Source organism: Cupriavidus necator A5-1, assembly GCF_000744095.1.
Lineage (GTDB): Bacteria > Pseudomonadota > Gammaproteobacteria > Burkholderiales > Burkholderiaceae > Cupriavidus > Cupriavidus necator_A.
Genome location: NZ_JQLI01000008.1, coordinates 1,137,813 through 1,195,483, shown reverse-complemented (window position 1 = coordinate 1,195,483; position 57,671 = coordinate 1,137,813). Strand labels below are relative to the sequence as shown.

Below are 57,671 nucleotides of genomic sequence, written 5' to 3'. Positions count from 1 at the left end.
AAACACCAGACGCGTGTCCGGCGCGATCGCCGCGGCCATCGCGTCCAGGTCATGACCATAGTCGCGCGCCGGCACTTCGATGGCGCGCGCGCCGATTTCCTGCGTGGCCAGCGCGTAGACCGCGAACGAATATTCGGCGTAGACGATCGACTGGCCCGGCTCGACCAGCGCATGCGCGGCCAGCTCCAGGATGTCGTTGCTGCCGTTGCCGAGCGTCAGCCATTCCTCCGGCACGCCGAAGCGCGCGGACAGCGCGGCCTTCAGCGCGAAGCCGTTGGAATCGGGGTAGCGGCCGAGCTCGGCCACGGCGTCCGCCACCGCGCGCTGCGCGGATGCCGGCATGCCCAGCGGATTCTCGTTGGAAGCGAGCTTGACGATGCCGGCCTCGTCCAGGCCGAACTCGCGCGCGACTTCGGAAATCGGCTTGCCAGCCACGTACGGCGAGATCGCACGCACATAGTCGGGTCCGAACACCACGCGGCCTTGCTTACCCTGCTCTGCCATCTCGTCTCCTTGTTCTTGCTTTCCTGTGCCAAAGCGTGCCTTGGCGGACTTACTTGCTCGACGGATACGAGCCCAGTACCTTCAGGTAGGCCGCGTTGCGGCGCAGCTCCTCGATCGCGCGCGCGACTGCCGGCTCATGCTGGTGCCCTTCCACGTCGACGTAGAAGTAGTACTCCCACGCGCCGCTGCGCGCCGGGCGCGACTCAAAGCGGCACATCGACACGCCGTTCTCCGCCAGCGGCGCGAGCAGCTGGTACACCGCGCCCGCCTTGTTGGGCACGGACAGGATCATCGAGGTCTGGTCGCTGCCAGACGGCTCGGTCTCGTAGCGGCCGATCACGGCAAAGCGCGTGCGGTTGTGCGGATCATCCTGGATATGGGTGCGCACCATATGGAGGTGATAGCGGTTGGCGGCGGACTCGCCGGCAATCGCGGCCACGGTCGGGTCTTCGCTGGCCATGCGCGCGGCCTCGGCATTGCTCGATACCGCCTGGCGCTCCAGGTGCGGGTAGTTGGCCGTCAGCCAGTGCTGGCACTGCGCCAGCGCCTGCGCATGCGCGCGCACCACGGTCACGCCCTGCATGTCGGGCGTGGACGCCATCAGGTTGTGATGCACCTTCAGCGCGATCTCGCCGCTGATCTTCAGCGAGGTCTGGAGGAACAGGTCGAGCGTGCGCGACACCGCGCCTTCGGTCGAATTCTCCACGGGCACCACGCCGTATTCGACCGTTCCCGCCTCCACCGCGCGAAACACCTCATCGATGCTCGGGCAAGCCACCCCCGACACCTCGTGGCCGAAATGCGCGTACAGCGCCTGCTCGGAGAATGTGCCGGCCGGGCCCAGGAACGCGACTTCCAGCGGTTTTTCCAGCCCGCGGCAGGCGGACATCACCTCGCGCCAGATCGCTGCCACGCTTTCGCCAAGCAGCGGGCCCGGGTTGGCACCCTGCACCTTGCGGATCACCTGCAGCTCGCGCTCCGGGCGGAACACCGGCGCGCCGTACTTCTTCTTGACCTCGCCGACCTCGAGCGCCAGCTTGGCCCGGTGGTTCAGCATGGCCAGCAGTTCGCGGTCCACCGTGTCGATCTGCACCCGCAGCGGCGCCAGCTCGACCGACAGCTTGCGCTCGGCCTCGCTCAGGTGGTTGTCGTTGGGCTGCTCGTTTGGCTGCGTCTCCTCGCGCGCAGGGGTGCTGTCTTGGCTTGTCATTGTATGAATCCGGTGGGCCGCCGGGGCGCGGCGGCCGGAGAAAAACTGTCCGCGCCCACCGGCGCGGCGTCGCGCGCGGCAGGCCGCGGGGTGCCCGTCAGGCGGACGTGCGTTCGAACTCGCGCATGAAATCGACCAGCGCCATCACGCCTTCCAGCGGCATCGCGTTGTAGATGCTGGCACGCATGCCGCCCACGGTCTTGTGGCCCTTGAGCTGCACCAGGCCGCTGGCGCGCGCCTGCGCGAGGAACGCTTCGTTGCGCGATTCGTCGCCCAGGAAGAACGGCACGTTCATGCGCGAACGGCAGCTCGGATGAATCTCGTTGCGGTAGAAATCGCTCTGGTCCAGGAAGTCGTACAGCGCCGCCGCCTTGGCGATATTACGCTGCTCGATCCCCTGCACGCCGCCCTGGCGCTTGAGCCATTTGAAGACCAGCCCGGCGATATAGATCGCGTAGGTCGGCGGCGTGTTGTACATCGAGTTGTGCTCGGCCACCATGCGCCAGTTGAACGCCGACGGGCACAGCGGATGCGCATGCCCGATCAGGTCTTCGCGCACGATCACGATGGTGACGCCGGCCGGCCCGATGTTCTTCTGCGCGCCGCCGTAGACCACCTGCGCGCGCGACCAGTCGATCGGGCGCGACAGGATATGGCTGGAGGCATCGGCCACCACGACGCGATTGCCCTTGACCTGGCCGATGTCCGGGATCTCCTGGAACTCTACGCCGACGATGGTCTCGTTGGTGCAAAGGTGCACGTAAGCGGCATCAGCGGACAGCTTCCAGTCGGCAACCGCGGGGATGCGGTGGAATTTCTCTGCCTCGTTGGACGCCGCGATATTGACCGTGCCGTAGCGACGCGCTTCCTGCTCGGTCTTGATCGACCAGGTGCCGGTCACGACGAAATCGGCTTTGGGCTGCTCGGCGCTGCGCAGCCGCATCAGGTTCAGCGGCACGATGGCGTTTTCGCCGATGGCGCCGCCTTGCAGGAACAGCACCTTGAAATTGGCGGGGATGTGCAGCAGCTCGCGGAGGTCGGCGATCGCTTCGTTATGGATGCTTTCGAATTCGCGGCTGCGGTGGCTCATCTCCATCACCGACACCCCGGTCCCGTGCCATGACAGCATCTCCTCGGCGGCCTGTTGCAGCACTTCGGCGGGCAGCGCCGCCGGGCCTGGGGAGAAGTTGTAGACGCGTTCGGCCAATGCACGCTGCATCATGCCGGCAAGAGCGGGATTCTGGGGATCGTTCATGAGACGGGGGAATGGAAAAATGGCTGCCGGTGTTACCCAAGCAGCCATTATCCCTCAAACCCGCGCCCCGTTGGGCACCCGGGGCCGTGCCCCGATGCCGCACCGGCCCGCAAGGCTGCGGGCGGGCGGCGGTTTGCTCACGCGCTTACTTCGAAGCGGCGGTGATTTCCTTCTCCGCGGCGTCGCGCATCGACTTGCCGACCTGCGGGCCGTACTTCTGCATCATCGAACCCCAGATCTCCTGGGTGGCCTTGCCCTGGTTGGCCATGAACTTCTGGCCGGTGGGCGACTTCAGGAACGTGGTCAGGTCCTTCAGTTCCTGCGTCGTGTAGTACTTGCCGAAGGCATCATAGTGCGCCTGGATCGCATCCTTGCGGAAGCCATCGGTGTTGAACGCCGTGCCGGCGCCGTCGACCATGCGCTGTACCGCGCCGTTCTTCTTCAGCTTTTCAACCGCGGCCTGCTTCTGCTTGTCGTTCATGGTCTTGTTCTCGACCAGCACTTGCTCCAGCACCAGTGGGGCTTCCTGCTTGGCGCCTTGCTGCCAGTTCTCGGCCTGGCCCTTGACGGCCTGGTCGGCCTGCATGACGGAAAGCAGTTCCTTGATAGCTGAGGTCTTTTCCGCATCCCCCTGGGCGTGTGCATGCTGCGCCACCATGAAGGTCGGAACGAAAGCAGTCAGAACAGCGATACGTCGAAAGGTTTTGAGCATTGTGACTCCCTGGTAAATACGTCCGTTTTAGTCCGGACAGCCGCGAAACGAGTTCCGGCCGGCGTCCTAATGTTGCAACAATTTACGATTGGCTACAGATTGGGCACGGAATGGCTACGGATTGGCGTCGGCGCCGGCAGCACCGTCCGCCTCTTCCGCCTCTTCGGAGCCACCGTTGTCGGCATCACTTTCCACGATGCGCTGCAACCCGGACAGTTTGGTGCCCTCGTCCACGTTGATCAGCGTCACGCCCTGGGTGGCGCGGCCCATTTCGCGGATTTCGCCCACGCGGGTACGGATCAGCACGCCACCGGTGGTGATCAGCATGATTTCGTCTTCAGGCGAAACCAGTGCTGCCGCCACCACGCGCCCGTTGCGCTCGCTCGTTTGGATCGCAATCATGCCCTTGGTGCCGCGGCCATGTCGAGTGTACTCGGCGATCGGGGTGCGCTTGCCGTAGCCATTCTCGGTCGCGGTCAGCACGCTGCCGCGGGTGCCGGCTTCGGCCTCCTCGGCGGTCTCGGCCGGCGCCACCAGCATGGCGATCACGGTCTGCCCGTCTTCCAGGTTCATGCCGCGCACGCCACGCGCCTGGCGGCCCATCGGGCGCACGTCGTTCTCGTCGAAGCGCACCGCCTTGCCGGCGTCGGAGAACAGCATCACGTCGTGCTGGCCGTCGGTGACCGCGGCGCCGATCAGGTAATCGCCCTCGTCCAGGTCGACCGCGATGATGCCGGCCTTGCGCGGGTTGGAGAACTCGGTCAGCGCCGTCTTCTTGACCGTGCCGCGGGCGGTGGCCATGAAGATGAAGTGTTCGGCGTCGAACTGGCGCACCGGCAAGATCACATTGATCTTCTCGCCTTCGGACAACGGGAACATATTGACGATCGGGCGCCCGCGCGAGTTGCGCGAGCCCTGCGGCACCTCATACACCTTCAGCCAGTAGAGCCGGCCGCGGTTGGAGAAGCACAGGATGTAGTCGTGGGTGTTGGCCACGAACAGCGTGTCGATCCAGTCGTCTTCCTTGGTCGCCGCCGCCTGCTTGCCGCGTCCGCCACGCTTTTGTGCGCGGTACTCGGAAATCGGCTGGCTCTTCATATAGCCGCTGTGCGACAGCGTGACCACCATGTCCTGCGGGGTGATCAGGTCTTCCGTATCCAGTTCGGTCGCGTTGAGCTCGATCTGCGAGCGGCGCTCGTCGCCGAATTCAGCGCGGATGGCGGTGAGTTCGTCGGAGATGATGGTGGTAATGCGTTCCGGGCGCGCCAGGATATCGAGCAGGTCGGCGATTTCCGCCATGATGTCGCGATATTCCTGGACGATCTTGTCCTGTTCGAGGCCAGTGAGGCGTTGCAGGCGCATTTGCAGGATTTCCTGCGCCTGGCCGTCGGACAGCTTGTACAGGCCGTCCGGCTGCATGCCGAACACGGCCGGGAGGCCGTCCGGGCGATACGAAGCGCGCCCGCCCGGAGTGTCGCTTTCGGCACGTGCCAGCATGTCGCGCACCAGGCCAGAATCCCAGGCCTTGACCATCAGTTCCTGCTTGGCGATCGGCGGGGTCGGCGCAGCCTTGATGATCGCGATGAACTCGTCGATATTGGCCAGCGCCACGGCCAGGCCTTCCAGCACATGGCCGCGTTCGCGCGCCTTGCGCAGTTCGAACACCGTGCGGCGGGTGACGACCTCGCGGCGGTGCGCGAGGAAGTACTCCAGCATCTGGCGCAGGTTCAGCAGGCGCGGCTGGCGGTCGACCAGCGCCACCATGTTCATGCCGAAGGTATCCTGCAGCTGGGTGTTCTTATATAGGTTGTTGAGGACGACCTCGGGCACCTCGTTGCGCTTGAGCTCGATCACCACGCGCATGCCGGACTTGTCCGACTCGTCGCGGATGTCGGAAATGCCCTCGACCTTCTTCTCGGTGACCAGCTCGGCGATGCGCTCGAGCAGGGTGCGCTTGTTAACCTGGTAGGGCAGCTCGTCGACGATGATCGCCTGGCGCTGGCCGCGGTCGATGTCCTCGAAGTGCGTCTTGGCCCGCATCACCACACGGCCGCGACCGGTGCGGTAGCCTTCGCGCACGCCCTGGATGCCATAGATAATCCCGGCGGTCGGAAAATCCGGAGCCGGAATCAATTCAATCAGTTCGTCCACAGTCGCCTGCGGGTTGCGCAGCAGGTGCAGGCAGCCGTCAACGATTTCATTCAGGTTATGCGGCGGGATATTGGTGGCCATGCCGACCGCAATACCGGATGAACCGTTGATTAGCAGATTCGGAATACGGGCCGGCAGAATCGTGGGCTCTTTTTCAGAGCCGTCGTAGTTGCTGTCGAAATCGACGGTTTCCTTGTCGATGTCGTGCAGCATCTCGTGGGCGATTTTCGCCAGGCGGATTTCGGTATATCGCATGGCCGCGGCGTTATCGCCGTCGACCGAGCCGAAATTGCCCTGGCCGTCGACCAGCATGTAGCGCAGCGAGAAATTCTGCGCCATGCGCACGATGGTGTCGTATACAGCAGTGTCCCCGTGCGGGTGATATTTACCGATCACATCCCCGACGATACGGGCCGACTTCTTGTACGGACGATTCCAGTCGTTGTTGAGCTCGTGCATCGCAAACAGCACGCGCCGGTGTACCGGTTTCAGGCCGTCCCGCACATCGGGAAGCGCGCGACCGACGATTACGCTCATGGCGTAATCGAGATAGGAACGGCGCATTTCCTCTTCTAGGGAGACCGGAAGGGTTTCTTTTGCGAATGGATCCATTGCGGCGTGGTTTATGCGGCAGGTTTAAGCGAATGTCAGGCCCTTTTGCGGGTGGCGCCGGGCGGCGCCTGACAGCGGGGCAACACGCCATTCTAACATGCCGACACCCCCGGCTCGCCCCCTCCGGACAGCTCCCCGGAAGGCGCCGGCGAGCCCCTGCGAAAACCCTGAAACCCTGATGCCACAAGGCTTTGCGGGCGACACAAGACCTATGTTGCACAAACACCACAGGCCCAAAACCCATGGGGCGAATCGAATATATTTACTTCTTAGGAAACGACCCTTGTGGCACAATTCCCCAGCGAAGAGCCAGACATTGTTCGAAGTGGAGCATCCACCACATCGAGAATGTTATACTCCGAAGAATGTATGACTTGTTTTCGTCCATTTGCTCGCAGTAACCCTGCGGTGATCTCATCCTGAGAGGAGAAATATGAAAAAATTTGCCAAGCTCGCGCTCGTTGCAGCTACCGCAGTAATGGCTGCATCCGCTCAAGCCCAGTCCGTCCCCTATGAAAAGAAGGCAGTGAACGACAACTGGGGCAACGGTACGAGCGAGTACGTGTGGAAGAATGGCACGAACGAGCTCTGCTGGCGCGACAGCTCCTGGACTCCGGCCACCGCCAACGCCCTGTGCGACGGCGCCCTGGCCCCCGCAGCCCCGGCCGCACCGGCACCGGCTCCGGTGGCACCGCCGGTTGTGTCGAGCGAGAAGGTCACTTTCGCTGCTGACACCCTGTTCGACTTTGACAAGGCCGTGCTGAAGCCCGAAGGCAAGGCCAAGCTGGACGACCTGGTCTCGAAGCTGCAAGGCATCACCCTGGAAGTCATCATCGCCGTTGGTCACACCGACTCGTTCGGTTCGGACAAGTACAACGATCGCCTGTCGATCCGTCGTGCTGAATCGGTCAAGGCTTACCTGGTGAGCAAGGGCGTTGAAGCCAACCGTGTCTACACCGAAGGCAAGGGCAAGCGCCAGCTGAAGGTCGATCCGAAGTCGTGCAAGGGCAACCGCAAGGCCCAGATCGCCTGCCAGCAGCCGAACCGCCGCGTGGAAGTCGAAGTGGTCGGCACCCGCAGCGCACGTTAATCGGATCCCTTCCGATGAAGAAAAGCCCAGCGCAAGCTGGGCTTTTTTTTTGGTACCGTTTTTTTGGTACAGTTGCCTCGACCTCCCCCTTCACATTCGCCGGCGCAGGTAGCCAGCCGCCGCCCCCCCCTACGATGACGTTGCAATCGCAAACCCTGTCCGCCGCCACGCAGGATCCGCTGCGCCGGAATGCCGACCCCAAGGAAATCGACAAGTTCAGCGAACTGGCCCACCGCTGGTGGGACCCGGAGAGCGAATTCAAGCCGCTGCATGAGCTGAACCCCCTGCGCCTGGAGTGGATCGACGGCATCGCCGGGCTTGCCGGCAAGCGCGTGGTTGACGTCGGCTGCGGCGGCGGCATCCTGTCCGAGAGCATGGCGCGCCTGGGCGCTACTGTGCGCGGCATCGATCTCTCGACCAAGGCACTCAAGGTGGCAGACCTGCACAGCCTCGAGTCCGGCGTTGTGGTCAACTACGAGGAGATCGCCGCTGAAGCGCTGGCCGCCCGTGAGCCGGCCAGCGTGGATGTCGTGACCTGCATGGAGATGCTGGAACACGTGCCCGATCCCGCGTCGATCGTCCGGGCCTGCGCGACGCTGGTGAAGCCCGGCGGCTACGTGTTTTTCTCGACCATCAATCGCAACCTCAAGGCCTACCTGCTGGCCATCGTCGGCGCCGAGTACGTGCTCAATATGCTGCCGCGCGGCACGCACGACTACGACAAGTTCATCACCCCGTCCGAGCTGGCGCGTTTCGCCCGCCAGGCCGGCCTGGACCTGATCGAGATGCGCGGCATGACCTACAACCCGTTGTCGCAGGTCTATTCGCTGAACCGCGACACCGATGTGAACTACATGATGGCGTTCCGCCGGGTGGCGGCATGAGGGCAGGCATCGCAGGCGTCTTTTTCGACCTGGACGGCACGCTCGCGGACACGGCCCCGGATCTCGCGGCAGCGGCCAACCGGCTGGTGGTCGAGCGCGGCAACCCGCCAGTGGCCTATGAGAAGCTGCGCCCGGTCGCCTCGCACGGCGCGCGCGGCCTGCTCGGCGCGGCTTTCGGGCTGCGCCCGGAGGACGCGGATTTCCCCGCGCTGCGCGACATCTTCCTGGACTACTACGAGGCCGACATCGCAGTGCACACGCGCCTGTTCGACGGCATGCCGCAGGTGCTGTCGGCGCTGGAGGCGGCGGGCATCCCGTGGGGCATCGTCACCAACAAAATCGCCCGCTTCACGGTGCCGCTGGTGGCCGCCATCGGCCTGGCACCGCGCGCCAGCGCCGTGGTCAGCGGCGACACCACGCCGCATGCCAAGCCCCACCCCGCCCCGCTGCTGCACGCCGCCGCCAGCGCCGGCGTCGATCCGCGCCGCTGCGTCTACGTCGGCGACGACCTGCGCGACATCCAGGCCGGCAAGGCCGCGGGGATGATCACGGTCACCGCCGCTTATGGCTATTGCGGCGACGGCGAACCGCCGGAGACGTGGGGTGCCGACCACCTGGTGCGCCACCCCGCCGAGCTGATCCCCTTGCTCGTCCCCGCCGCGGTCGCCTGAGTGCCGTGCACGGGGCACCCCAGCCCCGGCTGGAACTCCCCGAGACAGCTTGCGTCCAACCGGGTACAATCCAGCTTCCTCACTGGGGCCGACCTGGTTTCGACGTGGGTTACAAAGCAGTGGAGGGCATACCGAGGACCCGTCACCTCGTTAATCAATGGGAATGCAATAACTGCTAACGACGAACGTTACGCACTGGCCGCTTAATTGCGGCCGTCCTCGCACTGGCTCGCTGACGGGCTAGGGTCGCAAGACCAAGCGAGGTCATTTACGTCAGATAAGCTCCGGAAGTGTCACGGGTCCGGGGACGAAAATCTAGTGACTCGCCGTCGTAGAGCGTGTTCGTCCGCGATGCGCCGGTTAAATCAAATGACAGAACTAAGTATGTAGAACTCTCTGTGGAGGGCTTGCGGACGCGGGTTCGATTCCCGCCGGCTCCACCAGTACACGCTCCCCGGCATCGTCGGCCAGGGCGATCGAAGCAACGGGCCTCCTGGCCCGTTTTTTCGTTTACCGGCTAGGCATCGCCAACGCGGGGTCGGGCGGCGTGGCCAGCGGCGCGGGCGTGCAGATCTTATCTGTAACGGGCCCACCGGTCTGGCACTGCGCCGGGACCGCGAGCGACTACAATAGCCGGTTGCCGTCCTCCACGCCCTTCGCCATGTCAGACCATCCCCGCTTCACCATCAACCGTTCCATGGTTGCCCTGGTCCCGGAACAACCGTTCCTGGATTGGATCCAGGCGGTCGATCCGCAGCCGGTCGCCGGCCTCACACTCGAACACGTGCGCGAAGACCAGAGCGTGTTCCTGGTGCCCGAAGAGCTGGCCGACACGCATGAGAACGCGGTGCGCTGGGTCGAGAAGCGCTGGCAGGCGTTCTTCGAATTCATGCTCGGCGAGTGGTTCGACGACTCGATGTGGCCCGAGACGCTGACGCTGGAGATGTTCCGTGCGTGGTTCAGCGTGCGCTATCACTCGATGGTGTTCGACATGGTGCCCGACGTGCCGGTCATGCACGAGGACTGGGAAGAGGACGACGACTCGCCGGACCTGCTTCACTAATCCCCCACACACCATCGCGCATCCCGGCGCAAATCGCAGTGACTGGGAGGTAGCAAGCACTTGCCTGCACGACTCCCCCAAGCTTGCCCACCGCATTAGGAATATTCCGAGCACAGGCGTAGCGCTGTACGCCCAGAGTTGTTTCGTCCTCAACAGGCTCGGTGGACCTGTTCATCGGGGGCGCGTCCGGCGCCCTTGCCGGGCAAGATCCGGCATGCCGCAACTCTACGACCTATGATCCGAATCCGCTTCCCTCGCGCGCTCAGGCGCTGGCTCCTGGTGTTTGCATTCCTGGCTGCACCTGGGCGGCATGCCGACGCCAGAAACGGTATCGAGTTCGATGGTGTTCACGCTGGACTACCAGTAGCGCTGCCAGCCTGCCGGTAGCAGCGCCTTGCGGCCGCGCCGCTTCAGAGGAAGCGGTCCAGGATCTTGCGGCTGTGCTTGTCCAGCGCCATCAGGTCGCGGATCAGGTAGTGGATGCCATGGCTGTCCGACACCAGCAGCGTGCTGCCAGTCAGGCGCCGGATAGCCTCTTCCCCCCGCAGCACCAGCGAGGTCTGGCCGCGGTCGGTCTGCACCGTCCACACGCTGGGCGTGGCGTAGGTCGACACGCTGACGATGTGGCGGATCTCGGGCATGAACTCGCGCGACGCGAGCTCTTCTTCGATCAGGCTGCGCTCGGCCTGCGGCAGGTCTTCCAGGCGCGGAATCCACACCACTTCGTGCCCGTCGGTGCTCATCAGGCCGATGCCGCCTTGCGGCGCGGAAATCGGGAAGGCGCGCACCGGCACCACGCCTTCGTGGATGTTGCCGTCGGCGTCGGTCAGCACCAGGCGGCCGAAAGCATTGCGGTCAAGTGTGAACATGGCTGTCTGCGTGGCCGCTTGGATGTGATCAGGCATTGGCGGCCTCCGGCGTTTCCATCAGGGCTTTGTCTTCTTCGATGTTGTCTTCAGTATCGACATTGCGGGCTTGCGCCTGATACAGCTTGTAGTAGGCGCCTTCTCGCAGCAGCAGCTCGTCGTGGCTGCCGACCTCTACGATCTGGCCGCGGTCCATCACCACCAGGCGATCGGCCTTGCGCAGCGTCGACAGCCGGTGCGCGATGGCGATGGTGGTGCGGCCCTGCACCAGGTTGTCGAGCGCCTTCTGGATTTCCTTCTCCGTAGCGGTGTCGACCGACGAGGTGGCCTCGTCCATGATCAGGATGCGCGGGTTGATCAGCAGCGCGCGCGCGATCGAGATGCGCTGGCGCTCGCCGCCCGACAGCGCCTGGCCGCGCTCACCGACCAGCGAGTCGTAGCCATGCGGCAGCCGCAGGACGAATTCATGCGCATGCGCGGCGCGCGCGGCGGCGATGATCTCCTCGCGCGTGGCATCGGGCTTGCCGTAGGCAATGTTGTCGGCGATGGTGCCGAAGAACAGGAACGGCTCCTGCAACACCAGCCCGATATGGCGGCGGTACTCGGACACCGGCAGCGAACGGATATCGACACCGTCGACGCGGATCGCGCCCTCTGACACGTCATAGAAGCGGCAGATCAGGTTGACCAGCGTGCTCTTGCCCGAGCCGCTGTGGCCCACCAGGCCGATCATCTCGCCCGGCGCGATCGACAGGTCCAGCCCGCGGATCACCGCGCGGTTGCCATAGCGGAAGCCCAGGTCGCGCATGTCGATGGCGCCCTCGACCTTGTCGAGCTTCGCGGGCCGCACCGGCTCCGGCACGCTCGACACATGGTCGAGGATGTCGAAGATACGCTTGGCGCCGGCCGCGGCCTTCTGCGTCACCGAGACGATGCGGCTCATCGAATCCAGCCGCGTGTAGAAGCGGCTGATATAGGTCAGGAACGCCACCAGCACGCCCACCGTGATGGCGCTGTGCGACACCTGCCAGATACCGAACACCCACACGATCAGCAGGCCAATCTCAGTCAGCAACGTCACCGTCGGCGTGAACAGCGACCACACCGCATTGACGCGGTCGTTGATCGCCAGGTTGTGCTTGTTGGCCTCGCGGAAGCGCGCCACTTCACGCTTCTCCTGCGCAAACGCCTTGACCACGCGGATACCGGGAATGGTATCGGCCAGCACGTTGGTGATTTCCGACCAGATCCGGTCGATCTTCTCGAAGCCGTGGCGCAGGCGGTCGCGCACCAGGTGGATCATCCACGCGATAAACGGCAGCGGCACCAGCGTCACCAGCGCCAGCCACGGGTTGATCGACACCAGGATCACCGCGGTCATCACGATCATCAGCACGTCGGTGGCGAAATCCAGCAGGTGCAGCGACAGGAACACACAGATGCGATCGCTTTCCGAGCCGATGCGCGCCATCAGGTCGCCGGTGCGCTTTCCGCCGAAGTATTCCAGTGAAAGCTTTAACAGGTGTTCGTAGGTAGTTGTACGCAGGTCGGCGCCGATGCGCTCCGATACGCGCGCCAGCAGGTAGGTGCGTGCCCAACCCAGGCTCCACGCCACCATTGCCGCGCCGAAGAGGCCCGCCAAGTACAGCCGCACCAGGTCGTAGTCGATCGGCACGCCGTTCTGGAACGGGATCAGCACCTTGTCCATCAGCGGCATGGTCAAGTACGGCGGCACCAGCGTGGCGGCAGTGGACAGCACGGTGAGCAGGAAACCGGCCAGCAGCTGCCATTGGTACGGCCGGGCGAAGCGCCACAAGCGCAGCAGCGCCCAGGTGGAAGGCGGCGTTTCCAGCTCACGGCTGCATTGCGGACACTGTTCCTCCTCAGGCGGCAGCGGCGCCTTGCAGGTCGGGCACGGCACTTCGCCGACGTCGGGCATGGCGCTGGCGCTGGCGGCGTCGCGCCGGGCCTGGAACTGGTCGGCAAGCCGCAAGGCGGACGGATTGTAACCAAGCGTATATCGCCAGGTGGCCAGCCGCCCCCCTGGCCCGCTCAGTTCGAGCGTGCCGACGCCGGCATGGTCAGCGTGGGTCAGGCGCAGGGAAGGCCCAATGTTCCATTCCCGCACATTTTTTTCACCGGGAGCCCGGGCAACGATGCGCTGGTCCGTCACAACCAGCCACCCTTGGGTAAAATGCAGCCTCGCGTCGAGGTCCAGCTCCAGTCCGGCCAGGACGGACTCGCCGGGTCGGAGCCACGATCCGGAATCAGTTCGCCAGGGCTCTTCGGCCACGGGGGTGTTGAGGGCAGGCAAGGAGGACTGGGTCATGTAAGGCGGCGTGCGTCCAGGGGGTACGGACATAACTTGAAACAATTTAAGCCGGGCACGCGCTGGCGGCCCGCGAATTCGCCCGCAGTATACATAACGACGAACGAGCGGGTAGTCCTGATGCATTGCACAAACACTTTTAAGCCAAGAAAGTCAACCCGTACAACGCTGTAACGTTACTGAAAGGTTAGGCTTCCATTTCTCGGGCGTTCCGCCCACTGCCTCAAGCTAATTCAATGAAAAAGAAGGACATTGAGATTTTCGATGTCATGTCGCTGCGCGGCCCGAATATGTGGACATATCGGCCCGTCCTGGAGGCATGGGTCGATATCGGGGAACTGGAGGATTTTCCCTCCAACACGATTCCGGGGTTCTACGAGCGCCTGTCGGCCTGGCTGCCGTCGCTGGTCGAGCATCGCTGCAGCATCGGCGAGCGCGGCGGCTTCCTGCAACGCCTTAAGGAAGGCACCTGGCCGGGCCATATCCTGGAACACGTGACGCTTGAGCTGCAGAACCTGGCGGGCATGCCGGGCGGCTTCGGCAAGGCCCGCGAGACCCCGGTGCGCGGCGTCTACAAGGTCATCGTACGCGCCTGGCACGAAGAAGTAACCCGCGCCGCCCTGTTCACCGCCCGCGACCTGGTCATGGCCGCGATCGAGGACCGTCCCTTCGACGTCCCCGCCGCCGTGGACAACCTGCGCCGCCTGGTCGACGAGCACTGCCTGGGCCCGAGCACCGCCTGCATCGTCGATGCCGCGGACGACCGCGATATCCCGGCGCTGCGCCTGTCCGACGGCAACCTGGTCCAACTCGGTTACGGCGCACGCCAGCGCCGCATCTGGACCGCCGAGACCGACCGCACCAGCGCCATCGGCGAGAGCATCTCGCGCGACAAGGACCTGACCAAGAGTCTGCTGGAATCCTGCGGCGTGCCGGTGCCGGAAGGCCGCATGGTCGAGTCGCCGGAAGACGCCTGGGACGCCGCCGAGGACATCGGCGTGCCGGTGGTGGTCAAGCCCTATGACGGCAACCACGGCCGCGGCGTGTTCACCAACCTGGTGGTCCGCGAGGAAGTCGAGACCGCCTACGGCGTGGCCATCGAGGAAGGCAGCGGCGTCATCGTCGAGCGCTTTATCCCCGGCAACGAGCACCGCCTGCTGGTGGTCGGCGGCCGCCTGGTCGCCGCCGCGATGGGCGAGACCGCCAGCGTCGTCGGCGACGGCAAGTCGACCATCGACGAGCTGATCGAATTGCAGATCAATTCCGATCCGCGCCGCGGCAACACCGAAGACCATCCGCTGAACCGCGTGCGCCTCGATTCGGCCGCGCGCCTGGAACTGAAGCGCCAGGGCATGGATGGCAGCTCGGTGCCGCCGGAAGGCAAGAATGTGCTGATCCAGCGCAACGGCAACGTCGCCTTCGACGTGACCGACCGCGTGCACCCGAGCGTGGCCGCGCATGCCGCGCTGGCCGCGCGCGTGGTCGGCCTGGACATCGCCGGCGTCGACCTGGTGGCCGAGGACATCTCGCGCCCGCTGGCCGAACAACGCGGCGCCATCGTCGAGGTCAACGCCGGCCCCGGCCTGCTGATGCATATCAAGCCGGCCGAAGGCACGCCGCGCCCGGTGGGCCGTGCCATCGTCGATCACCTGTTCCCCGAGAACGACCAAGGCCGCATTCCGCTGGTGGGCGTGACCGGCACCAATGGCAAGACCGTGGTCGCGCGCTTGGTCGCGCGCCTGCTGCAGCTGTCGGGCAAGCACACCGGCCTGGCCTGCAGCGACGGCCTGTACCTGGACCGCCGCCAGGTGGAAAGCGGCGACCGCGCCAACTGGGAAGCGGGCCACCGCATCCTGATGAACCGCGCGGTGGAAGCCGCCGTGTTCGAGACCGACAGCGGCAGCATCCTGTCCGAAGGCCTGCCCTATGACCGATGCCAGGTTGGCGTGGTCACCAACTTCGACCAGCCCGACCACCTCGGCGACTACTACGTCGAGGACGAAGACCGCATGTACAACGTGCTGCGCACGCAGGTCGACGTGGTGCTCAAGCACGGCGCCGCCGTGCTCAACGCGCGCGACGAACGCCTGGTGGAAATGGCCGAACTGTGCGACGGCGACGTGATCTTCTTCGGCCTGACGCCGGAGCTGCCCGCGATCGTGTCGCACCGCGCCGCCGGCAAGCGCGCGGTGTACCTGCGCGAAGGCAAGATCGTGCTGGCTAACGGGAACAGCGAAACCCCTCTGGTCGACGTGGCCGCGGTGCCGCTGACCTATGCCGGCCGCGTCGCGTTCCAGATCGAGAACGTGCTGGCCGCCGTGGCCGCGGGCTGGGCGCTGGGCATCTCCAACGACCTGATCCGCGCCGGTGTGGTGACCTTCGACGTCGGCCAGGTCGACGTGCCGGGCCGCTTCACGCTGTTCGAGCGCAACGGCGCCACCGTGGTGGTCGACGACGCCCACAACGCCCCCGCGCTGGAAGCGCTGGTCGCTGCGCTGGACCGCTTCCCGGCCGATCGCCGCATGGTGGTCTACGGTGCCGGCGTGCAGCGTCGCGATGAAGACCTGGTGCGCCAGGGCAAGGTGCTGGGCCAGCGTTTCGACCGCGTCTTCCTGTGCGAAGACCGCAGCGTCAAGCGCGCCGTGCCCGATGCCGAGGCGCGCGCGCAGCTCAAGCAAGGCCTGTATGAAGGGCGCCGCGTGACCAAGATCATCGACGAAGGCAAGCGCGCCAGCGCCATCGAAACCGCGCTCGGCCAACTGGTGCCGGGCGACCTGCTGGTACTGCAGTGCGACGAGGCCGCCACCGGCGCCACCGTCGACCTGGTGCACCACTGGATGGGCCAGCCTGCGCGCCGCGCCTGAGCGCGGCCCCAAGCTGAACCGCGCACAGAAGAACACGGAAACCGTTCTATGGAAGTCTCACGTATCCGGGCCCTGCGGGGCCCGAACCTGTGGTGCCGCCACACCGCGATCGAGGCCATCGTGGCCTGCCAGGACCAGTCCGACATGCTGTCGGCACTGCCCGGCTTTGAAGACCGGCTGCGCGCCCGTTTCCCGGAAGTCGGGCCGCTGCACCCGGACGAGGAAGCCGGCGAAATGTCGCTGGCCCACGTGCTGGAAATGACGGCACTGCGCCTGCAGGCCGCCGCCGGCTGCCCGGTCACGTTCAGCCGCACCGGCCAGACGGTCGAGCCCGGCACCTATCAGGTGGTGGTGCAGTACAGCGAGGAAGAAGTCGGCCGCCTGGCATTCGAACTGGCCGAGGCCCTGTGCCTGGCCGCGCGCGACGACACCGCCTTTGACCTGGCCGACGCGCTGCACCGCCTGCGCGAGCTGGACGAGGACGTGCGCCTGGGGCCGAGCACCGGCTCCATCGTCTACGCCGCCATGGCGCGCGGCATTCCCTACCGCCGCCTGACACAGGGTTCGATGGTGCAGTTCGGCTGGGGCAGCAAGCAGCGCCGCATCCAGGCCGCCGAGACCGACCGCACCAGCGCCGTCGCCGAATCGATCGCGCAGGACAAGGATCTGACCAAGAGCCTGCTGCACGCCGCCGGCGTGCCGGTGCCGCTGGGCCGCTCGGTGCGCAGCGCCGAACAGGCCTGGGCCGCCGCGCAGGAAATCAACGCCCCGGTGGTGGTCAAGCCGCGCGACGGCAACCAGGGCAAGGGCGTGGCCGTGCGCATCCGCACCCGCGAGGAAGTGATGACGGCCTACGAGGTCGCCTCGGACATCAGCTCCGACGTGATCGTCGAGCGCTATATCCCGGGCCATGACTTCCGCCTGCTGGTGGTCGGCAAACAACTGGTGGCGGCCGCGCGCCGCGACCCGCCGCAGGTCACCGGCGACGGCGTGCATACCGTGCGCCAGCTGGTCGAGGAAGTGAACCGCGACCCGCGGCGCGGCGAAGGCCATGCGACCTCGCTGACCAAGATCCGCTTCGACGATATCGCGCTGGCCGTGCTGGCCAAGCAGAACCTGACCGCCGATTCCGTGCCGGCCAAGGGCACGCGCGTGGTCCTGCGCAATAACGCCAACCTGTCCACCGGCGGCAGCGCCACCGACGTGACCGACGACGTGCATCCGGACATCGCCGCGCGCGCCGTGGCCGCGGCCCAGATGGTGGGCCTGGATATCGCCGGCGTCGATGCGGTGTGCGAGACCATGCTCAAGCCGTTCGAGGAACAGGCCGGCGGCATCGTCGAGGTCAACGCCGCGCCGGGCCTGCGCATGCACCTGCAGCCGTCGTACGGCAAGGGCCGCGCGGTCGGCGAGGCGATCGTCTCGACCATGTTCGCCGATGGCGACGATGGCCGCATTCCCGTGGTGGCGGTCTCCGGCACCAACGGCAAGACTACGACCGTGCGCCTCATCACCCATATCATGGCCGCCAGCGGCCTGCGCATGGGCATGACCGGCACCGACGGCGTATATATCCGCGGCGAGCGCATCGACACGGGCGACTGCAGCGGCCCGCGCAGCGCGCGCAACGTGCTGCTGCACCCGGACGTGGATGCGGCCGTGTTCGAGACCGCGCGCGGCGGCCTGCTGCGCGAAGGCCTGGCGTTCGACCGCTGCGACGTGGCGGTGGTGACCAACGTCGGCGAAGGCGACCACCTGGGCCTGTCCTACATCAACTCGGTGGATGACCTGGCGGTGCTCAAGAGCGTGATCGTGCAGAACGTCGCGCCGCACGGCATGGCCGTGCTCAATGCCGCCGACCCGATGGTGGTGCGCATGGCCGACGCCTGCCCCGGCAGCGTCACGTTCTTCGCGCACGATCCCAACCAGCCGGCCATGGCCACGCACCGTGCGCAGGGCAAGCGCGTGGTGTTCGTCGACGGCGCCGAGATCGTTGCCTCCGAGGGCGTTACCGAAGTACGCATCGCGCTGGCGGAAATCCCGCTGACTCGCAACGGCACCATCGGCTTCCAGGTCGAGAATGCGATGTCGTCGATCGCTGCCGCGTGGGCGCTTGGCATCGACTGGAGCATCATCCGCCGCGGCCTGGCCACCTTCGTCAACGATGCGCAGACCGCGCCGGGTCGCTTCAACGTGTTCGACTACCGCGGCGCCACGCTGATCGCCGACTACGGCCACAACCCGGATGCGATTCAGGCGCTGTGCAATGCCGTCGAGACCATCACCGCCAAGCGGCGCGTGGTGGTGATCAGCGGCGCAGGCGACCGCCGCGACGACGATATCCGCCGGCAAACCCAGATCCTGGGCGGCGTGTTCGACGAGGTGATCCTGTACCAGGACCAGTGCCAGCGTGGCCGCACCGATGGCGAGGTGCTGGCGCTGCTGCGCGAGGGCCTGCAAGGCGCGCAGCGCGCCGGCAAGGTCGAGGAGATCCGTGGCGAATTCCTCGCCATCGACACGGCGTTGTCGCACCTGCAATCCGGCGACCTGTGCCTGGTCCTGGTGGACCAGGTGGAAGAGGCGCTGGAGCATATTGCCGGCCGCATCGCGCAGGGCTGATCGCGCGACCGTCTCGCACGCTGGCGGTTTGCTCCCCTCTCCCGCTTGCGGGAGAGGGGCCGGGAGAGGGCATGAGTGTCAAAGGCTGAGGCCGGTGGGTTAAACCGTTGGCTTCGCTTCATGTGGCTCCTTGCTAGCCCACCCCTCTCCCCAACCCTCTCCCCCTGAGGGGACTTGCCTTTACCCACAACTTCCGGCGGCTTACTCGTTTTTCTGGAAGATCCGATACATTTCGGTGATTTCGTGCAAAACGAGGAAGCCGCGCCAGAGGACAGTAGCACCGGGGGGATCGTCGTTTTTGCGACCCAGGTAGCCGCCGAGCTTGGCGATCCAAAGGACCGCTTCGCTGAGTTTGGGTGCCTGCTCCGGTGGCTTGGTTGTGCCGTGCGTGCGGCAGTACAAGGCCTGCCATTCGAGCGATTGCAGTAGCACCGAGCAAGGGATATCGGCTTCGAGCCGGCCCAGCATAGTCGCATACAAGATGCGCCAGCCGATTACGGCGAACAGGGCCGTGGCCCGCAGGAACCGCTCCAGCGTCCCGAACTGCCGGGCTTCGATCTGGCAGCCACTTTTCAGGACACGATGCCAGGATTGTCGGGTAAAGGACTGGCGCGGTGCTCGGCTTGTCCGGCCCGTTTCCAGCCCCTCCCCATAAGAACTGCTCGTGAGGTTTTCCCTCAAGCAGCTCACCCAGTGAGATTCATCGCAAGGGTTATGAGTCCTATCGGTGTGGCGACCACTTTCACGCGAACCCCTCCGCGCCCGACAGCGGGCGCGTCTTCCAGTCCCAGAACAGTCCCAGGACTCCGTAGAGGTACTCGTTACTCCATCGTCGCCACCCGATGCTCGTCTTCTGGCGTCGCTTGCGCCGCGTTAGCAGGGTTCGAACCTTCATTTCCAGATAGTCGCGCACCTCGCTGAAGGCGCGACTGGCGTTGCCGACCCGGAAGTAGTTGACCCATCCCGCCACCGCAGCGTTGAGTTTCGCGACCAGCTTCACGGCCGGGGTCGAGCCTCCATGCCGGATGATGTCGCGGATCCTCGCCTTGATGGCTTGGCGAGCCTTCTTCTTGGGGGTCATCAGGACGAAGTACCCGTTCCCCGCTCGTTTGCGCACGCGACGCAGGTCGAATCCCAGAAACCCAAAGGCGTCCTCCTTCAATGTATCCACCACAATGGTTTTCTCCGTGTTCAACTCGACGCCTAGCGGCACGAGTTGTTCCCGCAAACGCTGCAGGGCACGTTCAGCCCAGCCGCGTTTGGTGTGGTGGCCACTGACGGTGATGACAATGTCGTCAGCAAACCGGTGATAGTTCACTGCCTCGTAAGGGCCCTGTGCCGTCTTGCGTCGAATCTCATCGAACATCCAGTCAATCTCATTCAAGTAGATGTTCGCAGCGAGTGGGCTAAATGGGCCACCTTGCGGTACCCCAACTTTGCCCGCTGCTTTGATAACCTGCTTGACCAAGTGCATGACCTGAGGATCCTGAATGCGCTTCGCGATCTTGCCCAACAGGGTTGAATGTTGAATTGTGTCAAAGTAGCGCGACAAATCCACATCAACCACCGTCGACATGCGCCGCAGCACACTGCGTCTGACTTCCGCCAGCGCGCGGTGTGGGGACCGCTTCGGTCGGAACCCGTAGGAGTTCGGGCAGAAGTCCGCCTCGAATACCGCTTCGAGGATCAGTTTCAGCGCCCCCTGCACCACGCGGTCGCGGATGCAAGGAACCTGGAGAACGCGGACCTTGCCATTGCTCTTCGGGATCTCTACCCTGCGGTTCGGCTTGGGTTCATACCTGCCTGTTTTGAGGTCTGCCTGAATCTCCGCAAGGAATACAGTACGTCCCGATGCCTCGATGTCTTCAAAACTCAGATCATCGATTCCCGGCGCACCGCCGTTCCTCTTGGCGATACGGTAGGCCTCGTCGAGGGTTTCACTCTTCGCAATATGTACGAAGAGCCCCCAGAAGCGATGAGTCTTGTCAGACTTCGCCTTGCGATATATCCGCCTTCTCAGTTCCTGCAGACTGCCGGATGCCTTTGTCATTTCATCCCTGCCTCACCTTGTTGGGCGGAGTACTCACCGGTCCGGGCCCTTCCCTCCGGGCGCGTTTTGCTGCACGCCCATCGACAGTACTACGACCCGATCCGTCACCCTGGCACCTATGCCCGCATTTCCCACTCGCGGTTATAGCGGACATCTCCTCGACGGGATTTCTCCGCCGGGTGCCGAGGGCTTCTCCAGTTTCCACGTTATCCTTCACACCATGTCGCCGCTGATACCCCGCCGGTGAGAGTTGCCGCATCGGACTCGTTTCGGACAACTCTTGCTGCTTTCGCGCGTTATCGACCGTCTCAGCCACCGGGTTTTCGTGTGACGAGGCTACATCTGCGTTCACTGCACGTTGCAACCTGGTGCGTTGCATACACTCCTTTCTGAGCATACTGTCGGAGGGCTCCGTCATCTTGCTTTCGCGCCATGACGCCTCCCAAGCTACGAGGCTTGAGTCTTTTGCCTCGGTCGGACTTACACCGACTGGATAACGTGTCCTTATCTGGACACACCAATGGTCCAGCGACGAGCGTACCAGCTCAGCCGTTCGAGCACATCTTCCAGCGTTTGGGTGGGCATCGAACTGAGCAACATCCATTCGAGCGGCTCAACGCCTTCGGGCGGGTCGATTTCCAGCGCCTGAATGGCAAACACTTCGAGACTCGGTAGAGCCTCTGCACCGCGGCTGCGCGGCGGTCGCAGTTGGACGGGCACACAGCGCAAAGCCAGTCGGGCACTACGTGCCTGCCTGGCGCCGGACCTGGGCACGTGCAGTACGGTCTCCCCAAGTACAGGAGCCGCGGCAACCGTCTCCCACAGATACTTCTCTGGGTGGTCCACGCCCCGATTCCAGGCGGCCCGCACCAACCAGTCCACCCCCGCTGGGCGCGGCGCCAGGAACACGTCATACACATCGCCCTCGCGATCGCTGACGGCAACAAGGTGCGTGTCCGGACACTGCATCTTGAGCGGCTCAAGGCATTCCAGCCCCTCCAGCCACTTCACGCTTTCCTTCTCGCGAATGGACAGCGCCCGGCGCTGCCTGGCCTTGCCCGATGCTTGAGGCGCACGCACCCACGTCTTCATGCTCAACACGCCCAGTGGCAGGCCCTCAGGCGTCACCGCCAGCACGCTGTGCAACATGAATCCGTGCAAATTGCCGCCCGTGCCGTGACCAAGTCCCTCAGTCGCAGGCAAATTTGTCAGATTGAATTCCGTGGTGTCCTGCACCGCCAATACGACAGGCACCTGCTGCATGCGACCCACGGTTTGAGCGACGTGGCTCGCCAGTATTCCGTCCGGGTCAACCGCCTCATTATCAAAGAAGCGATATGCTGCCTTGAGTTGGGCACCACTCAAGGCCTGCGGGAACGAAACATGGGCTTTTTGCGCCAGTCCGCGCGCCAATGCCACAAGGCGCTGCGTGCGACGTGCATCGCCCAACTGAGCGCCACCGAATTCGTCGCTGGCCCAGTCTTCCAGATCTTCCGTATCAGGCAAAATTGCCACCACTGATTGTCAACTTCATCCGAAGTTAACACCGTCCAATCCGGTTTACAACCTTTCCTATCGAGATGTGGGTAAAGGCAAGCTGAGGGGAAGAGGGAGAACACCTTGCTTAGGCTAGCTCGGGCGGCTTTGGTGCACCCAAAACCGCTCTCCTCTCATACGGCGGAGAAAGCCGTCCTCAATGCCTCCCAGGCAGCGACAAGCGCCGCTCCAGCATATGCTGCAGCCCCGACAACCCCGTGCTCAGCACCCAGTAGATCGCCGCCACCGCCAGGTACAGCGGCAACGGCTGGTAAGTGGCCGCAATCACCTCCTGCGCCGTGCGCAGCAGCTCGGTGACGGTAATCACCGACACCAGCGACGTATCCTTGATCAGGCTGATCAGGCTGTTCGACAAACTCGGCACCGCCAGCCGCAGCGCCTGCGGCCCGACCACATAGCGCAGCGCCTGCGACGGCGTCAGCCCCAGGCTGTAGGCCGCCAGCCACTGCCCGCGCGCCACGCCCAGGATGGCGCCGCGCATGCTCTCGGACAGGTAGGCGCCGACGTTAAGGCTCAGCGTCAGCACACCCGCCGGGGTGGGTTCCAGCGCGATGCCGATGCCCGGCAGCCCGTAGTAGACGACAAAGATCTGCACCAGCAGCGGCGTGCCGCGCATGATGCTGACATAGGCGCGCGCCACCGCCTTGAGCACGCGGCTGTGGCTGATCCCCATCAGCGCCACGACCGTCCCCAGTATCAGGCCAAAGACCATCGACCACAGCGCAAACTTGATGGTCAGCAGCGTGCCCTGCAGCAGCACGGGCAAGGAGTCGATGACAAGCTGGATAGCGGACATGAAGGCGGAGACGTAAAAAATGAACGGACGGCGCAAATGGCAAGCGGCGCGGCAGCCCCTCCGGGCCGCCGCGCCGCGACATGATACCGCCCTGCTTACTTGACCGGCTTGGTCACGTCAGTGCCGAACCACTTCGTCGACAGCTTGGAGAGCGTGCCGTCCTTGCGCAGGTCATCCAGCGCGCGGTCGATCGCCTGGGCGAACTTGGGGTTGTCCTTGCGGAACGGGATCGCGACTTCTGTGCTGGCGCCCGGCACCACCGCGCCCGGGCGCAGCGGCAGGTTGGCCGTCTTGATCAGGTAAGCGACCATCAGGCGGTCATTGAGCGCGGCGTCGACGCGCTGCGCCGCCAGGTCGCGCAGGTATTCGGGCGCGCCCGGATAGGTCTTGACGTCGATGCCGGGCACCGACTTGGCCAGGTCGTTGTAGTTGCTGCCCAGGCTCACGCCAAGCTTGTGGCCCTTGAGCGCTTCCAGCGACTTGAACTCGCGCTTGTCATCCTTGCGCTGGATCAACTGCGCTTCGGAGTAGACGTAGGGCTTGGAGAAATCCAGCGCCTGCTTGCGCTGCGGGGTGGCGGCGACCTGGTTGACGATCACGTCGAACTTGCCCGCCTGCAGGCCGGCGATGATGCCGCTCCATTCGGTGGTGACGAACTCCGGCTTGACGCCCAGCTTGCCAGCGACGGCGCGTGCCACGTCGACGTCGAACCCTTCCAGCTCGTTCTTCGCGCCGCGGAAGCCGAACGGGGGGTACGTGCCCTCCAGGCCGATCTTCAGCACGCCGGCCTGCTTGACGGTGTCGAGCAGGTCGGCGGCGTTTGCCGCGGTAGCCGTAAGGCCGGCGCCGGCAAGCAGCGAGGCGGCCAGCAGCGATTTGAGCCAGCCAGTACGAATCGATCGCATATGTTCTCCAGTGGATGCGGATAAGCAGTAAGTATGCAGACAGCGCCGACGACCTCTCGTGAAGGGCCACCGGCCGGTTGTGCTGCTATGAGCCTTCTATGAGGGCGAGGGTGTCAACCCCCGATCCAGTATTGGATTTCAGTATAGGGATGTCTGGCGCGATACTCTCTCCTTGCAAGCCCAATACTTTTCGTTTGCGGGGACTGAAGCGGCGCGAAATCGAGGTCGGGGTCTTTCAGTGTCGGGCTTGCTGCCCGGACAACCTTCTATCCGTGCCGGCGCAAAGGCTGGGCACCACATACCACGTGCGCAAAGCGCTGGAACTACCCCTGTTACCTTAGCGCGCCCCATCTATAAGGACGGCTACCCGCAGGGTAGCCCGGCTCACTTACGGGCGCGCTGACCTGCTATCGTACCGCTTCGCTCTCCATGCTTAGATCGGAATTACCTCAGTGTACTGATTTGAGGCTTGCCCCGTGGGGAATCTCGCCGTACTCGAGATAGCGCCATAGGGCAATTGCCAATCGTCGGGCAACTGCGACAATACCGACGCGACGCATGCGCTTGCTGCCTCGCGCGAAGCGCTCATTGAACCATTGCGTGAGCTGACTCGTTGGCTGGTAGCGTAACCAGGCCCATGCCAGTTCGATCATGAGCCAGCGCGATCGTTTGTTGCCCGCTTTGCTGATGCCTTGCTCGACCTGGCTTTCGCCACTGCTGTAAGGCGTCGGTGCAAGTCCGAGGCAGCCTGCGACTTCGCGGCGGTTGTGAAAGCGCCGCCAGCCAAACAGTTCGTTGATCAGGAGCCAGGAGCTGCCCAGGCCGATCCCCCTGAGCCGCGCGAGCAGCGCGATGGCTGGCTGCGTGCCAGCCTTCACGGCGTCGCGCTGCTGGGTTTCGATCGTTTTGATCTGCGTTTCGACCAGCGCCAGTCTTGCGACTTCACGCTCGATCTCGGCACTCAAGCCAGCGGGCAGTTGCGAGCCATGGGCGTTCCACCAGTGCTTCCAGGATCGGTCCCCGATGTGGGCGACCCGCAGGTTGTGCAGTACGAGCAGCGAACGAATCCGGTTGCTGTGGGCCGCACGTTCGAGCCTGAGTCGCCCGAGCTCGCGGTGCAAACGCCGCTCATCTTCCTGCTGTGGTGTCGGGACTCGCGCGACTGCCCACAGGCGCCGCTCGCCGGCGTAGTAACGCATCAACATCGAGAGCAACTTGTCGCCGTCGACCCGGTCGGTCTTGGCGCGTCGGGCGCGGCGGTTGACTTCAATGCTGGCCGAATCCACGACCAGGTTAGCGATGCCTTGTTCGATCAACCAGCGGTGCAGCCAGAAGCCATCGCGGCCGGCCTCGTAGCAACTGCGCACCGGGGCTTGCGGCGCCAGGCCGCAGCGAGCCTTGGCCTTGGCGATCACTTGCAGGACTGCATTCAGGTCACCAGCGCCCAAGGTATGCCGGCTCGGTCCAAGCACGCCGTCGCCTAGCGACAGCTTCCAGCTCTTGTCGCCCAGTTCGAAAGCCATGTACAGCCAGCCGGTGATCGTCGTATTCTGCCCGTGAAGGGCTGTGTTAGGCGTCGTGTTCATTTGCGTGCTCCTTCGGAGAAACGAGACTGCGAATCTTCGTTTTACTCCAGGGGCTTAACCTCCCGCGGCCCTTCATAGTATCTATATCGGGCTCAACACTACCGCAAACACTATCAACGACGAAATAACGATTCATTATGGCTAAATAACCGCCGGACGGAGTCAGCGCCACGGCGGCACCGCCCTGCCCTTACTGGTAGGCCTTGTCGTTCGGCGCCGCGAACAGCGCCTTCATGTCGGCCGACAGCGGGTAGTTCATATTGATGCCGCGCGGAGGGATCGGCGCCGTGAACCACTTGTTGTAGAGCTTCTCCGCGCGGCCGCTGGTCATCAGGTCGGCGACCACGCCGTCGGCCAGCTTCTTGAACGAGGGATCGTCCTTGCGGAACATGCAGGCGTAGTTCTCGGTCTGCAGCGGCGCGCCGACCACCACCCAGTCGGCCGCATTCTTGGCCTTGGTGCGCTCGCCGTACAGCAGCGGCTCATCCATGACGAAGGCCGCGGCGCGGCCGGTTTCCAGGATCAGGAAGGACTGGCCATGGTCCTTGGTGCTGATCAGGCTCATGTTCATGGCCTTCTCCCCGTTCATCTTGACCAGGAGGCGCTCGCCGGTGGTGCCGGCGGTGGTGACCACATTGCGGTCCTTCAGGTCGGTGAACTCCTTCACGCCCGAATCCTTCTTGGTCAGCATCTTGATGCCGTAGACGAACAGGCTGTTGGAGAACGCCACCTGCTTCTGGCGCTCCAGGTTGTTGGTGGTGCTGCCGCATTCGATATCGATGGTGCCGTTCTGCACCAGCGGGATGCGGTTCTGCGAAGTGATCGGCGTCAGGCGCACCTGCAGGTTGGGCATCTTGAGATCGCTCTTCACCTTCTCGACGATCTGCAGCAGGATCTCGTGCGAGTAGCCCATCACCTCCTTGCCGTCGGTGTACGAGAACGGGATCGAAGATTCGCGATAGCCCAGCGAGATCACGCCGCTATCCTTGATCTTCTTCAGCGTGTCGCCGTCGGCGGCCTGGGCGGCGCCGGCAGCCAGCAACAGGGCGGTGGCCGCGAGCGTGCGGCGGGTGGCGGGTCGTCGGGTATGCAGTGGTTTCATGTCGCGCTCCTTGTAGTGGGGCTTGTTCGGTTGAGGCTCGTTTCGTGGACTGCTTCGCTTACTGCGTCATGAGTTACGGACTCACGGGTACTGCAAGAACCGATGCATGCCGACGGCGCTAGGCGCGCGCGGCATCGAAATCCCCTGCGTCGATGGCGGGACGCCGCCCCGCCAGCCGGTCGGCCAGCAGGCCGGCACTGCCCATGGCCAGCGTAAAGCCCAGCGCGCCGTGGCCGAGGTTCAGCCACAAGCCGGACACCCGCGACGGCCCGACCAGCGGCAGGCCGTCCGGCGTGGCCGGACGCAGGCCGGCCCACGGCTGCAGCTGCGCCAGCGGCAGGTCAGGCACGATTCCGTCGAACAGCGCGCGCGTCTGCGCCACCAGGGTGCCGACCCGCTCCGGGTCGATACGGGTGCCGCCGCTCACCAGGTCGGCCATGCCCGCCACCCGCAGTGTATTGCCGATGCGCGCATAGACGATCTTGTTGGCGAAATCGGTCACGCTGATATGCGGCGCGCGCGCGCCGCTGGCGATCGGCACCGTGATGCTGTAGCCCTTGAGCGGCCACAGCATCGGCCGTACGCCCAGCGGCCGCAGCAGCGGTACGCTGCCGATGCCGCCCGCCACCACTACCACGTCGGCCGGTACCACACCGGTGGCGGTGCGCACGCTGGTCACGCGGCCGCCCTGCTGCACCAGGCCCTGCACGCTGGTGCCGAAACGCATCGACACACCGGGGCGCCGCGCATCGTCTTGCAGCAACCGTGCCAGCGATACACAGAAGCGGTGGCAGTCGCCCACTTCCTCGCTCGGGGTATAGATCGCGCCGGCGATGTCGCCGCGGATCCCAGCCAGCGCGGGCTCCAGCGCCACGCAAGCGTCGCGGTCCAGCGCCTGCTGCTCGCAGCCCAGGCTGGCCTGGTAATCGAGCAGGCGGCAGGCCGATGCGAATGCCTGCGCGTCGCGGTGCACTACCAGCTTGCCGCGCCGCGCAAAATCGAAGCCGGCGCCGCCGTTGTCATGGTGGTGCTGTTCGACAAATGCCTGCATCAGGTCGCGCGAATAGAACCCCAGCCGCAGCAGCTTGCGCGTAGTGGCCTCGCTGGTGGCGGTGTTGCACGCGCCCATGAAGGCCGCCAGCCAGCGCCACTGCGCCGGGTCGGCCGCGGGGCGGAAGCGCATCGGCGAATCGCGCCGCAGCAGCCAGCCCGGCACCTTGGACATCACGCCCGGCCCGGCGAGCGGCGCGACGTAGCTGTAGCTGAGCTGCCCGCCGTTGGCAAAGCTGGTCTCCTCGCCCGGCCCGTTGTGACGCTCCAGCACCGTCACCTCATGGCCATCCTCGGCCAGGCGCCACGCAGTCGTCATGCCGACCACCCCCGCGCCCACGATTACCACCCGCATTGCCATCCTTGTGCATTGAAACCGATGGGCCAGAGCGTAGAGCAGCGGCGCCGGCTTGCCTAATGCGAATACGTGCCAGAATATGTCATCAGGCTATGGATGGCCTTTCAGACACCTCAAACCCATGCGACTGCGCCAGATCGAAGTCTTCCGCGCCGTGATGCTGACCGGCACCGTCAGCGAGGCCGCGCGCCTGCTGCACGTGTCGCAGCCGGTGGTCACGCGCGTGCTGCAGCATGCCGAGGCCTCGCTCGGCTTTCGCCTGTTCGAGCGCGTGCGCGGGCGGCTGCAGGCCACGCCCGAGGCCAACGCGCTGTATGGCGATGTCGAAAGGCTATACGGCGAGATCGAGCGCGTGCGCCGCGTTTCCGAAAGCCTGCGCCACAAGGGCGCCGGGCGCCTGCGCGTGGCCGCCACGCCGAGCCTGGCCAACCCGCTGCTGGTGCCGGCGGTGCGGCGCTTCTGCGCACGCCACCCCGACACCCAGGTGCAGGTGCTGACCCACCATACCGACGAGATCGTCGGCGCACTGCTGGCCAACCAGATCGACCTGGGCTTCGCCTTCTCCCCGCCGCGCCATGAGGCGATTTCAAGCGAGCCGGTGGCCAGCGGTCGCATGCTGCTGGCGGTGCCGCGCGGCCAGCCGCTGCCCGCCGGCGGTCGCCGCCAGCTGGTGCCGATGCAGCGGCTGATGGAACGCCCCTTTATCGGCTATGACGACAACAGCTCGCTCGGCCTGCTGGTGCGCCAGACCCTGGCGCGGCACGCGCTGGAGCCGCGCTCGACGCTGGAGGTGCAGACCTACTCGCTGGCCCTGGCGCTGGTCGATGCAGGACTGGGCATGACGCTGCTGGATCAGTACACCGCGCTCAGCGCCAGCCCGGAGCGCGTGGCACTGCACGATGTGGCACCGGTGCTGCCGTTCGAGATCCAGCTGCTGCGCGCCAGCCATCGCGCCGCTTCCAGCCTGGCCGACGACCTGCGCGCGCAGTTCGCGCTGGCTGCGCAGGAGCTGGCCGCGCCGCTGCCGCAGCGGCTGGAAGCGCCGGCCGTCAGCTTTGACGCACCGGCGAGCACCAGAAGCCGCGCTTTACAGCCGGTCTGACAGCCGATTTGACAGCCCCGCGCGCCGTGCACCATCATCAAGCCGCCTGCAAGTACAGCTTGCACGCGACTATCCTATGTTCGTCCTGACCCTGATCGCCCTCGTCCTCGTCAGCGCCTTCTTCTCGATCTCCGAGATCGCGCTGACCGCCGCACGCCGCACCAAGCTGCAAGTCCTGTCCGAGCGCGGCGATGGCCGCGCCACGCGCGTACTGCTGCTCAAGGAAGAGCCCGGGAATTTCTTCACCATCGTGCAGATCGGCGTCAACAGCGTGGCCATCCTCGCCGGTATCCTGGGCGAGAAGCATGTGTCGGACCTGCTGCTGGAAACGCTGTCGCCCTATATGCAGGTGGTCCACGCACAGCGCGTGGCCAATATTGGCTCGTTCCTGATCGTCACGCTGCTGTTTATCCAGTTTGCCGACCTGATCCCCAAGCGCATCGCCATGACCTTCCCCGAGCGGTGTGCGGTGGCGGTGATCGACCCGATGCTCACGCTGCTGCGCGTGCTCAAGCCGCTGGTGTGGATCTTCAACGCCGCCGCCGATGCCACGTTGCGGCTGCTGCGCCTGCCGACCAAGCCGGTCGACCAGATCACCACAGAGGACATCGCCGCCATGGTCGATGCCGGTGCCGAGGCGGGCGTGCTGCACAAGCATGAACTCCACCTGATCGAGAACGTGTTCGAACTCGAGTTCAAGAGCATTACCGCGATCATGACGCCGCGCGACGACGTGGTCTACCTGAGTCTCGACGAACCCGCCGACAGCGTGCGCCGCAAGCTGGTCAACCAGCCGCACGCGCAATACCCGGTGTGCGGACACGACCTCGACGACGTGCAGGGCTATATCGATTCCAAGGACATCCTGCAGCTGCTGCTGGCGGACGAGAGCGCCACCGTGATCAACAATATCGGCCGCCACCACGACAAGAACGTGCTGGTGATCCCGGACACACTGACCCTGTCCGAGGCGCTGACGCGCTTCCGCGAGATGCACCAGAACTTTGCCGTGGTGATGAACGAGTACGGGCTGGTGGTGGGCATCGTTACGCTGGACGATATCGTCGGCGCGCTGATGGGCGACATCCTCTATTCAGGCGAAGACGAGCAGATCGTGCGGCGCGACGACAGCTCATGGCTGGTCGACGGCCTGACGCCGCTGGTGGACCTGAAAAAGGCGCTGGACCTCGACACCCTGCCGGGCGAAGACTACGTCGATACCGCGGGCGGGCTGGTGATCTACGCGCTTAAGCGCATCCCGAAGAAATCGGAGTCGATCACCGTGGCGGGCTATCGCTTCGAAGTGCTGGACATCGACCATCACAAGATCGACCAGCTGCTGGTGTCGCGCCTGCCGGAAGCGCAGGAAGGCGCAGCGCCAGCACCGCTGGCGTAGCTGACGCTGCCTGGCGGTAGCGCTCCAGCGTATCCGGCATCCTGAACCACACCACGTAGCTGCCCGAGATCACCACCGCTGCCGCCGTCACCACGCCCAGCCGCCACGGCGCTACCGACTCCTTCGGCGCCGGCACATGCAGCGTGTGGTACGCGGTGCCGAGCAGCGCGATCCACGCCAGCCCCAGCGCATAGCCCGCGGCCACATCCGACAACCAGTGCATACCCAGGTACAGCCGTGACACCCCGATCGCCGCCACCGCCACCACGGTCAGTGCCAGTACCAAAATGCGCACGCGCCACGGCTGGCGCAGGCACATCAGGACGGCCAGGAAGCCGTATGTGACCATGCTGCTGGTGGCATGGCCGCTGGGGAAGGAATACGATTCCAGCCCGGTATAGATGCTGGCCGGTCGCACGCGTGCCATGCCCAGCTTCAGCGCCATCACGCAGGCACGCGCGCCCAGCAGCGCGGCGGCCCAGTACAGCGCCGCGGTCCACGCACGTCGCCACCAAAGCCAGGCAAACACCGCCACGCCGACGGCGACGGAAATGCGCGCACCCCCCAGTTCGGTCACGGCGACCATCGCGATGTCGAGCCAGTCGGTGCGCCAAGCGCGCAGTTGCGCGAACACCATCTGGTCGATATGCACCACCTCATCGCCTTCGGCCACGGCACCGGCGAGCCAGAACAGCGCGCCGCCGCAGGCCAGCAGCGCGGCGCCGGCCAGCACCACCACCAGCAGCTCCGCAACCTCGCGTTCCAGCACGCGCAGCGTGAGGTTGGTCAGCCGCGTGCGCCGCGGCAGCCCCGACAAGGCGCCGGCACCCCACAGGCGCCACTGGTCGAGCCGGCGCACCACCGGCCGCAGCAACGCGACCAGCAGCGGCACCAGGCTCAGCAGCAACACCGTGACCAGCGTGAACAGCGCCAGCAGCCCGAGCGCCGTGCCCGGCGTCAGCCATGCCTCGGCAAAGGCGCTCGCGCGCGCCGGTACGTCAACCATGGAAAGCCCCGCCGGCGCTGACGATGCGCGCGATATTGGCGCGTGCCGGCGCCTCGCAATCGGCGAAGGCATCGGTCAGGAAGAGCTGCGGGCGCTGCGCCAGCTGGTTCAGGAATGCGGCGCGGCGGCGCAGGAATTCCGCCCGCAGCGCCTCGCCTTGCAGGCCGGTGCGCGCGGCCAGCAGCGCGCGGTTCTCGGCGAACACATCCTGGCTATGCGCATCGAACACGTCCGGCGCCGCGGCCAGCCGGAGCAGGTCGAGGTCGAGCACGGTCGCGGATTCGGCAATGCTGGCGGTATGCGAGCGGGTGTCGAGCACGATCTGCGCGGCGCGGTCCAGCACGGCGCGGTCCACGTCGGGCGCCACCGTTTCGATCAGCGCCGCCGACGCTGCCTCGTTGTGCTCGCACCCCGCCACATAGACCGCGTCATGGCATAGCGCCGCCAGCGCCTGCGCGGGGCCGAGTGCGATGCCCCGCGCGTGAGCGGCGTGGAACATCTCGAGGATATGGCGGCGGTCGTGATAGTGCCGGTACGGCGTGTCGTGCAGCGCCAGCACGTCCAGCACCGACTTGCGCGGCAGGAAGTCCAGGCACGCCAGCGCGGCCGGCCAGTCCGGCGCAAAGCGCGGCACTTCGCCCTGCGGCGTGGCAACCGGTTCGGTGAACACATCGGCGCGACGCACCCACAGCAAGGACAGGTCGCGCATCGCGCGATACACCACCGCCGGCGCCAGGTCGGCTTCGAGCCGGCCGATGCCGACCACGGCATAGGCGCCGCCCTTGTAGTGCCGGTACGGCATGCCGGCGATCAGGGCGGGGTCGGTCGGAAGCTCGGCGGGATCGCCGTGGAAGACCGGTGCGGAGGGATTGTTGGCGGGCGGCTGTGTCATCGTGCGGCATCCTGCATGGCGGAATGCCATGATAGTGCACCGGCACTGCGCCATGCCGCCTGTGCGTCCGCGCCCGGCGTGAGCGTTGCGGCGCATTGGCGGCCGCAAAAAAACAAAACCGACGCCTGCTTTCACAGTGCGTCGGTCCGAGGGTAACTACAGGTTGTTGCTTGCCCGGCGAACCGGACAGCTTCTTATAAATGGCGGAGAGGGTGGGATTCGAACCCACGGTACCGTCGCCGGTACGCCTGATTTCGAGTCAGGTACATTCGACCACTCTGCCACCTCTCCGGTAACTTGTTGCCTTGTGGCGAAACCGAGATTATAGCCATGTCCTGCAGGCCGATGCAAGAGGCTGGCTACGGATTTTTTATGCCTCAGGCTCCAGGCGCGTGATGCCGCCCATGTACGGCTGCAGCGCCGTCGGCACCCCGACCGAGCCGTCGGCGTTCTGGTAGTTCTCCAGGATCGCCACCAGCGTGCGACCCACCGCCAGGCCCGAACCGTTGAGCGTATGCACCAGCTCCGGCTTGCCCTGCCCCACGCGCATGCGCGCCTGCATGCGGCGCGCCTGGAAGTCGCCCATGTTCGAGCACGAGCTGATTTCGCGGTAGGTGTTCTGCGCGGGGATCCACACTTCCAGGTCGTAGGTCTTGGTGCTGCCGAAGCCCATGTCGCCGGTGCACAGCACGATGGTGCGGAACGGCAGTTCCAGCTTCTTCAGGATGGCCTCGGCGTGGCCGGTCAGTTCCTCCAGCGCCTCGAACGATTGCCCGGCCGGCACCACGTGCACCAGCTCGACCTTGTCGAACTGGTGCTGGCGGATCATGCCTCGCGTGTCCTTGCCGTACGAGCCCGCTTCCGAGCGGAAGCACGGCGTATGCGCGACGAAGCGCAGCGGCAGCTTCTCGCCCGCGACGATGGCGTCGCGCACGATATTGGTCAGCGGTACCTCGGCGGTCGGGATCAGGTAGAAATTCTCGATGCGCTCGCCATCTTCGCTGCCGACCTTGCGCGGCACCCTGAACAGGTCTTCCTCGAACTTGGGCAGCTGGCCGGTGCCGCGCATCGACGCGGCATTGACCATGTACGGCACGCACATCTCGGTGTAGCCGTGATCCTGCGTATGGGTGTCGAGCATCAGCTGCACCAGGGCGCGGTTCATGCGCGCCAGGCCGCCGCGCAGCATCGAGAAGCGCGAGCCGGTCACCTTGACCGCGGTATCGAAGTCCAGGCCCAGCTTCTCGCCCACGTCGACGTGGTCGCGCACTTCGAAGTCGAACTGGCGCGGCTCGCCCACGCGGCGCACCTCGACGTTCTGAGTTTCGTCGTTGCCCACCGGCACGCTTTCGTGCGGCAGGTTGGGGATCGACAGCATCAGCTCGGACAGATGCGCCTGAATCTCGTCGAGCCGCGCGGCCGAGGCCTTGAGCGTGTCGCCGATGCCGCCGACTTCGGCCATCACGGCCGAGGCGTCCTCGCCCTTGCCCTTGAGCATGCCGATCTGCTTGGACAGGCTGTTGCGGCGGGCCTGCAGTTCCTCGGTCTGGGTCTGCAGTTGCTTGCGTTCGGCCTCGAGTGCCTGGAACGCCGCCACGTCGAGTTGGTAGCCGCGCGTGGCAAGGCGTTGCGCCACGGCGTCGATGTCTTTGCGGAACAGCTGGATGTCGAGCATGTTGCTTTGGTGAAGTGCAGGGCCAGCGACATGCCGGCGGACCCGCCATTTTACTGCACCCGCATGGCCGCACACGAGCAAACAGCGGCGGGATGCCGCCGCTGTCCAGTCAGGGCCTACTCGCTCGCCTTGCCGCCCTTGCCACCGTCCCTGGACTTGGCGGCGCGCTGCTCGCGGTGCCAGGCATCGTCCAGCTCACGCAGGTGGCGCAGCTTCTCGGCAATCTTGCCTTCCAGGCCGCGCGGCACCGGCTGGTACCAGCCCTGCGCCTTCAGGTCGTCCGGGAAGTAGTGTTCGCCGGCGGCGTAGGCCTCGGGCTCGTCGTGCGCGTAGCGGTAGGCGTGGCCGTAGCCGAGTTCCTTCATCAGCTTGGTCGGTGCGTTGCGCAGGTGCACCGGCACCGCACGCGACTTGTCCTTGGCGACGAAGGCGCGCGCCGCGTTATAGGCGTTGTAGCCGGCGTTTGACTTGGGCGCCACCGCCAGGTAGATCAGCGCCTGCGCCAGCGCCAGTTCGCCTTCGGGCGAGCCCAGGCGCTCGTAGGTTTCCGCCGCGTCCAGCGTGATGCGCGCGGCACGGGGATCGGCCAGGCCGATGTCTTCCCACGCCATGCGCACGATGCGCCGCGCCAGGTAACGCGCATCGGCGCCACCGTCGATCATGCGGCAGAACCAGTACAGCGCGGCGTCGGGATCGGAGCCGCGCACGGACTTGTGCAGTGCGCTGATCTGGTCGTAGAAGGCGTCGCCGCCCTTGTCGAAGCGGCGCAGGTTTTCCGACAGCGCGCTGCCCAGGAGCGCGGTATCGATCTGGGCTGCACCGGCGGTGCGCGCGGCGCGCGCCACGATCTCGATATTGTTCAGCAGTTTGCGCCCGTCGCCGTCGGCCGAGGCCACGATCAGCTGCAGCGCCTCGTCCTGCCATGTCACGCCGCCCAGTTCCTCGCTCGCACGCATGGCAAGCTGGGTCAGCTCGGCATCGTCCAGGCTCTTGAGCACGTAGACCGCCGCGCGCGACAGCAAGGCGCCGTTGACCTCGAACGAGGGGTTCTCGGTGGTGGCGCCGATAAAGGTGAACAGCCCGCTTTCCACATGCGGCAGGAACGCGTCCTGCTGGCTCTTGTTGAAGCGGTGGACTTCGTCGACGAACACCAGCGTGCGCCGGCCGTGCGCGCGGAACTGCTCGGCCCGCTCGACCGCTTCGCGGATGTCCTTGACGCCCGACAGCACCGCCGACAGCGCGATGAACTCGGCGTCGAAGGCATCGGCCATCAGCCGCGCCAGCGTGGTCTTGCCCACGCCGGGCGGGCCCCACAGGATCATCGAATGCGGCTCGCCCGACTCGAACGCCACGCGCAGCGGCTTGCCGGGACCCAGCAAGTGCTGCTGCCCGATCACCTCGTCGATGGTGCGCGGGCGCAGGCGCTCGGCCAGCGGTTGCCGGGAACGGTCGGGAGTATCGGAGAACAGCGTGTCCGCCACGGTAGTCAAGCCTTGTGAATGCAGAACGCCACAGTGTAGACCATCGGCACCCCAAGGCTCTCGTGCCTGCTACGCGGCAAACGCCACCACGTCCTCGATCTCCACGCGAATGCCGATCAGTTCTCCCACCGCGTGGTTGTGGTGCGACGGCACCAGTGCCAGCACGCGGCCGCCGCTGGCCAGGCGCAGCGTGTACAGGATCTCGGCGCCGCGGAAAGCCTTGTGGACCACCTCGGCGCGCATCGGGCTGGCGTCGTCGTGGATGATGTCGTCCGGGCGCACCAGCACATCGACGGCGGCGCCTTCGGGCAGCGCCAGCGGCGCAATGGGGCGCAGCAGGCCCAGCTCAAGGTCGATCCCGGAGCCGGCGCGCAGGCGCCCCCGCATCAGCACGCCCTGCCCGATAAAGCCCGCGACAAAGCGCGACGCCGGGCGGTGGTACAGGTCGTGCGCGCTGCCCCACTGCTCGATCACGCCGTCGTGCATGACGCCGATCTCGTCGGCCATGGCAAAGGCCTCGTACTGGTCGTGCGTGACCAGGATGGCGGTAGTGCCCTGCGCCTTCAGGATCGCGCGCACTTCCAGGCTCAGGCGCTCGCGCAGGTCGACGTCGAGATTGGAGAACGGCTCGTCGAGCAGCAGCAACTCCGGCCGCGGCGCCATGGCGCGCGCCAGCGCCACGCGCTGCTGCTGGCCGCCGGAGAGCTCATGCGGATACCTGGGACCCGCGCCGGCGAGGCCGACCAGCTTCAGCACCTCATCGACCCGCGCCGTGCGCTCGGCGCGGCTCGCCTGCGTCAGCCCGAAGCCGACGTTGCCAGCCACGTCCAGGTGCGGGAACAACGCATAGTCCTGGAACACCATGCCGATGCGGCGCTGTTCCGGCGCCAGCATCAATCCGGACGAGGACACCGTCTGCCCGTCCAGCACGATGCGCCCGTCCTGCAGCGGCTCGAAGCCGGCAATGGCACGCAGCACCGTGGTCTTGCCGCAGCCGCTCGGCCCGAGCAGGCAGGCGACATTGCCCCGCGGCACCGAGAACGACAGCCCCTTGACCACCGCGTGGCGGCCGAAGGCGTGGCGGATATGGTCCACCTCGATGACGGCGGCGTTGGCGGCGCTATCTGCTGCCCCGGCCGCGCCGGCGCGGGTGGCGGGCCGGCTGCGGGCCTGGGCCCCGGGTAATCGGGAATAGGAATCGGTTCGCATGTGCGCATTATAGGGATACAGTGCGGACAACGCTCCCCCGCAGCGGTCGCGGCATGCCCCGCATTGCTAGAATGCGGCAGCCCGCGCCACGCAGTGCGCTGCGCGACGCATTTCCGCTCACTTTCCGACGCATGCTCCTGTCCAGCCGCCGCCGCTTCCATCCCCTGACCCTCGCCACGCTGGCAATGGCGTTGCTGATCGCCGTGCCGGTGCTGGTGATCGCGTCGGCCGTGCTGCTTCCGGCCGGAGACACCTGGCGCCACCTGATCGACACGGTGCTGGCGGAATACGTGCTCAATACGGTCTGGTTGCTGCTGGGGGTGGCCGCGGGCGTGCTGCTGCTGGGCGTGACCACCGCCTGGCTGGTGTCGACCTATCGCTTCCCCGGGCACTCGGTGATGGAATGGGCGCTGGTGCTGCCGATGGCGATGCCGGCCTACGTGATCGCCTACGCCTACACCGATGCGCTGCAGTTTGCCGGGCCGTTGCAGGGCTGGCTGCGCGAGCTGACCGGATGGAAGGCGCGCGAATACTGGTTCCCGGAGATCCGCTCGCTGGGCGGGGCAATCGCGCTGTTTTCGCTGGTGCTGTACCCGTACGTCTACCTGACCGCGCGCGCCGCTTTCCTGCAGCAAACCCAGAACACGCTCGAAGCCGCGCGGCTGCTCGGCCACGGCACGTGGAGCCGGCTCTGGCGCGTGGTGCTGCCGCTGGCGCGTCCCGGCATCGTCGCCGGCACCGCGCTGGCAATGATGGAGACACTGGCCGACTTCGGCACGGTGGCCTACTTCGCCATCCCCACCTTTTCCACCGGCATCTACCGTGCCTGGTTCTCGCTCGGCGACAAGAACGCCGCCGCGCAGTTGTCGGCGTGCATGTTGCTGTTCGTCGCCGCCATCCTGCTGATGGAACGCGCCAGCCGCGGCCGCGCGCAGGTCTACGGCAACCAGCGCCGCGCCGTGGCCTGGACATTGGATGGCGCGCGCGGCTGGCTGGCGCTGGCGGTGTGCGCGGTGCCCGTGCTGCTGGGCTTCCTGATTCCCGCGCTGATGCTGTGCCGCATGGCCTTCACCGACGGCGACGCGCAGTTCGGCCCGCGCTTTGTCGGGCTGGTGCGCAACAGCTTCCTGCTGGCCAGCGCCACGGCACTTGCGGCGGTGGTGGTCGCGCTGGCGGTCGGCTACGCCGCGCGCGCGGCCAACGGCCGCCGTGGCTGGCTGATGCGCGGGCTGACGCGGCTGTGCGGCATGGGCTATGCACTGCCCGGCTCAGTCATCGCCGTGGGCGTGCTGGTGCCGGTGGCGCGGCTGGACAATGCGATGTCGGCCTGGCTGCAGCAGCACTTCGGGCTGTCCGTCGGGCTGCTGCTGACCGGCGGCATCGCGGCGCTGGTCTATGCGCTGCTGGTGCGTTTTCTCGGCGTCGCGCTGCAGACCGTCAACGCCGGGCTGGGCAAGATCACGCCCAGCATGGACGCCGCCGCGCGCAGCCTTGGCCACGGCCCCGGCGCCACGCTGCGGCGCGTGCATTTCCCGATGCTGCGCGGCAGCCTGCTGACCGCGGCGCTGATCGTCTTTGTCGACGTGATGAAGGAACTGCCGGCGACTTTCGTGATGCGCCCGTTCAACTTCGACACGCTGGCGGTGCAGGCCTACAACCTCGCCGCCGACGAGCGCCTGACCGAAGCCGCCACCGCCTCGCTGGTGATCGTGGCGGTCGGCCTGCTGCCGGTAATCGTGCTGTCGCGCACGATCCGGCGCGAAGCGCAACGCTGATCGCACGCTCCCCGGCTCCGGAACCGTTTGCCCTAAAGTCCCGGCGTGCTGCGCCGATAGCCTTTCATGGCCCGGCGCTCGCCCGGGACAAGAACAGCGGCATGCCTGCCGCGCCAGAACGCATGACGGGGGCCTATGCTGCGATACCACATCCTGCTGTTCAAGTTGAACCGGCTGGTCAGCCGCAACAAGCTGAGCGGCGTGGAAGAAATCTCGCTGGCCGGGCAACTGGCCGAGATGATCGACTCTGCCAATGCCGCCGCGCGCGTCATTGCCGACCTGGCGGATCACGCCAACCCGCAGGTGCGCCGCATCGCGCTGAATGCGATCCGGCGTTCGCGGCAGTTCTCATCCCCCGAGCTGCAGCCTGCGCTGGTGCGCCGCATGGCCGATGCCGAAGCAGCCGTGCGCCATGACGCGGTCTGGATCGTGCAGGAAACCCGTATGGATAGTGCCGAGCTGCGCGCCGCGCTGCGCCGCCTGGCCGGCAAGCTGCAGCTGCCGTGGGACGCCGAGCGCGCCCGCGCCAATCCCGGCGACACCGCGCTGGCCGCGCAGGTGCGCGCGCGCATGGCCCTGGACAAGCTGCTGGAAAAGAGTGCGGCCGAGCGCAACCAGGCGCTGGCGACGATGGCCTTGGGCGTGGCCACGGACCAGCCGTACGCGGAAGGCACGGTCGGGCACAAGGGCCTGCTGCACCGGGCGCTGGTGCGGCGGCAGGCCGGGCGGCGGCTCAACAGCAGCGTGAAGCTGACCTTCCGCAAGATCGAGCCGACCCAGGTGACGGGGAACAAGCGGTTCCTACTGTAGCAGGAACCGCGTTATCGCGGGACTTGCGTGCTTACTTGAAGCCGGCGCGGTCCACCAGTTTCTGCGCCTGCGGCTGGTACTTGCCCAGCTCGGCCACGTTGATGCTGTCGGCCTTGAACGTGCCCAGCGCGTCCAGCGCGGGGTTGCTGACCTTGACGCCCTGCACCACCGGCCATTCGTTGTTGCCGTCGGCAAAGTAGCGCTGCGCCTCGTCGCTGGCCAGGTACTCCAGGAACTTGACCGCCGCTTCCTTGTTCGGCGCATGCTTGAGCATGCCGCCGCCGGAGATGTTCATGTGCACGCCCTGGCTCGACTGGTTCGGCCACAGCACGCCCAGCTTGTCGGCCACGGCCTTGTCTTCCGGCTTGGTCGACTTCAGCAGGCGCGCGATGTAGTAGGTGTTGGAGATGGCGACGTCGCACTCGCCGGCGGCCACGGCCTTCAACTGGTCGGTATCGCCGCCCTTGGGCACGCGCGCCAGGTTGGCTGCCACGCCACGTGCCCATTGCTCGGTACGCGCCTCGCCGTCGTGGGCGATCAGGCTCGACACCAGCGACAGGTTGTAGACATGGCCGCTGGAACGCGTGCAGACCTTGCCCTTCCACTTGGGGTCGGCCAGGTCTTCATAGCTGGCGATATCGCCCGCCTTGACCGCGGTCTTGTTGTACGCGATCACGCGTCCGCGCGCCGAGAAGCCGAACCACTCGCCATTGGGATCGCGGTAGTTGGCCGGGATGCGCGATTCCAGCACCTTCGACTTGACCGGGGCGAATACGCCGGCCTGCTGGGCGCGCCACAGGCGGCCGATATCGACGGTGATGAACACGTCCGCCGGGCTGTTGGCGCCTTCATTGCGGATGCGCTCCAGCAGCGGGTCTTCCTGGCCTTCGATGCGGTTGATCTTGATGCCGGTCTGCTTGGTGAAGTTGCTGTACAGCGCCTCGTCCGTCTGGTAGTGCCGCGCGGTATAGAGGTTGAGCACCTTTTCCTGGGCAGCGGCGGCAAGCGGCAGCGCCAGGATGGCGAGTGCCGCGGCGCGCGGCAGCAAGGTTCGGATATTGGTCTTCACGCGGATGGCTCCCCAGCATGTTTTGGGCAGCCGCCTGCATCCGGGGCCGCCCGGTTATTGGATTCCGGATAGCGGGAAACAATATTGATTCTTGTTCAGTCGGTCAAATTACATTTCTGTAATGTTGGTGGCCGGTTGAGTGGGGCAAGTGAGCAGCCCCTTGTAAACTGCTTATAGGTGTGCAATTATTATCACCCATGAGCATACTTGCTAAAGTTACGATGAAGGAGGCGTGCGCGATGCTGGGCATCCACCCTGGCACGCTTCGCCGATGGGAGTTCGACGGGAAGATCTCCGCCGATCGGACTCCGGGTGGTCATCGTCGCTATAATTTGACCGCTCTAATGGAGTTGGCCGGCAAGAAGGTCGAGGAAGCAGAGCGCGGGCGTACTACGCTCGCCTATGCGCGCGTTTCCAGCCACGACCAGAAGGCCGATCTGGAGCGTCAGTGCCAGGTGCTGGAGTCGTTCTGCGCTGCGAAGGGATGGCCCTTCGAACTCATCCGGGATCTCGGCTCCGGCATGAACTATGAGAAGAAGGGCCTCAAGCAACTGCTCAAACGTATCTGTGCCGGAGGCGTTGATCGGCTTGTCATCACACACAAGGACCGGCTCTTGCGATTTGGTGCAGAGCTCGTTTTTGCTCTGTGCGAGCAATTCGGAACGGAAGTCGTCATCATCAATGCCAAAGGCGATTCGACGTATGAGGAGGATCTTGCCTGCGACGTGCTTGAGATCATTACCGTCTTTTCGGCGCGCCTCTATGGCAGCCGTTCCCACAAGAATCGTCACGCCATGAAAGCCCTGAAAGAGGCTGCAGATGCCATTCAAGAGGGCTGATCCCACCACTATCCAGTTCGCGAGGAAGGTCCGTCTGGTGGTGGACGCTGATGCTGCGGGCAAGCTCGACGGGCAATCCAAAATCTGCAACTGGCTATGGAATCGACTCAAGGACGAAGTCGAGACGCGCATGGCGGAGTTGTCCATCGTCGGCGGCTATGGCTATCTTGATGAGGCGCGAACCAAGAAGCTCCTGTCGGAGGTCTATTCCGAGATCGGGCTTCGCAACCTCGTGCCGCCGCTCAAGGAGCGTCATCCGTTCTTGCGCTGCGTGTTTTCTTCACCGCTGAAGAATGTCGCGCTGCGCATGGCCAAGGCCATTGCCTCGCATCGAAAGTCGAAGAATGGACAGCGCTGCGGCCCAGACGTGGGCTGGGTCAAGTACAAGGCATGGGCCAAGCACTGGATGAGCCTGGAATACGACGAGCCAGGCAAAGGCTGGAATGTTTCCCAGTTCGGTTGGCTCAACCTATCGTTCGGCGCGAACGCGCAAGGACAGCGGCTGTCGCTGCGCCTGAAGATGGAGAAGACACCCAAGGAGATCGCGAGCGCTCGCACTTGCCGGATCGTCCGCGAGGGCCGCGACCGCTATTTCGCTGTGTTCACGTTCAAGGGGCAGAAGAAGGCCAGGCAACGCGGCACGCGCGTGGTCTACATCGATCCGAACCTGAAGAACTTTGGCTACGCTCTGGATACTGAGGGGCGCGCCTTCGAATTGTCCAATCTTGAGAAGTTGAAGGAGTCGGAGCGCATTCTCGATCGGCTAACGAGTCTGCGTGACCGGTGCATAGCAAAGTCGCTGTGGGTAGATACCGTCCACGGCGATGGCACGGTGTCGACGCATTGGCGTCCCAGTCGCCGCTGGAAGGGTTTGGACGACGCTGTGGAGCGAATGCAAACCAAAGTGCGAGAACAGAAAAAGCACTTCATGTATTCGCTGGCGAACCAGCTCTGCAGGCACTACGACGTGATTGGGATCGGCAACTACGTGCCGGAGAACACCAACCACGGCAAGGGCCGCAAATACAACCGCGCGGTAAGAAACAGAACGATGCACGGTGCATTCAAGGACATTGTCTCGTGGGTCGCGACGCGCTCCAGAAAGCATGCGCTGGTGCTGGATGAAACCGGCACCACGCGAACGTGCCATGCGTGTGGTCACGTTGTCGAGGGCGGGATAGCGCCCGCAATTCGGGAGTGGGATTGCCCGGGCTGCGGCACCTGCCACCTGCGCGACGAGAATGCCTGTCAAAACGGTCTGCGGCGGCTGCTGACGCAAGTCGGCGACGCTGTGGACTGCTCCCATCTGCCCTGCTCGGGCCCCGTTCAGACTATCGGGCGGTGTGATTGGCGATTCCATCCGCAAGGATGGACGGGAGTCCCGAGAGGGGGCGCCAATGTGAATTCAATGCGCCTGCCGGAGTACCGGCAGCGAATGCGCGCGTTACCGCGCGCTCGGGTTGGTGACCGCGCGTCCAAATCTGCAAAGACGTCGCCATCAGCGATGCGTAGGCTTGCTTAGATTTGGAAGAGCGGTCAAATGAATGGGTGCTCAGGTCCGTGCGCTGGTACAACGAGGAACACTGCCACAGCGGCTTGAAGTACGTCACGCCGAACCAGCGGCACCGCGGCGAAGCACCTGGCGTGCTGGCGCGACGCACAGCGGTATATCAAGCCGCACGCGCGCGTCATCCGCAGCGCTGGTCGACTGGAATCCGGGATTGGGACCTCGCGCAGGTGGTCTACCTGAACCCGGAACGAGTTGGTACGGAGCCGAGGCAGTACCGGCACGCAGCATAGCGGCGGACGCGACATCTACCTTGACACACGCCGGAGCCGACAAAAATGACCCGCCCAGGAGAGCGGGACCAAGCGGTTCAAACAACGACAACATGTCACCAGCAGCGACGAGCCGTTGATCATCGATAAGATCCAACCCACAGCCAAAGAAGCCTTAACCCTTAGCCCTTTCCGCCAGCTTCTTCATCGCATCCGCCGGCAACGGCCCATGACAGGTTCTCTCCCCACCCGCCTCACTAACCACCAACCACACCTGCTCCGGCTTGCCCTCAGGATGCAGCAGCCACGCCGGGCCGCGCGCGCTATTGCTGGGCGGCAGGTCTTCCAGAACACCGGTGCTGGCCGATTGCAGCATCACCGCGCATTCGTTAGCGGACACGCGCGTGGCCTGCAGAAAGGCCGGATTGCCCAGCACTTCCGGCAAGGCGCTGTCCGACGCGCGCAGAAAGGAATCGACATCGAACTTGCTGGCACCACCGCCGCTGCTGGCGCAAGCCGCCAGCGCCAGCGCGCCGGCACCGGCCATCAGCGCAAAGCCGGGGCAGCGATAAGCGCGTACGGCACCTGCTGAACCTTCCTGGGATTCGTTCATGGCGAGCCTCATTGCTTCATCACGTCGGCGCCCTTGGGCACCGTGAACCGGAATGCATCGGCCGCCAGCGGCGGGTTTTTCTGCATGCCCGAGAAGGTCAGCAGCGTGGTGTTGCCGAACGCATCGCGCAGCTCCATGGCTTCGAGGTTGCCGCCCTTGAAGCCAATGCCGATACGCTCGAACTGCGTGTCCTTTGCCTTCGGCGTCAGCTCCAGCCATTCCACGCCATCGCGCGTCGGGCCGTTCTTCACGACGAAGTTCTTCTCCAGGTCATTACTGCCGAACAGGATCGCCGCGGGGCTGGAGCCGAGCGCGCCATCGAGCTTGCGCTCGGTGACCTGGTTGAGGTCCTTGTCGTAGATGTAGAGCGTCTGGCCATCGGCCTGCAGCAGTTGCTCGTAGGGCTTGGTATAGCGCCAGGTGAACTTGCCCGGGCGCGAGAACACGAAGGTGCCGCTGGATGTGCCGGTCACCTTGGTATTGGCGCCCTGCCCCTTGACCTGGCGCTGCGTGAATTCGCCGCGCGCGCTCTTCACGCCGGTGACAAAGCTCTGCAGCTGGTCGGTGGCTGCGGCATGGGCCGGCGCCTGGATGGCGAACATCGCCAGCGCGGCGCAGGCCGACACGAGGATGCGGTTGCGCATGGATCGGATCCTGGTTGTTGTAGGGTGCGTTGCCCGTGCCTGCGCCGGGCAGAGCCGGCGCAGGCACGGGCAACCTGTCCTGTTAGAGCGGCCGGGAGCCCGGGGATTCCGCGCGCAGCGCGCCGTCGGGTAACCGGATATTACGGCGCATACTACGGCCGATATTACGACGAATGCGGACCTGAGCGGCGCTCAGTCATCTTCACGGGCGGCGGCGCCACCACCCTGCACCAGTATGTCGCGGTTGCCGTTGCCCGACATCGCCGACACCAGCCCTGCCTTCTCCATATCCTCCAGCAGCCGCGCCGCGCGGTTGTAGCCGATGCGCAGGTGGCGCTGCACCAGCGAGATCGACGCGCGCCGGTTCTTCAGCACCACCTCGACCGCTTGGTCGTACAGCGGGTCGGCCTCGCCGCCGCTACCGCCAATGCCGGCACCGCCGCCAAAGCCATCGCTGCCGCCAGCATCATCGGTCAGGCCACCTTCAAGGATGCCCTCGATGTAGTTGGCCTCGCCAGACTCCTTGAGCTTCTCCACCACGCGGTGGACTTCCTCATCCGACACAAAGGCGCCATGCACGCGCACCGGCAAGCCGGTGCCCGGCGCCAGGTAGAGCATGTCGCCCATGCCCAGCAGCGCCTCGGCGCCCTGCTGGTCGAGGATGGTGCGCGAATCGATCTTGCTGCTGACCTGGAACGCGATCCGGGTCGGCACGTTGGCCTTGATCAGGCCGGTGATCACATCCACCGACGGCCGCTGCGTCGCCAGCACCAGGTGCAGGCCGGCAGCGCGCGCCTTCTGCGCGATGCGCGCGATCAGCTCCTCGACCTTCTTGCCGACCACCATCATCAGGTCGGCAAGCTCGTCGATCACGATGACAATGGTGGGCAGCTTTTCCAGCGGCTCCGGTGCGTCCGGGGTCAGGCTGAATGGATTCGGGATCTTATCTTCCCGGGCCGCGGCCTCGTCGATCTTCTTGTTGTAGCCGGCCAGGTTGCGCACGCCCAGCTTGCTCATCAGCTTGTAGCGCCGCTCCATCTCGCCGACCGCCCAGTTCAGCGCATTGCCGGCCTGGCGCATGTCGGTCACCACCGGGCACAGCAGGTGCGGGATGCCTTCGTAGACGCTCATTTCAAGCATCTTCGGGTCGATCAGGATCAGCCGCACGCTTTCGGCCTTGGCCTTGTACAGCAGCGACAGGATCATCGCGTTGATGCCGACCGACTTGCCCGAGCCGGTGGTACCGGCGACCATGCAGTGTGGCATCTTGGCCAGGTCGGCCACCATCGGCTTGCCGGCGATGTCCTTGCCCAGCGCCATGGTCAGGCTGGACGCGCTCTCGTTGTAGACCTGCGAGCCGAGGATTTCCGACAGGCGCACGGTCTGGCGCTTGGGGTTGGGCAGTTCCAGCCCCATGTAATTCTTGCCCGGGATGGTCTCGACCACGCGGATCGACACCAGCGACAGCGAGCGCGCCAGGTCGCGCGCCAGGTTGACCACCTGGCTGCCCTTGACGCCGGTGGCCGGCTCGATCTCGTAGCGGGTGATGACCGGGCCCGGGTAGGCGGCCACGACCTTGACCTCGACGCCGAAGTCCTTGAGCTTCTTCTCGATCAGGCGCGAGGTGAATTCCAGCGTCTCGGCGCTGACGGTTTCCTGGTGCGGCGGGATCGGGTCCAGCAGCGCCAGCGGCGGCAGGTCCGAGTCCTGGATATCGGCAAACAGCGGCTGCTGCTTCTCGCGCTCGACGCGCTCGTGCTTGGGCACCGCCTGCGGGCGCACGATCTGCACCGGCGCGGCCTCCTCGATGCGCACGCGCTGCACCTCGACAGTTTCCTTGCGCTCGACCTTGGCGGCCTCGCCGATGATGCGGTCCTGCTTGCTCTCGCGGCGCTTCTTGAAGCCGAGGAAGAGGGTCTCGACAAAGCCGCCGATCTGCTCGGCCACCGTCAGCCACGAGAAATGGAAGAACAGCGACAGCCCGATCGCCAGCAGCAACAGCAGCAGCAGCGTCGCGCCGGTGAAGCCCAGCGCCACTTGCAGCCAGCCGCCCAGCAGGTCGCCCAGCACCCCGCCTGGGGCGCGCGGCAGCGCGGCGCGCAGCGGGTACATGCGGATCGCCTCCAGCCCCATGCTGGAGAACAGCGTCAGCCCGAAGCCGATCCAGCTCACCGCCACGCCCTGGCGGTGGTCCTCGTGTTCGGGTAGTTCGGCGGTCAGCGTGCGCCAGCCGCGCCAGCAGCGACGCACCAGCAGCACCGCCAGCCAGTACGCGGAGAAGCCGAAGATAAAGAACAGCACATCGGCCACCCAGGCGCCGACGCGGCCGCCCAGGTTGTGGATGTCGGCGACCTGGTTGGCATGCGACCAGCCGGGATCGGTCTTGCTGTAGCTGGCCAGCACGCACAGGAAGCCCAGCGTGACGGCCAGCAGCAGGAACCAGCGCACTTCGCCCAGCAGTTTGCCGATGCGGGATGGCAAGGCTGAGGGATCGGTTCGGGTGGTCGTCGTGGTAGCTCGGGCCATGCCTGGATAAGACTCGCGTGTTAGGTGATTCCGGGTCCGTTGCGGTCCATTTTCAGACTCAAAACGGCAAAGTCAGTACTGACTGACCAGGTGACTGACGGTCATCGTGGCGGCCATTTTAACGTGGGCCGGGACTATCGGACTCATTGGAATTTGCAACAGTGAGCAAATGCGGCTCCTCTTATAATGTCGCTTTCGAGCAATGCCGGTGGGCCTCATGCCGCACCGGCCACAGGAACGCATCATGGCAAAACACGCAAAAGTGCTGATTCTCGGTTCCGGTCCCGCCGGCTATACCGCCGCGGTCTACGCGGCCCGCGCCAACCTTGAGCCGGTACTGATCACCGGCCTGGCACAGGGCGGCCAGCTGATGACCACCACCGACGTCGAGAACTGGCCGGGCGATGCCAAGGGCGTGCAGGGTCCGGAACTGATGCAGCGCCTGCTGGCGCATGCAGAAGAGTTCAAGACCGAAATCATCTTCGATCACATCCATACGGCCAAGCTGGTGGACGAGAACGGCCAGCCGGCCCGCCCCTTCCGCCTGATCGGCGACGCCGGCGAATACACCTGCGACGCGCTGATCATCGCCACCGGCGCCTCGGCCCAGTACCTGGGCCTGCCGTCGGAAGAGGCCTTCATGGGCCGCGGCGTGTCGGCCTGCGCCACCTGCGACGGCTTCTTCTACAAGAACCAGGAAGTGGCCGTGGTCGGCGGCGGCAATACCGCCGTGGAAGAGGCGCTGTACCTGTCGCACATCGCCAGCAAGGTCACCCTGATCCACCGCCGCAACAGCTTCCGCGCCGAGCCGATCCTGGTCGACCGCCTGCTGCAGCGCGAGAAGGAAGGCCGCATCGTGGTCCGCTACGACAGCGTGCTGGACGAAGTCCTCGGCGACGATTCCGGCGTGACCGGCATCCGCATCCGCAACGCCAAGACCGACCAGACCGAAGATCTGAAGCTGGCGGGCGTGTTCATCGCCATCGGCCACAAACCGAACACCGACCTGTTCGAAGGCCAGCTGGCCATGCAGAACGGCTACCTGGTGACCAAGTCCGGCCTGCAGGGCGATGCCACCGCCACCAGCGTGCCGGGCGTGTTCGCCGCCGGCGACGTGCAGGACCACGTCTACCGCCAGGCCATCACCAGCGCCGGCACGGGCTGCATGGCCGCACTGGATGCGCAGCGCTTTGTCGAAGACCTGAAGTAAGCGCAATCCGGCCCGCCGCGGGCGGATCCCCGACGGCGGGCCGCACTGGCCCGCCGGCCCCCTCCCGCTTTCCGCCCCCGCCTGCCCCTCCCCAGTCGATATAATCCCGGCGAGCCTCCGGAGATTTTTCATGACGCACGGCGCCCGCAAACCCGACCGACCGACCCAACGCTTCGGCCTGAACGACCTGGCCAAGTTGCGCGACACTCTCAAGGAAGACACCGAGCGGCGCGAAGCCGAGCGCCTGGCCGCCGAGCAGGCGGCGCAGCGCGCCCGCGAGGAAGCTGATGTGTTCCGCGCCAGCGTGGGCAAGGTCAGCCAGCTGCGCGACCGCAACCGCGCCCCGCTGCCCGGCAGCAAGCCCGCCCCCGTGCCGGTGCAGTCGCGCCGCAACGACGAGGCCGTGCTGGCCGCCTCCCTGTCCGATGATTTCGATGTCGAAAGCCTGCTGGAAACCGACGAGTCGCTGTCGTTCCGCCGCCCCGGCATCGGCATGGACGTGATCCGCAAGCTGCGCCGCGGCGAATGGGTGCCGCAGGACAAGGTCGACCTGCACGGCCTGCGCAGCGACGAGGCGCGCGAGGCGCTGGCGGAGTTCCTGCGCCGCTCGGTGCGCAACGGCGTGCGCTGCGTGCGCGTGATCCACGGCAAGGGCCTGGGCTCGCCCGACAAGCTGCCGGTGCTCAAGGGCAAGGTGCGCAGCTGGCTGGTGCAGAAGGAAGAAGTGCTCGCCTTCGTGCAGGCCCGCGAGGCCGAGGGCGGCGCCGGTGCGCTGATGGTGCTGCTGCGCCAGCCGCGCACCTGATCCACGGCGCACCCGGCACCGGATGCACCTTCCGCTCGAATTGCTGTTGGGGCGGCTGCCCCTGATCCTCCACATCATGGAGGTGATTGGCGTGCTCGCCTTTGCGGTCTCGGGCGTGGTCGATGCGCGCAAGCAGCGCCTGGACGTGGTCGGCACCTTCGTGGTGGCCTTTGCCACCGCCTTCGGCGGCGGCACCGTGCGCGACGTGCTGCTGGACCGGCGGCCGTTCTACTGGGTCGACCACGAAGGCTATGTGCTGCTGATCTTCGCGATGTCGTTCGGCGCTTCGTTAGTGCTGCGCGTGGTGAGCCGGGTGGCGTCGGAGCGCACCCTGATCGTGGCCGATGCGATCGGGCTGGGGCTGTTCTCGGTGACGGGCGCCTCACTGGCGCTGGTGGCGCAGATGACGCCGACCGTGGCGGTGATGATGGGCATCATCTCGGCCGTGTTCGGCGGCGTGGTGCGCGACGTGCTGTGCAATGAAGTGCCGATGATCCTGCGCGACCGCTCGCCCTACGCCACCTGCTCGTTTATCGGCTGCTGGATCTATGTCGGCATGACCTGGCTGGCGGTGCAGCAGGAGGCGGCGCTGCTGACCGGGGCGGTGGCGATCATCGCCATGCGGCTGGTGTCGGTACGCTACGACTGGAAGCTGCCGAGCTGAACGATGCGAGCGCAAAAAAAACGCCGCCCTCCGAGGGCGGCGCTTTTGCTTGCAGGCCGGCGGCTCAGACCGCGGCTTCGTCCTGTTCGCCGGTGCGGATGCGGATCACGCGCTCGATCTCGGTGACGAAGATCTTGCCGTCGCCGATCTTGCCGGTATGCGCGGCCTTGACGATGGCGTCCAGCACGGTGTCGAGCTGGTTCTCGGCCACCACCACTTCAATCTTGATCTTGGGCAGGAAGTCGACGACGTACTCGGCGCCGCGATAGAGCTCGGTATGCCCCTTCTGGCGGCCAAATCCCTTCACCTCGGTCACCGTCAGCCCGGTCACGCCGACGTCAGCCAGCGCTTCACGCACCTCGTCGAGCTTGAACGGTTTGATGATGGCGGTAATCTGCTTCATGACTGGCCCCTCTGTTTATCGTTTGTTCATGCGCCTGGCGGCGCTCTCCGGCCAGCATTTTACCAGTCATTGGCCGCCCGCATTTCCCCGCAACGCCGCGCCCGGCGCGGTCGCAGCGTACGCCGGCGCGCATGCGGCGGCGCCTGCCGCGCCGGGGGCACCTGTGGATAACCCTGTGGAAAGCCGTCCGGAAAACCTGTGCAAACGTTGTGCACAGGCTGTGTACAGCACTTCGCTCAGGCGGCGCTGCGAAAGCGCCGCCGGTAGTCCGCCGGCGATACCCCCAGCCGCCGCAGGAAGGCGCGGCGCAGGTTGTTGGGGTCGCCGAATCCGGTCAGCGCGGCCACGCGCTTGAGCGGATGACGCGAGCCTTCCAGCAGCCGGCGCGCCGCGTCGATGCGCGCGCCCTCGACGAAATCCGCCGGCGTCACCTGGCATTCCTGCTTGAAGATGCGCGAGAAATTGCGCGTGCTCATGCCGGCCTGCGCAGCCAGCGCCTCGACCGACAGGTTGCAGGCCAGGTTCTCCACCACCCATCCCTGCACCTCGCGGATGGCGTTGCGCTCAGCCGTCTGCGCCGCCAGGTGGGCGCTGAACTGTGACTGCCCGCCGGGGCGCTTGAGGAACATCACCAGCTCGCGCGCCACGCGCAGCGCCACCACCCGCCCAAAATCCTCTTCGACCAATGCCAGCGCGAGGTCCAGCCCGGCGGTCACGCCGGCCGAGGTGTACAGGTTGCCGTCCTTCACGAAGATCCGGTCCGGCTCGACCCTGACGCCGGGGAACTTCCGCGCCAGCCGCTCCGTGGCATTCCAGTGCGTGGTCGCGCTGCGGCCGTCCAGCAGCCCGGCATGCGCCAGCAGCATCGCGCCCGAGCACACCGAGCCGATGCGCCGCACAGTGCGGGCCTGGCGCGCGAGCCAGTCGCGGATGGTCGCATCCTGCTCCAGCAGGCTGAGTCTGGGGCCGCCGGCGACGAGCAGCGTGTCGATATCGGCGCTGCTGGTCTCCAGCGTCGCGTCCGGCAGGATGCGCATGCCGTTGGCAGCGGTCAGCACGCCGGGCGCAGTGGCGATGATCTCGAACTGGTACGCGTCCGGCTGGCCGGCCTGGCGGGCCCCTTCGTGGAACACGTCGAGGGGGCCAGCCAAGTCGAGCATCTGGACGCCGGGGAAAGCAAGGACTGCGATCTTCATGACAACAAAGCGAGGAGCGTGGCCGATGGCCGGATACCGCAAGTCTAGGCAGATCCAGCCAGAATGGCAGGCGCATGGCCGGGACTGATGCAGGTCCGGCTGGATTTGCCGGCACGCCCGGCCCTGGCGCGGCGCCTAGCGATAACGCACGATCGTGATGTCGACGATGCGCCCGGACTCCGCCAGCGCCGTGTTGCCGCCAGCGCGATGCAGCGTGTGCAGCCGGGTGCGCTGCGCATCCAGCAGGGCGGCGTCGCCGCCCGCCTCGCGCACGCGACTGGCCACCCGCGACAGCAGGATGCGCTCGCCGATCCAGCCTTCCGGCGTTTCCACGCTCGTATAGGCCAGCACTTCATAGGGCCGCGGCGGCTTGCCCCGCATCCAGATATCAACGCCGTCCATGTGCTCGCGGGCACCGCCCTGCCCGTGCCGCACAACAGGCGCACCTTCATGGGGCCGGATCGGCGCCTGGATGCACGCGGCCAGGCCCAGGCAACACGCCACCAGCCAGGCGGCACGGGCGGCGCCCCTCGTCATTTGTCTCGTCATTGCTGTCGTTCCTCTGCTACGCAATCGAACCGGGGCGCAGTCTAGGGAGGAAATCCGGCGCTGCGGCGGCACTGGCCGACGCCGTGTTTCGATTGGCCGAATCTGACGTCTATTGCTTCTTTCAGCCAGCGAGAGCGCCAACCATAATTCCTCCCACCAGGCCGCCTCCCCCTTCACAGACCACCGGACGCGGCCCCGGCAACCCTCCCGCCAGGCACACGGCGTGCCGGTCGATCCACTGAAGTAGACCTATCCCTATGACTTTTGCAGCCAACCCCGCGGCCAGCCTGCCGGCGCCGCGCAGCTCGGTGAAGCATCTCCCCGTCAACCTGTTCGGCGCCGTGATGGGCCTGTCCGGCCTGTCGATGGCATGGCGCGGCGCGGGCCCGGTCTTCGGCACCAGCCCCGCCATCGGCGACGCCGTCGGCGTGGTCGCCGTGCTCGCCTTCCTCGCGCTGGCCGCCGGCTACCTGGCCAAGTGGCTGCGCTACCGGGATGCGGTCCGGGCCGAGTTCAACCATCCGGTGGCCGGGAATTTCTTCGGCACCATCACCATTGCCATCCTGCTGCTGTCATCGGTCGTCGGCGTGCACCATCAGGCGCTGGGCCAAGCGATCTGGACGCTGGGCACCGTGCTGACCATCGCGCTGACCTTCGCCATTGCCAGCCGCCTCTTCCGCGGCAAGGGCGATCCGACGCACGTCGTGCCGGCGTGGCTGATCCCGGGCGTGGCCACGCTCGACATCGCCGTGGCCGGGGGCACCATGCCGATGGCGTGGGCGCATGAGGTCAACCTGTTCGCGATGGCGGTCGGCACGATGATGGCGCTGGTGTTCTTCACCATGGTCTTCTCGCGCCTGTTCCACCACGATCCGCTGCCGGCCGGCATGGTGCCGTCGCTGATCATCCTGATCGCGCCGTTCGAGGTGGGCTTCCTGGCCTACGTCAACGTGACCGGGCACATCGACATGTTCGCCGGCATGCTGTTCTACTTCGGCCTGTTCCTGTTCCTGCTGCTGTCGTGGCGCGTGTTCCGCCGCCCGGCGCCGTTCGCGCCGTCGTGGTGGGCCATCAGCTTCCCGATGGCGGCGCTGTCGAACGCGGCGCTGAAGTATGCGGCGCATGTGCAGACCGGCGTGCTGGCGTGGGTGGCGGGCCTGATCCTGCTGGTGCTGACGGTGGCGATCGCGGTGCTGTTCGTGCGCACGCTGCACGGCCTGTTCACGCAGCGGCTGCTGGCCGCCTGAGCGATGTCCTGGATATTGTTGGGCGTGGCCGGCCTGCTTGAAATCGCCTTTGCTTTCGGCATGAAGTGGTCGGCCGGCTTCAGCCGGCTGTGGCAAGCGTCTATGCCGTGGCCACCGGACTGGCCAGCATCGTGTTGCTGACGCTGTCGCTGCGCGTGCTGCCGGTGGGCACGGCCTATGCGGTGTGGACCGGCATCGGTGCCGCGGGCACTGCGATGCTGGGCATGCTGTGGCTGGGCGAGCCGGTGTCGCAGGCGCGCGTGGCTTGCATCGGCCTGATCCTGAGTGGCGTGGTCGGGCTCAAGATCGTGTCGGGCCCTGCAGCCTGAAATTCCCAAGAAAAATGGCCCGCAAACGCGGGCCATGCTCATTCGGCAAAAGGGTCGCCCTGTCAGTCCGGTACTTTCTCCAGGTCAGCCAGCCACACCACCGACTCCGAATCGCTCGGCGCCCGCCAGTCGCCACGCGGCGACAGCGAGCCGCCCGAGCCCACCTTGGGCGCATTCGGCACGCACGAGCGCTTGAACTGGCTGGTGCGGAAGAAGCGGTCCAGGAAGATCGCCAGGTTGCGCTTGATCTCCGGCAGCCCATACTCATTGCGCGCCACCTCCGGCCCGTAGGGCCAGACTCCACGCTCGCGGTCGCCCCAGGCGTGCTGTGCCAGGAAGGCGATCTTCGACGGCGTGAAGCCGAAGCGCAGCGTGTAATAGAGGTTGAAGTCCTGCAGCTCGTAAGGACCGATGGTGCTCTCGGTCTTTTGCTCGGGGCCGTGGTTGGTATCGCCCGGCACCAGCTCGGGGCTGATATCGGTATCGAGCACCGCCAGCAGCACGTCCGAGCCGCCCTCGCCCACCTGCCCGGTTTCCGCCACCCAGCGCACCAGGTGCGAGATCAGCGTCTTGGGCACGCTGGCGTTGACGTTGTAGTGCGACATGTGGTCGCCCACGCCATAGGTACACCAGCCCAGCGCCAGCTCGCTCAGGTCGCCGGTGCCGATCACGATGGCCTGGTGGAAGTTGGCCAGCCGGAACAGGTGGTTGGTGCGCTCGCCGGCCTGCACGTTCTCGAAGGTCACGTCGTAGACCTTCTCGCCGGCGGCGTACGGGTGCCCCAGGTCCTTCAGCATCGCCAGGCAGCTCGGGCGGATATCGATCTCGGTGGCGGTGCAGCCCACCACCTGCATCAGCTGGCGCGCCTGCTGCAGCGTACGGTCGCTGGTGGCGAAGCCCGGCATGGTGTAGGCGAGGATATTGGCGCGCGGCAGGCCGAGGCGGTCCATCGCCTTGGCGCAGACCAGCAGCGCATGCGTGGAATCGAGCCCGCCGGACACCCCGATCACCACCTTGCTGAGCTTGCTGGCCGACAGCCGCTGCACCAGCGCCTGCACCTGGATGTTGTAGACCTCGTTGCAGCGCTCGTCGCGCTGGCGCGGGTCGGCCGGCACGTACGGGAAGCGCGCCACGTTGCGCGACAGCGGCAGGGTCTTGTCGCGCGGCAGGTCCAGCGGGAAGCTGATCACGCGGAAGCGCCCGGCCTCTTCCTTGTGCCGGCGCACCGAATGGCCGAAGGTCACCTGGTGCATGCGTTCGCGCGACAGGCGCTCGACGTCGACATCGGCGAACAGCAGGTGCGAGTCATCGGAAAAGCGCTCGGACTCGGCCAGCAGTTCCCCGTTCTCGCAGATCAGCGCCTGGCCGTCCCAGGCCAGGTCGGTCGACGATTCGCCCTTGCCGGCGGAGGTGTACAGGTAGGCCGCCAGGCAGCGCGCCGATTGCTGCGAGACCAGCTGGTGCCGGTAGCCGGACTTGCCGACCACGATATTCGACGCCGACAGGTTCACCAGCACGGTCGCGCCGGCCAGCGCGGCGAACGACGACGGCGGGATCGGCACCCACACGTCTTCACAGATCTCGACGTGGAAGCGGAAGAACGGCAGCCCCTCGATATCGAACAGCAGCCCGGCGCCGAACGGCACGTCCTGGCCCAGCAGCCGCACGCTGTCGGCGGTGGCACAGTCGGCGGCGCTGAACTGGCGCCCTTCATAGAATTCCCAGTAGTTCGGCAGGAAGGACTTGGGCACCACGCCCTGCACCCGGCCCGCCGCCACCACCACGGCGCAGTTGAAGAGCTGGTGCTGCACGCGCAGCGGCATGCCCACCACCATCGCCAGCGGCAGCTTGCGCGAGGCTTCGACGATGGTGCCCAGCGCCGCCTCGCAGGCATCGAGCAGCGTACGCTGGTGGAAGAGGTCGTCGCACGTGTAGGCCGACAGGCCCAGTTCGGGGAAGGCAGCCAGCACGGCGCCCTGTTGCGCGGCCTGCGTGGCGAGCGCCAGCGTCTCGCGCGCGTTGAAGGCGGGATCGGCAACGCGGCAGACCGGCACACCGACCGCCACGCGCGCGAAACCGTGGGAATAAAGGTTGAAGAAAGATGGCTTCATCAGTTTGCGCGAGAAACCTCGGCCTTCAGGCCGGGGAGGGATAGAGCGCGACGCGAAGCGTCGCCCCTGTTCTCGCTCTCCTTTGCTGTTTGCACTACGAGTTGGTATCCGTATCCGTCGCCGCGCTGGAACACTTTGCAGTGCATGCCCTGCACAGCGCCAGCAGCAGTTTGGATGTTGAAGAAGCCAGTCGCCCTGATGGCGACCCGGCCGACATACGTGCCGGCCTTCTTGCCAGTAGGAACGATTGCCTTGACCATGTCGCCGGTCTGAAACCCAAATGCGCGTTTGCTTCGCATTAGATAGCCGCGCGGGAAGCCGTTGGCGCTCAGCCGGGTCCTCTGATAGCTCCCGCGGCCAGTGCATTGGATACGCAGCACGGGTCGTTGCCAGTCCAGGACGGAATGCACTTGCCCAACGCAGGCTGCATCGAGCGCATGCGACTTGGGGATTTCGAGGCGCCGATGGTTGTACTTGGTCTGGCCGCCTGATCCTGTTTCGACCGGCAGGCCGAAGGATTTGAGGGCGTCCAGGAGGGCCAAGCGGGTGGCGTTCACCGCAGCGGCATCCCGCAATGGTGCTTTCGCGCGCGCCAGGATTCGCTTGGCGCGCGCTGGATCCTTGCGCAGAAATACCTCCAGCGGCAACTTTCCCTTCTTCTCATTGCAGGGCCGGCAAGCGAGCGTGAGATTGGAAACGCGGTTCGAGCCGCCGCAAGCCTTGGCGACAATGTGCTCAGTCTCCAAGGGACGATCGGCCGCGTCGCAGTAGGAGCAGGTTCGCCCGAACTTCGCCAGGAGATACTCCTTGACCTCATAGCCAAGGAGTGTCCCTTGCTGGTATTCGACCCCGGAGATCTCCGGATTTTCCATCGCCTGCATGTCAAAGCGGACCAATTCCAGGCTCAGAGCAGTGATGGGAGCGAGTTTGATGAAGCGGCGCACCCACGCTTCGGTGGTGACGACGCGGTGGCGAAGGCTAGGCGCAAGCCAGCCTTCGGGCCGGCGGCGGTTGTCAAATCGCGCTGCGCGGTAGCGCGTCTTGCGCCCGCGGCGGGCGCGCCGCATCGAACGGCGGGCAGTCAACGCCTCGCTGATCTGCCGGCCACGGTGGATGATCTCGGCCAGCGAAAGAACGTAAGCCCTGCGGGCTCCGTCTGCGCCAAAGGTCGCCTCGCGGACGATAGCGACACCAGTCTCTTTGCTGCCCGGATCCAGCTTAAGGCGCAGGGGCTGGACTTCACTGTCGTTCAGCCACCGGTCAATCAGCCGGATCGCGAACGGCATCAGCCGATGCACGCGAGCGCGGCCACGCTCGAGCAGCAACCGCGCTCGCTTCTCACTACACGGCATCAACGGCTTGCCGTGCTTGTCCAACACAAAGACTGCCATGGCAATCTCTCCTATATGGTTGCCCTTACGGGCCTGGTTACGCGCCCCTTGCGGGGCGTCTCCCTTCGGCAAGGTTGCGAACCGGCGATCTGCCCCTGTCCGTTTCGTGCTTACCCTGTCGCTTGTCTGCAACCGGGGCTTCGAGAGTTTGGGACTAAGTGAAGCATCCCAACGTCGGTCTTGCACCTATTCGCAACGTAGCGGGTTGGTTACCGCTTTGCCTGGTCAACCCGAGCTTGTCAGTTGCCTTTCAAGCTCCGGCCTTTAGGCCGGGGTAGCTGACGATCGGGATCCTGGGGTGCGGCACTGGCGCGCGCGGCACAGCCGGGTGCGATTCAGCAGGAAGTTTTGGCGTGACGCATACTCGCCATTCTACGTCGGCTATCCCCGTACTGCCGTCACGGCACTGCGCAGCGCCCGGGGGCCGTTTCCGGTAGACTCGACCGGGCCGGCCGCCAGCCCCGGGCCGCCGCGCTCTTGCTCCCCTCCATCCTCGATCACGGACCCTTGCCAATGCAGTCGGATTCCGGCATTACCGCGGCCGCAGACAGCCACAAAGCCAGCCAACCGGATACCTTGGGCTACCGCACAGAGATCGTCTCCGACCTGGCCGGAATCGACCCGGCTGCCTGGGATGCGCTGCTGTCACGCCAGCCCGAGGCCACGCCCTTCCTGCGCCACGCCTTCCTGCATGCGCTGCATGCCAGCGGCAGCGC

46 protein-coding genes, 1 tRNA gene, 1 other RNA gene and 1 pseudogene (2 of these 49 cut by a window edge) are annotated in these 57,671 nt (G+C 65.7%); 19 read left to right on the top strand and 30 right to left on the bottom strand.

What is annotated here, in order from left to right; all coding sequences use genetic code 11:
* The 5 genes from hisC to gyrA all read right to left on the bottom strand — a co-directional run.
* On the bottom strand, positions 1 to 504 hold the 5' end (the start) of the coding sequence (hisC, locus tag K307_RS29635; protein WP_042884479.1) for a histidinol-phosphate transaminase. Its footprint begins 624 nt before the window's first position; 504 of the gene's 1,128 nt are visible here — the first part of the coding sequence; its start codon is at positions 502 to 504; its stop codon lies off the left edge, out of view.
* A gap of 49 nt (positions 505 to 553) precedes the next feature.
* Entirely contained in the window at positions 554 to 1,714 is a 1,161-nt protein-coding gene (pheA, locus tag K307_RS29630) for a prephenate dehydratase (protein ID WP_042884477.1), read from the bottom strand.
* 97 nt (positions 1,715 to 1,811) lie between these two features.
* Complete coding sequence (gene serC, locus K307_RS29625) at positions 1,812 to 2,969, bottom strand: 3-phosphoserine/phosphohydroxythreonine transaminase (RefSeq protein ID WP_051975223.1); 1,158 nt, start codon at positions 2,967 to 2,969, stop codon at positions 1,812 to 1,814.
* A gap of 145 nt (positions 2,970 to 3,114) precedes the next feature.
* Positions 3,115 to 3,681 carry a DUF2059 domain-containing protein gene (locus tag K307_RS29620; RefSeq protein WP_042884474.1) on the bottom strand — a complete coding sequence of 189 codons (567 nt, stop codon included), beginning with the start codon at positions 3,679 to 3,681 and terminating at the stop codon, positions 3,115 to 3,117.
* A gap of 114 nt (positions 3,682 to 3,795) precedes the next feature.
* Positions 3,796 to 6,444, bottom strand: a complete 2,649-nt coding sequence (gene gyrA, locus K307_RS29615) for a DNA gyrase subunit A (protein ID WP_042884473.1) — start codon at positions 6,442 to 6,444, stop codon at positions 3,796 to 3,798.
* 433 nt (positions 6,445 to 6,877) lie between these two features.
* Between gyrA and ompA the strand changes: the two genes are divergently transcribed.
* From ompA to K307_RS29595, 5 genes are all read left to right on the top strand, one after another.
* Positions 6,878 to 7,534, top strand: a complete 657-nt coding sequence (ompA, locus tag K307_RS29610; RefSeq protein ID WP_042884472.1) for an outer membrane protein OmpA — start codon at positions 6,878 to 6,880, stop codon at positions 7,532 to 7,534.
* A gap of 134 nt (positions 7,535 to 7,668) precedes the next feature.
* The gene (gene ubiG / locus K307_RS29605) at positions 7,669 to 8,418 is read left to right on the top strand and encodes a bifunctional 2-polyprenyl-6-hydroxyphenol methylase/3-demethylubiquinol 3-O-methyltransferase UbiG (protein ID WP_042884471.1); all 750 of its coding nucleotides are present in this window, start codon (positions 7,669 to 7,671) and stop codon (positions 8,416 to 8,418) included.
* Complete coding sequence (gene gph, locus K307_RS29600; RefSeq protein ID WP_042884470.1) at positions 8,415 to 9,089, top strand: phosphoglycolate phosphatase; 675 nt, start codon at positions 8,415 to 8,417, stop codon at positions 9,087 to 9,089. The genes ubiG and gph overlap by 4 nt, the downstream gene beginning before the upstream one ends.
* An 84-nt stretch (positions 9,090 to 9,173) precedes the next feature.
* Positions 9,174 to 9,532: a transfer-messenger RNA gene (ssrA, locus tag K307_RS44895) on the top strand.
* A gap of 218 nt (positions 9,533 to 9,750) precedes the next feature.
* Positions 9,751 to 10,152, top strand: coding sequence for a hypothetical protein (locus tag K307_RS29595; RefSeq protein WP_042884469.1), 402 nt, complete (start codon positions 9,751 to 9,753; stop codon positions 10,150 to 10,152).
* Between the two features lie 410 nt (positions 10,153 to 10,562).
* Here the strand turns inward: K307_RS29595 and K307_RS29590 are convergent, their stop codons facing one another.
* Together K307_RS29590 and K307_RS29585 are read right to left on the bottom strand one after the other, a co-directional pair.
* Positions 10,563 to 11,057 (bottom strand): DUF1854 domain-containing protein, encoded by a 495-nt coding sequence (locus tag K307_RS29590; protein ID WP_042884467.1) that lies wholly within the window; start codon positions 11,055 to 11,057, stop codon positions 10,563 to 10,565.
* Positions 11,050 to 13,347 (bottom strand): ABC transporter ATP-binding protein, encoded by a 2,298-nt coding sequence (locus K307_RS29585; protein WP_042884466.1) that lies wholly within the window; start codon positions 13,345 to 13,347, stop codon positions 11,050 to 11,052. Before K307_RS29585 ends, K307_RS29590 begins: the two co-directional genes overlap by 8 nt.
* Positions 13,348 to 13,583: 236 nt before the next feature.
* On the opposite strand from K307_RS29585, the gene cphA (K307_RS29580) reads away from it, so the two are divergent.
* Together cphA (K307_RS29580) and cphA (K307_RS29575) are read left to right on the top strand one after the other, a co-directional pair.
* A complete protein-coding gene (gene cphA, locus K307_RS29580) occupies positions 13,584 to 16,211 on the top strand; it encodes a cyanophycin synthetase (RefSeq protein WP_042884465.1) in 2,628 nt (875 codons plus the stop codon).
* A 48-nt stretch (positions 16,212 to 16,259) separates the two neighbouring features.
* Positions 16,260 to 18,830, top strand: coding sequence for a cyanophycin synthetase (gene cphA, locus K307_RS29575; protein ID WP_042884464.1), 2,571 nt, complete (start codon positions 16,260 to 16,262; stop codon positions 18,828 to 18,830).
* 201 nt (positions 18,831 to 19,031) lie between these two features.
* Here the strand turns inward: cphA (K307_RS29575) and K307_RS29570 are convergent, their stop codons facing one another.
* From K307_RS29570 to K307_RS29535, 8 genes are all read right to left on the bottom strand, one after another.
* Positions 19,032 to 19,511 (bottom strand): IS4 family transposase, encoded by a 480-nt coding sequence (locus K307_RS29570; protein WP_230626169.1) that lies wholly within the window; start codon positions 19,509 to 19,511, stop codon positions 19,032 to 19,034.
* A gap of 61 nt (positions 19,512 to 19,572) precedes the next feature.
* Entirely contained in the window at positions 19,573 to 20,880 is a 1,308-nt protein-coding gene (gene ltrA / locus K307_RS29565) for a group II intron reverse transcriptase/maturase (protein ID WP_042876603.1), read from the bottom strand.
* Positions 20,881 to 21,384: 504 nt separating this feature from the next.
* Positions 21,385 to 22,398 carry an IS4 family transposase gene (locus tag K307_RS29560; protein ID WP_230625715.1) on the bottom strand — a complete coding sequence of 338 codons (1,014 nt, stop codon included), beginning with the start codon at positions 22,396 to 22,398 and terminating at the stop codon, positions 21,385 to 21,387.
* A 175-nt stretch (positions 22,399 to 22,573) separates the two neighbouring features.
* Positions 22,574 to 23,233 carry an amino acid ABC transporter permease gene (locus tag K307_RS29555; RefSeq protein WP_042887537.1) on the bottom strand — a complete coding sequence of 220 codons (660 nt, stop codon included), beginning with the start codon at positions 23,231 to 23,233 and terminating at the stop codon, positions 22,574 to 22,576.
* Between the two features lie 95 nt (positions 23,234 to 23,328).
* Positions 23,329 to 24,138 (bottom strand): transporter substrate-binding domain-containing protein, encoded by an 810-nt coding sequence (locus K307_RS29550; RefSeq protein ID WP_042884461.1) that lies wholly within the window; start codon positions 24,136 to 24,138, stop codon positions 23,329 to 23,331.
* A 449-nt stretch (positions 24,139 to 24,587) separates the two neighbouring features.
* Complete coding sequence (locus K307_RS29545; protein ID WP_013954316.1) at positions 24,588 to 25,724, bottom strand: IS110 family transposase; 1,137 nt, start codon at positions 25,722 to 25,724, stop codon at positions 24,588 to 24,590.
* A 190-nt stretch (positions 25,725 to 25,914) separates the two neighbouring features.
* Positions 25,915 to 26,826, bottom strand: coding sequence for a glutamate/aspartate ABC transporter substrate-binding protein (locus tag K307_RS29540; protein WP_042884460.1), 912 nt, complete (start codon positions 26,824 to 26,826; stop codon positions 25,915 to 25,917).
* A gap of 118 nt (positions 26,827 to 26,944) precedes the next feature.
* Positions 26,945 to 28,231, bottom strand: a complete 1,287-nt coding sequence (locus tag K307_RS29535; RefSeq protein ID WP_042887536.1) for a D-amino acid dehydrogenase — start codon at positions 28,229 to 28,231, stop codon at positions 26,945 to 26,947.
* A 124-nt stretch (positions 28,232 to 28,355) separates the two neighbouring features.
* Between K307_RS29535 and K307_RS29530 the strand changes: the two genes are divergently transcribed.
* Entirely contained in the window at positions 28,356 to 29,336 is a 981-nt protein-coding gene (locus tag K307_RS29530) for a LysR family transcriptional regulator (protein ID WP_042884459.1), read from the top strand.
* 76 nt (positions 29,337 to 29,412) lie between these two features.
* Positions 29,413 to 30,732, top strand: a complete 1,320-nt coding sequence (locus K307_RS29525) for a hemolysin family protein (RefSeq protein WP_042884458.1) — start codon at positions 29,413 to 29,415, stop codon at positions 30,730 to 30,732.
* Here K307_RS29525 and K307_RS46645 read toward each other — a convergent pair.
* The 6 genes from K307_RS46645 to K307_RS29500 form a co-directional block, all read right to left on the bottom strand.
* Positions 30,614 to 31,738, bottom strand: a complete 1,125-nt coding sequence (locus K307_RS46645; protein ID WP_155301291.1) for a phosphatase PAP2 family protein — start codon at positions 31,736 to 31,738, stop codon at positions 30,614 to 30,616. The genes K307_RS29525 and K307_RS46645 overlap by 119 nt on opposite strands.
* Positions 31,731 to 32,660, bottom strand: a complete 930-nt coding sequence (locus K307_RS29520; RefSeq protein WP_042884457.1) for a DUF1653 domain-containing protein — start codon at positions 32,658 to 32,660, stop codon at positions 31,731 to 31,733. Before K307_RS29520 ends, K307_RS46645 begins: the two co-directional genes overlap by 8 nt.
* A 171-nt stretch (positions 32,661 to 32,831) precedes the next feature.
* A tRNA-Ser gene (locus K307_RS29515) sits at positions 32,832 to 32,921 on the bottom strand.
* 79 nt (positions 32,922 to 33,000) lie between these two features.
* Positions 33,001 to 34,305: a serine--tRNA ligase gene (gene serS / locus K307_RS29510; protein WP_042884456.1), complete on the bottom strand. Its 1,305-nt coding sequence runs from the start codon at positions 34,303 to 34,305 to the stop codon at positions 33,001 to 33,003.
* Positions 34,306 to 34,421: 116 nt separating this feature from the next.
* Complete coding sequence (locus K307_RS29505) at positions 34,422 to 35,786, bottom strand: replication-associated recombination protein A (RefSeq protein ID WP_051975461.1); 1,365 nt, start codon at positions 35,784 to 35,786, stop codon at positions 34,422 to 34,424.
* Positions 35,787 to 35,855: 69 nt separating this feature from the next.
* Complete coding sequence (locus K307_RS29500) at positions 35,856 to 36,995, bottom strand: ABC transporter ATP-binding protein (protein WP_080745428.1); 1,140 nt, start codon at positions 36,993 to 36,995, stop codon at positions 35,856 to 35,858.
* Positions 36,996 to 37,126: 131 nt separating this feature from the next.
* Here K307_RS29500 and K307_RS29495 point away from each other — a divergent pair, with 131 nt between their 5' ends.
* Together K307_RS29495 and K307_RS29490 are read left to right on the top strand one after the other, a co-directional pair.
* Complete coding sequence (locus K307_RS29495) at positions 37,127 to 38,770, top strand: ABC transporter permease (RefSeq protein ID WP_042887533.1); 1,644 nt, start codon at positions 37,127 to 37,129, stop codon at positions 38,768 to 38,770.
* Between the two features lie 135 nt (positions 38,771 to 38,905).
* A complete protein-coding gene (locus K307_RS29490) occupies positions 38,906 to 39,580 on the top strand; it encodes a HEAT repeat domain-containing protein (RefSeq protein WP_042884454.1) in 675 nt (224 codons plus the stop codon).
* Between the two features lie 31 nt (positions 39,581 to 39,611).
* On the opposite strand, the gene K307_RS29485 is transcribed toward K307_RS29490, so the two are convergent.
* A complete protein-coding gene (locus K307_RS29485) occupies positions 39,612 to 40,649 on the bottom strand; it encodes a Fe(3+) ABC transporter substrate-binding protein (protein ID WP_042884453.1) in 1,038 nt (345 codons plus the stop codon).
* A 197-nt stretch (positions 40,650 to 40,846) separates the two neighbouring features.
* Between K307_RS29485 and K307_RS29480 the strand changes: the two genes are divergently transcribed.
* Positions 40,847 to 41,488 carry an IS607 family transposase gene (locus tag K307_RS29480; RefSeq protein ID WP_042884451.1) on the top strand — a complete coding sequence of 214 codons (642 nt, stop codon included), beginning with the start codon at positions 40,847 to 40,849 and terminating at the stop codon, positions 41,486 to 41,488.
* Complete coding sequence (locus K307_RS29475) at positions 41,469 to 43,010, top strand: RNA-guided endonuclease InsQ/TnpB family protein (RefSeq protein WP_051975222.1); 1,542 nt, start codon at positions 41,469 to 41,471, stop codon at positions 43,008 to 43,010. The genes K307_RS29480 and K307_RS29475 overlap by 20 nt, the downstream gene beginning before the upstream one ends.
* 432 nt (positions 43,011 to 43,442) lie before the next feature.
* Here K307_RS29475 and K307_RS29470 read toward each other — a convergent pair whose 3' ends face one another.
* From K307_RS29470 to K307_RS29460, 3 genes are all read right to left on the bottom strand, one after another.
* Positions 43,443 to 43,880, bottom strand: a complete 438-nt coding sequence (locus tag K307_RS29470; protein WP_042884450.1) for a hypothetical protein — start codon at positions 43,878 to 43,880, stop codon at positions 43,443 to 43,445.
* An 8-nt stretch (positions 43,881 to 43,888) separates the two neighbouring features.
* A complete protein-coding gene (lolA, locus tag K307_RS29465) occupies positions 43,889 to 44,524 on the bottom strand; it encodes an outer membrane lipoprotein chaperone LolA (protein ID WP_042884449.1) in 636 nt (211 codons plus the stop codon).
* 192 nt (positions 44,525 to 44,716) lie between these two features.
* Complete coding sequence (locus K307_RS29460; protein ID WP_042884448.1) at positions 44,717 to 47,050, bottom strand: DNA translocase FtsK; 2,334 nt, start codon at positions 47,048 to 47,050, stop codon at positions 44,717 to 44,719.
* Positions 47,051 to 47,294: 244 nt separating this feature from the next.
* Between K307_RS29460 and trxB the strand changes: the two genes are divergently transcribed.
* The 3 genes from trxB (at position 47,295) to K307_RS29445 (ending at position 49,729) form a co-directional block, all read left to right on the top strand.
* Positions 47,295 to 48,260: a thioredoxin-disulfide reductase gene (gene trxB, locus K307_RS29455; protein ID WP_042887532.1), complete on the top strand. Its 966-nt coding sequence runs from the start codon at positions 47,295 to 47,297 to the stop codon at positions 48,258 to 48,260.
* Positions 48,261 to 48,390: 130 nt separating this feature from the next.
* Complete coding sequence (locus K307_RS29450) at positions 48,391 to 49,065, top strand: Smr/MutS family protein (protein ID WP_042884447.1); 675 nt, start codon at positions 48,391 to 48,393, stop codon at positions 49,063 to 49,065.
* A gap of 22 nt (positions 49,066 to 49,087) precedes the next feature.
* The gene (locus K307_RS29445; RefSeq protein ID WP_042884446.1) at positions 49,088 to 49,729 is read left to right on the top strand and encodes a trimeric intracellular cation channel family protein; all 642 of its coding nucleotides are present in this window, start codon (positions 49,088 to 49,090) and stop codon (positions 49,727 to 49,729) included.
* Positions 49,730 to 49,793: 64 nt separating this feature from the next.
* On the opposite strand, the gene glnK is transcribed toward K307_RS29445, so the two are convergent.
* From glnK to K307_RS29430, 3 genes are all read right to left on the bottom strand, one after another.
* The gene (gene glnK / locus K307_RS29440) at positions 49,794 to 50,132 is read right to left on the bottom strand and encodes a P-II family nitrogen regulator (RefSeq protein WP_006162803.1); all 339 of its coding nucleotides are present in this window, start codon (positions 50,130 to 50,132) and stop codon (positions 49,794 to 49,796) included.
* A gap of 236 nt (positions 50,133 to 50,368) precedes the next feature.
* Positions 50,369 to 51,328 (bottom strand): GlxA family transcriptional regulator, encoded by a 960-nt coding sequence (locus tag K307_RS29435; RefSeq protein ID WP_042884445.1) that lies wholly within the window; start codon positions 51,326 to 51,328, stop codon positions 50,369 to 50,371.
* 135 nt (positions 51,329 to 51,463) lie between these two features.
* Positions 51,464 to 51,865 carry a hypothetical protein gene (locus tag K307_RS29430; RefSeq protein WP_230626167.1) on the bottom strand — a complete coding sequence of 134 codons (402 nt, stop codon included), beginning with the start codon at positions 51,863 to 51,865 and terminating at the stop codon, positions 51,464 to 51,466.
* A gap of 269 nt (positions 51,866 to 52,134) precedes the next feature.
* On the opposite strand from K307_RS29430, the gene K307_RS29425 reads away from it, so the two are divergent.
* Positions 52,135 to 53,124 (top strand): SLAC1 anion channel family protein, encoded by a 990-nt coding sequence (locus K307_RS29425; RefSeq protein WP_051975221.1) that lies wholly within the window; start codon positions 52,135 to 52,137, stop codon positions 53,122 to 53,124.
* 3 nt (positions 53,125 to 53,127) lie between these two features.
* A pseudogene (locus tag K307_RS29420) lies at positions 53,128 to 53,453 on the top strand (DMT family transporter).
* Between the two features lie 62 nt (positions 53,454 to 53,515).
* Here the strand turns inward: K307_RS29420 and K307_RS29415 are convergent.
* Complete coding sequence (locus K307_RS29415; protein ID WP_042884443.1) at positions 53,516 to 55,564, bottom strand: NAD(+) synthase; 2,049 nt, start codon at positions 55,562 to 55,564, stop codon at positions 53,516 to 53,518.
* Complete coding sequence (gene iscB, locus K307_RS29410; RefSeq protein WP_042884442.1) at positions 55,564 to 56,955, bottom strand: RNA-guided endonuclease IscB; 1,392 nt, start codon at positions 56,953 to 56,955, stop codon at positions 55,564 to 55,566. The genes K307_RS29415 and iscB overlap by 1 nt, the downstream gene beginning before the upstream one ends.
* A 513-nt stretch (positions 56,956 to 57,468) precedes the next feature.
* Between iscB and K307_RS29405 the strand changes: the two genes are divergently transcribed.
* On the top strand, positions 57,469 to 57,671 hold the 5' end (the start) of the coding sequence (locus tag K307_RS29405) for a GNAT family N-acetyltransferase (protein ID WP_080745260.1). The gene runs 1,042 nt beyond the window's last position; 203 of the gene's 1,245 nt are visible here — the first part of the coding sequence; its start codon is at positions 57,469 to 57,471; the stop codon falls past the right edge of the window.

Excerpts from the sequence above, each read along its gene's own strand:
- K307_RS29450 (WP_042884447.1), top strand. The coding sequence starts at position 48,391 with ATGACGCACGGCGCCCGCAAACCCGACCGACCGACCCAACGCTTCGGC.
- K307_RS29595 (WP_042884469.1), top strand. The coding sequence starts at position 9,751 with ATGTCAGACCATCCCCGCTTCACCATCAACCGTTCCATGGTTGCCCTG.
- pheA (WP_042884477.1), bottom strand. The coding sequence starts at position 1,714 with ATGACAAGCCAAGACAGCACCCCTGCGCGCGAGGAGACGCAGCCAAAC.
- K307_RS29520 (WP_042884457.1), bottom strand. The coding sequence starts at position 32,660 with ATGGCATTCCGCCATGCAGGATGCCGCACGATGACACAGCCGCCCGCC.
- ubiG (WP_042884471.1), top strand. The coding sequence starts at position 7,669 with ATGACGTTGCAATCGCAAACCCTGTCCGCCGCCACGCAGGATCCGCTG.
- K307_RS29495 (WP_042887533.1), top strand. The coding sequence starts at position 37,127 with ATGCTCCTGTCCAGCCGCCGCCGCTTCCATCCCCTGACCCTCGCCACG.
- K307_RS29550 (WP_042884461.1), bottom strand. The coding sequence starts at position 24,138 with ATGCGATCGATTCGTACTGGCTGGCTCAAATCGCTGCTGGCCGCCTCG.
- K307_RS29620 (WP_042884474.1), bottom strand. The coding sequence starts at position 3,681 with ATGCTCAAAACCTTTCGACGTATCGCTGTTCTGACTGCTTTCGTTCCG.
- trxB (WP_042887532.1), top strand. The coding sequence starts at position 47,295 with ATGGCAAAACACGCAAAAGTGCTGATTCTCGGTTCCGGTCCCGCCGGC.
- K307_RS29540 (WP_042884460.1), bottom strand. The coding sequence starts at position 26,826 with ATGAAACCACTGCATACCCGACGACCCGCCACCCGCCGCACGCTCGCG.
- K307_RS29460 (WP_042884448.1), bottom strand. The coding sequence starts at position 47,050 with ATGGCCCGAGCTACCACGACGACCACCCGAACCGATCCCTCAGCCTTG.
- serS (WP_042884456.1), bottom strand. The coding sequence starts at position 34,305 with ATGCTCGACATCCAGCTGTTCCGCAAAGACATCGACGCCGTGGCGCAA.
- K307_RS29535 (WP_042887536.1), bottom strand. The coding sequence starts at position 28,231 with ATGCGGGTGGTAATCGTGGGCGCGGGGGTGGTCGGCATGACGACTGCG.
- K307_RS29415 (WP_042884443.1), bottom strand. The coding sequence starts at position 55,564 with ATGAAGCCATCTTTCTTCAACCTTTATTCCCACGGTTTCGCGCGCGTG.
- cphA (WP_042884464.1), top strand. The coding sequence starts at position 16,260 with ATGGAAGTCTCACGTATCCGGGCCCTGCGGGGCCCGAACCTGTGGTGC.
- gph (WP_042884470.1), top strand. The coding sequence starts at position 8,415 with ATGAGGGCAGGCATCGCAGGCGTCTTTTTCGACCTGGACGGCACGCTC.
- K307_RS29490 (WP_042884454.1), top strand. The coding sequence starts at position 38,906 with ATGCTGCGATACCACATCCTGCTGTTCAAGTTGAACCGGCTGGTCAGC.
- serC (WP_051975223.1), bottom strand. The coding sequence starts at position 2,969 with ATGAACGATCCCCAGAATCCCGCTCTTGCCGGCATGATGCAGCGTGCA.
- K307_RS29445 (WP_042884446.1), top strand. The coding sequence starts at position 49,088 with ATGCACCTTCCGCTCGAATTGCTGTTGGGGCGGCTGCCCCTGATCCTC.
- K307_RS29470 (WP_042884450.1), bottom strand. The coding sequence starts at position 43,880 with ATGAACGAATCCCAGGAAGGTTCAGCAGGTGCCGTACGCGCTTATCGC.
- K307_RS29425 (WP_051975221.1), top strand. The coding sequence starts at position 52,135 with ATGACTTTTGCAGCCAACCCCGCGGCCAGCCTGCCGGCGCCGCGCAGC.
- ltrA (WP_042876603.1), bottom strand. The coding sequence starts at position 20,880 with ATGACAAAGGCATCCGGCAGTCTGCAGGAACTGAGAAGGCGGATATAT.
- K307_RS29430 (WP_230626167.1), bottom strand. The coding sequence starts at position 51,865 with ATGACGAGGGGCGCCGCCCGTGCCGCCTGGCTGGTGGCGTGTTGCCTG.
- ompA (WP_042884472.1), top strand. The coding sequence starts at position 6,878 with ATGAAAAAATTTGCCAAGCTCGCGCTCGTTGCAGCTACCGCAGTAATG.
- cphA (WP_042884465.1), top strand. The coding sequence starts at position 13,584 with ATGAAAAAGAAGGACATTGAGATTTTCGATGTCATGTCGCTGCGCGGC.
- K307_RS29525 (WP_042884458.1), top strand. The coding sequence starts at position 29,413 with ATGTTCGTCCTGACCCTGATCGCCCTCGTCCTCGTCAGCGCCTTCTTC.
- K307_RS29475 (WP_051975222.1), top strand. The coding sequence starts at position 41,469 with ATGCCATTCAAGAGGGCTGATCCCACCACTATCCAGTTCGCGAGGAAG.
- gyrA (WP_042884473.1), bottom strand. The coding sequence starts at position 6,444 with ATGGATCCATTCGCAAAAGAAACCCTTCCGGTCTCCCTAGAAGAGGAA.
- K307_RS29500 (WP_080745428.1), bottom strand. The coding sequence starts at position 36,995 with ATGCGAACCGATTCCTATTCCCGATTACCCGGGGCCCAGGCCCGCAGC.
- iscB (WP_042884442.1), bottom strand. The coding sequence starts at position 56,955 with ATGGCAGTCTTTGTGTTGGACAAGCACGGCAAGCCGTTGATGCCGTGT.
- K307_RS29545 (WP_013954316.1), bottom strand. The coding sequence starts at position 25,724 with ATGAACACGACGCCTAACACAGCCCTTCACGGGCAGAATACGACGATC.
- K307_RS29435 (WP_042884445.1), bottom strand. The coding sequence starts at position 51,328 with ATGAAGATCGCAGTCCTTGCTTTCCCCGGCGTCCAGATGCTCGACTTG.
- K307_RS29585 (WP_042884466.1), bottom strand. The coding sequence starts at position 13,347 with ATGACCCAGTCCTCCTTGCCTGCCCTCAACACCCCCGTGGCCGAAGAG.
- glnK (WP_006162803.1), bottom strand. The coding sequence starts at position 50,132 with ATGAAGCAGATTACCGCCATCATCAAACCGTTCAAGCTCGACGAGGTG.
- K307_RS29530 (WP_042884459.1), top strand. The coding sequence starts at position 28,356 with ATGCGACTGCGCCAGATCGAAGTCTTCCGCGCCGTGATGCTGACCGGC.
- lolA (WP_042884449.1), bottom strand. The coding sequence starts at position 44,524 with ATGCGCAACCGCATCCTCGTGTCGGCCTGCGCCGCGCTGGCGATGTTC.
- K307_RS46645 (WP_155301291.1), bottom strand. The coding sequence starts at position 31,738 with ATGGTTGACGTACCGGCGCGCGCGAGCGCCTTTGCCGAGGCATGGCTG.
- K307_RS29480 (WP_042884451.1), top strand. The coding sequence starts at position 40,847 with ATGAGCATACTTGCTAAAGTTACGATGAAGGAGGCGTGCGCGATGCTG.
- K307_RS29590 (WP_042884467.1), bottom strand. The coding sequence starts at position 11,057 with ATGCCTGATCACATCCAAGCGGCCACGCAGACAGCCATGTTCACACTT.
- K307_RS29555 (WP_042887537.1), bottom strand. The coding sequence starts at position 23,233 with ATGTCCGCTATCCAGCTTGTCATCGACTCCTTGCCCGTGCTGCTGCAG.